The organism is Flavobacterium sp. 2 (assembly GCF_049949195.1).
GTDB lineage: Bacteria > Bacteroidota > Bacteroidia > Flavobacteriales > Flavobacteriaceae > Flavobacterium.
On the sequence record NZ_CP188206.1, the window covers coordinates 3114256 to 3171926 of the forward strand.

General features: G+C 33.2%; 56 protein-coding genes (2 of these 56 only partly in view). 41 read left to right on the top strand and 15 right to left on the bottom strand.

The genetic code is table 11. From position 1 onward, the window contains the following. Nucleotides 1-91: the 3' end of a DinB family protein gene (locus ACNFIH_RS13355; RefSeq protein ID WP_426483524.1), read on the top strand. 1037 nt of this gene lie to the left of the window's left edge; 91 of the gene's 1128 nt are visible here — the last part of the coding sequence; the start codon falls outside the window, past its left edge; its stop codon occupies nt 89-91. A gap of 50 nt (nt 92-141) precedes the next feature. On the opposite strand, the gene ACNFIH_RS13360 is transcribed toward ACNFIH_RS13355, so the two are convergent. The 4 genes from ACNFIH_RS13360 to ACNFIH_RS13375 all read right to left on the bottom strand — a co-directional run bounded on the left by ACNFIH_RS13360 (nt 142) and on the right by ACNFIH_RS13375 (nt 3023). Further along, complete coding sequence (locus tag ACNFIH_RS13360; RefSeq protein WP_426483525.1) at nt 142-873, bottom strand: hypothetical protein; 732 nt, start codon at nt 871-873, stop codon at nt 142-144. 122 nt (nt 874-995) lie between these two features. After that, nucleotides 996-1898 carry a PhzF family phenazine biosynthesis protein gene (locus tag ACNFIH_RS13365; protein ID WP_426483526.1) on the bottom strand — a complete coding sequence of 301 codons (903 nt, stop codon included), beginning with the start codon at nt 1896-1898 and terminating at the stop codon, nt 996-998. A 63-nt stretch (nt 1899-1961) separates the two neighbouring features. Further along, nucleotides 1962-2519, bottom strand: coding sequence for a YdeI/OmpD-associated family protein (locus ACNFIH_RS13370; protein ID WP_426483527.1), 558 nt, complete (start codon nt 2517-2519; stop codon nt 1962-1964). Nucleotides 2520-2573: 54 nt separating this feature from the next. After that, a complete protein-coding gene (locus ACNFIH_RS13375; RefSeq protein ID WP_035652784.1) occupies nt 2574-3023 on the bottom strand; it encodes a protease complex subunit PrcB family protein in 450 nt (149 codons plus the stop codon). A gap of 322 nt (nt 3024-3345) precedes the next feature. Between ACNFIH_RS13375 and ACNFIH_RS13380 the strand changes: the two genes are divergently transcribed. The 4 genes from ACNFIH_RS13380 (at nt 3346) to ACNFIH_RS13395 (ending at nt 6438) form a co-directional block, all read left to right on the top strand. Then, nucleotides 3346-3516, top strand: coding sequence for a hypothetical protein (locus ACNFIH_RS13380; protein ID WP_167498086.1), 171 nt, complete (start codon nt 3346-3348; stop codon nt 3514-3516). A 52-nt stretch (nt 3517-3568) separates the two neighbouring features. After that, nucleotides 3569-4111, top strand: coding sequence for a DMP19 family protein (locus ACNFIH_RS13385; protein ID WP_426483528.1), 543 nt, complete (start codon nt 3569-3571; stop codon nt 4109-4111). 125 nt (nt 4112-4236) lie between these two features. Further along, nucleotides 4237-4803: a hypothetical protein gene (locus ACNFIH_RS13390; RefSeq protein ID WP_035652790.1), complete on the top strand. Its 567-nt coding sequence runs from the start codon at nt 4237-4239 to the stop codon at nt 4801-4803. Between the two features lie 84 nt (nt 4804-4887). Further along, nucleotides 4888-6438: a patatin-like phospholipase family protein gene (locus ACNFIH_RS13395; RefSeq protein WP_426483529.1), complete on the top strand. Its 1551-nt coding sequence runs from the start codon at nt 4888-4890 to the stop codon at nt 6436-6438. A gap of 64 nt (nt 6439-6502) precedes the next feature. On the opposite strand, the gene ACNFIH_RS13400 is transcribed toward ACNFIH_RS13395, so the two are convergent. Further along, nucleotides 6503-6985, bottom strand: coding sequence for a hypothetical protein (locus ACNFIH_RS13400; RefSeq protein ID WP_426483530.1), 483 nt, complete (start codon nt 6983-6985; stop codon nt 6503-6505). Between the two features lie 233 nt (nt 6986-7218). Between ACNFIH_RS13400 and ACNFIH_RS13405 the strand changes: the two genes are divergently transcribed. The 8 genes from ACNFIH_RS13405 (at nt 7219) to proC (ending at nt 15447) form a co-directional block, all read left to right on the top strand. After that, nucleotides 7219-7641, top strand: coding sequence for a lipocalin family protein (locus ACNFIH_RS13405; protein ID WP_426483531.1), 423 nt, complete (start codon nt 7219-7221; stop codon nt 7639-7641). A 273-nt stretch (nt 7642-7914) separates the two neighbouring features. After that, nucleotides 7915-9186 carry a serine--tRNA ligase gene (serS, locus tag ACNFIH_RS13410; RefSeq protein ID WP_142451408.1) on the top strand — a complete coding sequence of 424 codons (1272 nt, stop codon included), beginning with the start codon at nt 7915-7917 and terminating at the stop codon, nt 9184-9186. A 93-nt stretch (nt 9187-9279) separates the two neighbouring features. Further along, nucleotides 9280-10110: a prolipoprotein diacylglyceryl transferase gene (lgt, locus tag ACNFIH_RS13415; protein WP_426483532.1), complete on the top strand. Its 831-nt coding sequence runs from the start codon at nt 9280-9282 to the stop codon at nt 10108-10110. A 52-nt stretch (nt 10111-10162) separates the two neighbouring features. Further along, nucleotides 10163-11944 carry a tetratricopeptide repeat protein gene (locus ACNFIH_RS13420; protein WP_426483533.1) on the top strand — a complete coding sequence of 594 codons (1782 nt, stop codon included), beginning with the start codon at nt 10163-10165 and terminating at the stop codon, nt 11942-11944. 60 nt (nt 11945-12004) lie between these two features. Then, a complete protein-coding gene (locus ACNFIH_RS13425; RefSeq protein WP_035652807.1) occupies nt 12005-12316 on the top strand; it encodes a DUF4286 family protein in 312 nt (103 codons plus the stop codon). Nucleotides 12317-12430: 114 nt separating this feature from the next. Continuing rightward, a complete protein-coding gene (rsmA, locus tag ACNFIH_RS13430; protein WP_035652810.1) occupies nt 12431-13216 on the top strand; it encodes a 16S rRNA (adenine(1518)-N(6)/adenine(1519)-N(6))-dimethyltransferase RsmA in 786 nt (261 codons plus the stop codon). Beyond that, nucleotides 13200-14549: a magnesium transporter gene (gene mgtE / locus ACNFIH_RS13435; RefSeq protein ID WP_035652815.1), complete on the top strand. Its 1350-nt coding sequence runs from the start codon at nt 13200-13202 to the stop codon at nt 14547-14549. The genes rsmA and mgtE overlap by 17 nt, the downstream gene beginning before the upstream one ends. 112 nt (nt 14550-14661) lie before the next feature. Then, complete coding sequence (gene proC / locus ACNFIH_RS13440; protein ID WP_035652818.1) at nt 14662-15447, top strand: pyrroline-5-carboxylate reductase; 786 nt, start codon at nt 14662-14664, stop codon at nt 15445-15447. An 80-nt stretch (nt 15448-15527) separates the two neighbouring features. Here the strand turns inward: proC and ACNFIH_RS13445 are convergent, their stop codons facing one another. From ACNFIH_RS13445 to nhaA, 4 genes are read right to left on the bottom strand one after another with little or no spacing between them, the layout of a single operon-like run. Further along, nucleotides 15528-15950, bottom strand: coding sequence for a c-type cytochrome (locus ACNFIH_RS13445; RefSeq protein ID WP_426483534.1), 423 nt, complete (start codon nt 15948-15950; stop codon nt 15528-15530). A 31-nt stretch (nt 15951-15981) separates the two neighbouring features. After that, nucleotides 15982-16386 carry a cytochrome c gene (locus tag ACNFIH_RS13450; RefSeq protein WP_426483535.1) on the bottom strand — a complete coding sequence of 135 codons (405 nt, stop codon included), beginning with the start codon at nt 16384-16386 and terminating at the stop codon, nt 15982-15984. 18 nt (nt 16387-16404) lie between these two features. Next, the gene (locus ACNFIH_RS13455) at nt 16405-16704 is read right to left on the bottom strand and encodes an antibiotic biosynthesis monooxygenase family protein (RefSeq protein ID WP_426483536.1); all 300 of its coding nucleotides are present in this window, start codon (nt 16702-16704) and stop codon (nt 16405-16407) included. Nucleotides 16705-16708: 4 nt separating this feature from the next. Further along, nucleotides 16709-17851 carry a Na+/H+ antiporter NhaA gene (gene nhaA, locus ACNFIH_RS13460; protein WP_035652826.1) on the bottom strand — a complete coding sequence of 381 codons (1143 nt, stop codon included), beginning with the start codon at nt 17849-17851 and terminating at the stop codon, nt 16709-16711. Nucleotides 17852-18016: 165 nt separating this feature from the next. Between nhaA and ACNFIH_RS13465 the strand changes: the two genes are divergently transcribed. The 4 genes from ACNFIH_RS13465 to ACNFIH_RS13480 all read left to right on the top strand — a co-directional run bounded on the left by ACNFIH_RS13465 (nt 18017) and on the right by ACNFIH_RS13480 (nt 20242). Next, entirely contained in the window at nt 18017-18967 is a 951-nt protein-coding gene (locus tag ACNFIH_RS13465) for a 2-hydroxyacid dehydrogenase (protein WP_426483537.1), read from the top strand. Between the two features lie 206 nt (nt 18968-19173). After that, nucleotides 19174-19599 (top strand): DUF805 domain-containing protein, encoded by a 426-nt coding sequence (locus ACNFIH_RS13470; protein WP_426483538.1) that lies wholly within the window; start codon nt 19174-19176, stop codon nt 19597-19599. 10 nt (nt 19600-19609) lie between these two features. Continuing rightward, a complete protein-coding gene (locus ACNFIH_RS13475) occupies nt 19610-19888 on the top strand; it encodes a TM2 domain-containing protein (RefSeq protein ID WP_035652835.1) in 279 nt (92 codons plus the stop codon). A 78-nt stretch (nt 19889-19966) separates the two neighbouring features. Beyond that, on the top strand, nt 19967-20242 hold the full coding sequence (locus ACNFIH_RS13480; protein ID WP_426483539.1) for a TM2 domain-containing protein: 276 nt from the start codon (nt 19967-19969) through the stop codon (nt 20240-20242). 58 nt (nt 20243-20300) lie between these two features. Here the strand turns inward: ACNFIH_RS13480 and ACNFIH_RS13485 are convergent, their stop codons facing one another. After that, nucleotides 20301-22103, bottom strand: a complete 1803-nt coding sequence (locus tag ACNFIH_RS13485; protein WP_035652842.1) for a GNAT family N-acyltransferase — start codon at nt 22101-22103, stop codon at nt 20301-20303. 120 nt (nt 22104-22223) lie between these two features. On the opposite strand from ACNFIH_RS13485, the gene ACNFIH_RS13490 reads away from it, so the two are divergent. The 5 genes from ACNFIH_RS13490 to ACNFIH_RS13510 all read left to right on the top strand — a co-directional run bounded on the left by ACNFIH_RS13490 (nt 22224) and on the right by ACNFIH_RS13510 (nt 25928). Further along, the gene (locus ACNFIH_RS13490; RefSeq protein ID WP_426483540.1) at nt 22224-22985 is read left to right on the top strand and encodes an exodeoxyribonuclease III; all 762 of its coding nucleotides are present in this window, start codon (nt 22224-22226) and stop codon (nt 22983-22985) included. A gap of 120 nt (nt 22986-23105) precedes the next feature. Continuing rightward, on the top strand, nt 23106-24050 hold the full coding sequence (locus ACNFIH_RS13495) for an OmpA family protein (RefSeq protein ID WP_426483541.1): 945 nt from the start codon (nt 23106-23108) through the stop codon (nt 24048-24050). A gap of 106 nt (nt 24051-24156) precedes the next feature. After that, entirely contained in the window at nt 24157-24408 is a 252-nt protein-coding gene (locus ACNFIH_RS13500; RefSeq protein WP_426483542.1) for a hypothetical protein, read from the top strand. After that, nucleotides 24401-24622 carry a hypothetical protein gene (locus ACNFIH_RS13505; protein WP_426483543.1) on the top strand — a complete coding sequence of 74 codons (222 nt, stop codon included), beginning with the start codon at nt 24401-24403 and terminating at the stop codon, nt 24620-24622. The genes ACNFIH_RS13500 and ACNFIH_RS13505 overlap by 8 nt, the downstream gene beginning before the upstream one ends. Before the next feature lie 268 nt (nt 24623-24890). Beyond that, complete coding sequence (locus tag ACNFIH_RS13510; RefSeq protein ID WP_426483544.1) at nt 24891-25928, top strand: aldo/keto reductase; 1038 nt, start codon at nt 24891-24893, stop codon at nt 25926-25928. Nucleotides 25929-25986: 58 nt separating this feature from the next. Here ACNFIH_RS13510 and ACNFIH_RS13515 read toward each other — a convergent pair whose 3' ends face one another. After that, on the bottom strand, nt 25987-27951 hold the full coding sequence (locus ACNFIH_RS13515; protein ID WP_426483545.1) for a transglycosylase domain-containing protein: 1965 nt from the start codon (nt 27949-27951) through the stop codon (nt 25987-25989). A gap of 275 nt (nt 27952-28226) precedes the next feature. Here ACNFIH_RS13515 and ACNFIH_RS13520 point away from each other — a divergent pair, with 275 nt between their 5' ends. Further along, a complete protein-coding gene (locus tag ACNFIH_RS13520; protein ID WP_426483546.1) occupies nt 28227-28709 on the top strand; it encodes a hypothetical protein in 483 nt (160 codons plus the stop codon). 85 nt (nt 28710-28794) lie between these two features. On the opposite strand, the gene radA is transcribed toward ACNFIH_RS13520, so the two are convergent. The 4 genes from radA to panC all read right to left on the bottom strand — a co-directional run bounded on the left by radA (nt 28795) and on the right by panC (nt 32753). Further along, entirely contained in the window at nt 28795-30156 is a 1362-nt protein-coding gene (radA, locus tag ACNFIH_RS13525) for a DNA repair protein RadA (protein WP_035652862.1), read from the bottom strand. Next, nucleotides 30156-31310, bottom strand: a complete 1155-nt coding sequence (locus ACNFIH_RS13530) for an alpha/beta hydrolase (protein ID WP_035652864.1) — start codon at nt 31308-31310, stop codon at nt 30156-30158. The genes radA and ACNFIH_RS13530 overlap by 1 nt, the downstream gene beginning before the upstream one ends. A gap of 199 nt (nt 31311-31509) precedes the next feature. Next, a complete protein-coding gene (gene panD, locus ACNFIH_RS13535; RefSeq protein ID WP_035652866.1) occupies nt 31510-31860 on the bottom strand; it encodes an aspartate 1-decarboxylase in 351 nt (116 codons plus the stop codon). Nucleotides 31861-31874: 14 nt separating this feature from the next. Continuing rightward, entirely contained in the window at nt 31875-32753 is an 879-nt protein-coding gene (gene panC / locus ACNFIH_RS13540) for a pantoate--beta-alanine ligase (protein ID WP_035652868.1), read from the bottom strand. Between the two features lie 78 nt (nt 32754-32831). On the opposite strand from panC, the gene ACNFIH_RS13545 reads away from it, so the two are divergent. The 18 genes from ACNFIH_RS13545 to ACNFIH_RS13630 all read left to right on the top strand — a co-directional run. Then, a complete protein-coding gene (locus ACNFIH_RS13545) occupies nt 32832-33638 on the top strand; it encodes a glycogen/starch synthase (protein WP_035652871.1) in 807 nt (268 codons plus the stop codon). Nucleotides 33639-33656: 18 nt separating this feature from the next. Next, complete coding sequence (locus tag ACNFIH_RS13550; RefSeq protein WP_426483547.1) at nt 33657-35360, top strand: DUF4270 domain-containing protein; 1704 nt, start codon at nt 33657-33659, stop codon at nt 35358-35360. A 9-nt stretch (nt 35361-35369) separates the two neighbouring features. After that, nucleotides 35370-37220, top strand: coding sequence for a glutamine--fructose-6-phosphate transaminase (isomerizing) (gene glmS, locus ACNFIH_RS13555; RefSeq protein ID WP_426483548.1), 1851 nt, complete (start codon nt 35370-35372; stop codon nt 37218-37220). A 142-nt stretch (nt 37221-37362) separates the two neighbouring features. Then, on the top strand, nt 37363-37815 hold the full coding sequence (locus tag ACNFIH_RS13560; RefSeq protein ID WP_426483549.1) for a T9SS type A sorting domain-containing protein: 453 nt from the start codon (nt 37363-37365) through the stop codon (nt 37813-37815). A gap of 6 nt (nt 37816-37821) precedes the next feature. After that, nucleotides 37822-44034 (top strand): RHS repeat-associated core domain-containing protein, encoded by a 6213-nt coding sequence (locus ACNFIH_RS13565; protein WP_426483550.1) that lies wholly within the window; start codon nt 37822-37824, stop codon nt 44032-44034. A gap of 1 nt (nt 44035) precedes the next feature. Next, the gene (locus tag ACNFIH_RS13570; protein WP_426483551.1) at nt 44036-44464 is read left to right on the top strand and encodes a hypothetical protein; all 429 of its coding nucleotides are present in this window, start codon (nt 44036-44038) and stop codon (nt 44462-44464) included. A 336-nt stretch (nt 44465-44800) separates the two neighbouring features. Continuing rightward, nucleotides 44801-44965 carry a hypothetical protein gene (locus tag ACNFIH_RS13575; RefSeq protein ID WP_426483552.1) on the top strand — a complete coding sequence of 55 codons (165 nt, stop codon included), beginning with the start codon at nt 44801-44803 and terminating at the stop codon, nt 44963-44965. A gap of 249 nt (nt 44966-45214) precedes the next feature. Next, nucleotides 45215-45718 (top strand): hypothetical protein, encoded by a 504-nt coding sequence (locus ACNFIH_RS13580; RefSeq protein WP_426483553.1) that lies wholly within the window; start codon nt 45215-45217, stop codon nt 45716-45718. 547 nt (nt 45719-46265) lie between these two features. Continuing rightward, nucleotides 46266-47294 carry a hypothetical protein gene (locus ACNFIH_RS13585; RefSeq protein WP_426483554.1) on the top strand — a complete coding sequence of 343 codons (1029 nt, stop codon included), beginning with the start codon at nt 46266-46268 and terminating at the stop codon, nt 47292-47294. Nucleotides 47295-47599: 305 nt separating this feature from the next. Further along, the gene (locus ACNFIH_RS13590) at nt 47600-50389 is read left to right on the top strand and encodes a carboxypeptidase-like regulatory domain-containing protein (RefSeq protein WP_426483555.1); all 2790 of its coding nucleotides are present in this window, start codon (nt 47600-47602) and stop codon (nt 50387-50389) included. A 94-nt stretch (nt 50390-50483) separates the two neighbouring features. Further along, nucleotides 50484-52058 (top strand): G-D-S-L family lipolytic protein, encoded by a 1575-nt coding sequence (locus ACNFIH_RS13595; protein ID WP_426483556.1) that lies wholly within the window; start codon nt 50484-50486, stop codon nt 52056-52058. A gap of 232 nt (nt 52059-52290) precedes the next feature. After that, nucleotides 52291-53802: a F0F1 ATP synthase subunit beta gene (gene atpD / locus ACNFIH_RS13600; protein WP_035652881.1), complete on the top strand. Its 1512-nt coding sequence runs from the start codon at nt 52291-52293 to the stop codon at nt 53800-53802. Nucleotides 53803-53882: 80 nt separating this feature from the next. Beyond that, nucleotides 53883-54164, top strand: a complete 282-nt coding sequence (locus tag ACNFIH_RS13605; protein ID WP_035652883.1) for a F0F1 ATP synthase subunit epsilon — start codon at nt 53883-53885, stop codon at nt 54162-54164. Between the two features lie 65 nt (nt 54165-54229). Continuing rightward, nucleotides 54230-54742: a hypothetical protein gene (locus ACNFIH_RS13610; RefSeq protein ID WP_426483557.1), complete on the top strand. Its 513-nt coding sequence runs from the start codon at nt 54230-54232 to the stop codon at nt 54740-54742. Nucleotides 54743-54913: 171 nt separating this feature from the next. Then, a complete protein-coding gene (locus tag ACNFIH_RS13615) occupies nt 54914-55552 on the top strand; it encodes an NAD(P)-dependent oxidoreductase (protein WP_426483558.1) in 639 nt (212 codons plus the stop codon). Nucleotides 55553-55629: 77 nt separating this feature from the next. Beyond that, nucleotides 55630-56766 (top strand): aminotransferase class I/II-fold pyridoxal phosphate-dependent enzyme, encoded by a 1137-nt coding sequence (locus tag ACNFIH_RS13620; RefSeq protein ID WP_426483559.1) that lies wholly within the window; start codon nt 55630-55632, stop codon nt 56764-56766. A 191-nt stretch (nt 56767-56957) separates the two neighbouring features. After that, complete coding sequence (locus ACNFIH_RS13625; protein ID WP_426483560.1) at nt 56958-57152, top strand: hypothetical protein; 195 nt, start codon at nt 56958-56960, stop codon at nt 57150-57152. A gap of 55 nt (nt 57153-57207) precedes the next feature. Beyond that, nucleotides 57208-57671, top strand: partial view of a TraB/GumN family protein gene (locus ACNFIH_RS13630; protein WP_426483561.1) — the 5' portion only. 400 nt of this gene lie beyond the right edge of the window; 464 of the gene's 864 nt are visible here — the first part of the coding sequence; its start codon is at nt 57208-57210; its stop codon lies off the right edge, out of view.

The window sequence follows — 57671 nt, forward strand, 5'->3', positions numbered from 1 at the left end:
AAGCCATTTGGGACAAATTTTATTCTTGAAAAAGAGAATTCCACCTCAGCAAGAACCATTAAAACCAATTAAGCAAGAGATTAAGAATTAAAATATTGGATATAAAAAAAGCTGCATTAAATAATGCAGCTTTTTTTGTGTTTATTTTACTTGAGATAATTCTTTTGGTAATCTATATAAAACAGTTTGAGTATGTACTGTGCCTGTTTGGGCGTTTTTTGAAACAGATATAGTTTCAGGAGCTTCAAAAATAAAATCGGATTCTAGTTTGAAAAATTCTTTATGGATAATTTTATCTGCTGAGAGTTTTGTAGTAGTAGTATCTTTTACATTGTTTATACTTCTTATCGACTGATCTGCATAATCTACGGTTCCTTCGATATAAGAATTCAAATTATCTACATTGTAAACCCATTTTCCATTGTCTAGAATGTTTATTGTTTTTTTCTTTCCATTAATGCTTATTTCGTTTTCGCCTAAGGGAGCATCAATAACAACAAAATCATTTGGAGCAACGGTTTTTGTTGTTGATGCTATTTTGACTTCTACTGGAACAGAGTTTCCATTGTCAATATAAACTGAAGTTCTAAAACTAGAATATACAAGAAAAAACGCAATAAAAGCTCCTACAGGTATGAAAAAGTAACTTGATTTTTCTAAATGAAGAGGCATTCCTTCTTCATCTTCATTATCAATAATAAACTGTTTTCTACTTTTAAAAATGTAATATAACGCACCAATTACTAAAATTCCATTTATTGGAGCACTTATGAAATCTGGGATTTGTTTAAATGTGCTGAATAATAAATAATTAAGTATGTAAAATAGGAAAATTGCGACTGCAAGTCTAAAAAGAATTATGATTCTATCCATATTAAAAGTTGTTAAAAGTAGATTATGGGTTAAATGTTAAATTAACCCAAATATATTATTTTTATCCATCTTTTAACAATTACTGTTTTAATTTGGTGTAAAATTATGTGAATATTTTGTAGTTAAATATAAAGCTCGCCTTTCATGGTTATAATCGAAGAACCACCAACTAAAATATCTTCTTCACGGTTCATGACTTCAATCATTGAGGCTTGTTTTAATTTTACGCCCTGAAGAATTTTATATTCTTTATCAGATTTGGTGAATTTCTTTTGGGTTAAAAAACCAATTAAAGGTCCAGCCGCCGTTCCTGTCGCCGGATCTTCATTAATTCCGATTATTGGGTTGAAAAATCTTGTTTCTACTATATGTTCTTGGCCTTCATCAGCGATGGTAAAACAATAAAAACCTTCAAAATTATATTCTTTTGATATTTCAATCAAAAGCTGATTATCCGGAACAAAGCTGTTGAGCAAATAACTGTTTTTTATAGGAACCATTATGTGTGCAACTTCTGTTTTAACTATCGTTGGAACAAAAGCATTTACATCTAAATCTTCAATTTTCAAGCCGAGTGCTACGGCAATTCTATAGGTTGGGATTTCCTGTTTGATCACTGCCGATTTTTGATGCATTTGAACAACAGGATAAAATGTATTGGTGTCAAAACTTACGGTCAACGGAATTGCAGAATGTTTCATAATTACAAAAGGCTCACTTTCGTTTTGTTCGTCAAAAATGGGCATTCCTTTTAGCAGAGCTCCACAGACTGCGCCGAGTAAATTATGTCCCGCGCCGTCGATTTCGATTCCGGTTGGGGTAAACGAACGAACTATAAGTGCTTTATCTCTTGTAGAATAATAGACAAAAGAGGTTTCGGAATAGCGAAATTCTTTAGAAATATCTTTATAAGTTTCTAATTTTAAATTGCCGTCTGTAAAAACTACAGAAAGCGGATTTCCTTTATAGCTTTCGTTTGAAAATACATCTAAAACGTAATATTCTAATGCTTTTCTTCCTTCCATTCCTTTTTCTTTTTTTTTAGACGGAATAAAGTTACTGTTTATACTATACTAAAGCAATAGGCATTACAACATTCGTTTTCCTTCGGCACTAAATTTTATTGCTTTTTCCAATCTCGAAATTCTGGTTTTTTCTTGTTTGGCGCTCATAATCACGTGAATTATTACTTTTCTGTACGATGGTGCCTGATTGCTGAAATATTCCCAAGCTATTTTATTGGCTTTAAATTGTTTTTCGAGTTCAGGATCGAGAATGTATGCTTCATTTTCATGGGAGTAAATTTTGGATCTTTCGTCAGATTTTAATTCGAAAGCTTTAATTCCGGCTTCTTTCATGAGTCCGGCTTTTGTTAGTTGCTCGACTTTCTTGATGTTGATTGCACTCCAAATACTTGATTTTTTTCTTGGCGTAAAACGGATGGTGTAACTTTCATCGTCAATAGTTTTTCGGATGCCATCAATCCAGCCAAAACAAAGCGCCTGGTCAACAGATTCTGACCAGGTCATGCAAGGTTTTTTGCTTTTTACTTTGTAGAAACCTACTACGAGTTCAGTTTCTGTTTTATGATGCTTTTCTAACCAAGTTCTGAATTTTTCTTGAGTGGAGAAGAAGGTTGGTTCCATTTTATTCCGTTATTGTTATTTGTAAAAGTATTATAAATAACAGAAAAAACGCAATTATTTAAAAACCACCTTTTTGTTTGATTTTGCTATTTTAATGATATGAAATGGCTGTGTAATTACTGAGGTTAGATTGCCTTTGTTTAATTGTTCCACTTTAACTATAATCTGGCTGTTTGATTGTGAAATTTTGGTAATGTCGATTGAATAACCGCCACTTTTGCGCACTTCATCAAAAACAGCAATGATCTGATATTTGCTAAAATCGACAGTTGTGTCAGGTGAAATATATAAAGCTTGCGTGATGATATTTAATTTTTCTAATAAAGCATTCCAGTCGGTTTGATTTGTGATTACAAGATTTGATTTAGGAATCGTTCCGGGGTATGCTCCGTAAGTGTCTCTTTGGTAAATTGTTGTAAAAGCAACATCTGATCTTTCATCATCGTTATTGCTGCAACTTGCTAATGTCAATGCAAGGGTTAAAAATAAAATAATCTGTTTCATGGTTTTGGTTTTTAGGTTGAAAATGTAATTGTAATGATTTACTAATTAAACAGATAGCGTTTTTGTTAAAAGGTTGCGTATCAATTTTAATCTTTTTGAAAAACATAAAAAATGATTTTTTCTTATGAAACGGGGATTGCGTTAGGGATAGAAGTGGAAAGCCCACAGCCTGACGAAGGAAGTGCGAGGACTTGTAACGGATAGCCCGACCCGCCGCGGCGGGAAACGCCCAAAAAAATATTTTCGAAGCTATTACTATTTATCCGAAATTTGCAAAACAATTCCGGAGCAAAAAGCACTTTATAATTAAAGAAGAGAAATCATGGCAAAAGGACCTGAAAAAAACACGAAAAACAAGGCTTTGCATACTAAATTGCTGAATAGGAAAAAAGCAAAACTTCGTGAGGAGAAAGAAGCTCAGAAACTTCGCTTGAAGGCGTTAGTTGCAAAAATAAATGAACAGAAGAAAAACGGCGAATCGGAAAGCAAGTAAATCAGCTTGGAGATTTTTCGGTTTTAGTTTAAACGATACAAAATAATATACAATGGAGGAATTCGGTAGAATAATAGTTTCAGAAACGGCAATGAATAGTGGTAATGCGCAGGATATTATCAATTCAAATATTTCGGTAATCAATTTAATGCGCGAGGAAAAAGTAGATGATGATTTGATTCACGAAGATGCTTTAATGAGTTATTATCTTGATTTTTATACGCAACAATATGCAGCGGGTAATTTTTCGCAGTTTGTTTATAATTCGGGTTGGAATAAGGAATTGAATGAACTTATTGAAGAAGGTCTGGCTTTAATTGGTGCCGAAAAGCATTTAGAATTGTTTCAGGCGCAATCAAAAAGAGTAAAATTATTAAGTAGCGTTAAAATTGCTAAATTTTTAAAGGGAAAATTTGAAGGCGTAAATCCGACCAGGGATTTATTGAACAATAATACTTTTTTTGAATTGGAAGAAAACCTGACTGAAATGAATGCGAATTTCCTAAAAAATCATCCCGATTTTGAAGTGCTTCCGGTTGATGAAATTTTCTCAGTTTTGGAGGAATTTGTTGGGCATGAGATTAAGAGAGCTTAGTTTTTTTAGTTACAAAGTTACAAAGTTACAAAGGTTCAAAGGTTTTTGATTAAAAGTGTTTTCTAAATTATTGTATTTCAATTAATTGATTTAATTTTAGTTGTTTCTAAAATCTGGAGAATTTTATGGAAGAACTTACACATATCAAATCGGTTATTGGGATTATTTTGGGTTTGGGTTTAACGCATTTAATCAAAGGTTCTGTTATTTTTATTCAGCATCCGGGACGAAAGAAAATCTATTTTGTACACTCGCTCTGGGTGTTTTATGTTTTTTTGCTTCTTATTCATTTTTGGTGGTGGGAGTTTAATCTCAAATTAATTCACGAATGGTATTTTGCCGATTATTTCTTTATAATCTGCTATATCTTAATCTATTATTTGCTTTGTGCGATTTTATATCCCGATGATCTGGTTGATTATACGGGATATGAAGATTATTTTTATTCAAGGAAAAACTGGTTTTTTGCCATCTTGGCGATCAGTTTTATTGCTGATATGATTGACACGGCGATTAAAGGCGGCGATTATTTTTTGTACAATCAAACGGAATATTACGTTAGGATTATTAGCCATATTTTACTTTGTCTGGTGGCGATTAAAATTCATAATAAAGTTTTTCATACTGTTTTGGCAATTTTGTTTATCGTTTATGAGCTCTCTTATATTTTACGATTGTTCAATATTGAATAAAAAAGATTTCAGAATTTCGTTTTCAACTTTATCCATATTCTTGTAAATTCGCTTGTATGGATTAAGCTTTTTAATAGTTTCAAAATGAGATATAAATGCAGTCAGATATTGTTTTTTCTTTTGATGCAAATTGGATTTTCTCAAAACAAAATCAATCTTTTTTCAGAGATCAATTATAATTCGATTCCCGCTGTTTCTTTAAGCGATTATAAATCGGTACAAGACCGCAGCAGCCAATTGCAAAATCCGAATATTGCTTTAGGAGTTGGGATTTCTGGTGGAGGATCACGTGCGCAGTTTTTTAGTCTGGGCGTGCTTTTAGGTTTGGAAGAAGTTCAGGAAGATAATTCGAATCGTAATTTTTTGAATGAAATCGATTATTTTTCAACGGTTTCGGGAGGTTGTTATTCGGCAGGATATTATTTGACGATTCTGAAAAACAAATTGCAATATGATAATTGTACTTTCAATGAATTTTATTTTTCTAAGAATGATGCCTATAAATCAGATGTAAATAAATCGGCTACGCTTTTGTCGCTTCTCAATAATAGCCGAAATGAAAAAGGTGAGAAAGTTTCCATGTCGCAGCGATTAGATTTAGAGGTTTTGCAGTATGATAGCGCAAATCCGGAAAATGAGAATAAATTCAAAACTCAAATGCTTTTGTCTGACTTTTTTATTCCGAAAGAAAGCAAGCTAAATCCGCAATTGCCCATGATGGTTGCCAACGGAACAGCGTATAACAACGGAGAACGTTTTCCGTTTATGCCGCACATTATTCATGCCTTGAAAATCAATTCGTCTTTAGCACCAAATAAAGCATCGCTTCCGCTTGACGGAAATCAGATTAATAATGGTTATGATTTTCCGCTGACTTATGCTATTACGGCAAGTTCTGCGTTTCCGGGCGTTCTTCCAAAAACTAAATTCGGCATCAAAAATCAGGAAAAGATTTTATGCGTGATCGATGGCGGCGCGTCGGACAATATGGGTTATGAAACTTTGATTGAATTGCTTCATAGCGATACTAAAGTGAAAGACAAAAACAAAAAAGTCCTTTTTATTGATTGTTTGGGACCGGGAAAAAAAGCACCTTTTATAAATGATGAGAAAATTAAATTGATTTCGTTGTTAGAAACAGCATCTTTATATACGGTTCAAACCCGATATATTACTTTTGAAAGAGATGTTGAAAATGTTTTGGATAAATATAAAATTCCCACTTCAAATTACCAGATTATTGGTTTTACAACTTTGCGTGATTATCTGTTGACATTAAGAAAAGATCAGGGATACGAAGATTTGGTAACACAACTGAAAAATACGGATGATGAAGCCGCAAGCTGGCTTAAGCTTTATGAGGATTTCAGAAATCAGTTAATTGAAAAATTTGGCTATGACCATTTTAAGAAAGATAAAAATGGTCAATTATTACTTTCTAGTTTAGAAAAAGAAACGTTTAAGGATTTTGGAGCTAAGGAACTTTTAATGCTTTATGAATATACTTCGCACGTTGAAACAAAACTGAAAACAACTCCGGAAGAAAAAGAAATGCTATTATTGGCCGGACGTTTTGCCACTTTTTTAAAAACAAATGAGTTGAAAGAATTGTTGACAGAAGATAAAGGATTGTAAATATAATCCCAATTAAAAAATCTTTCAATAAAAAGTAAAAAAGGACAATTGCCCAATTAAGATTTTACCTTAATTGAGCATTGTTAGAATCTGCATATTCAACCTGAATTTCTTTAATTTCTTTATCAAGTTCTAATAATCCACTAAAAGCGCCTTGCATCATTGTAGCTGCTTTCACTTCATTATCTTTAGTTGTTAAAATGTCGATGTTGGCTTCAAAACCATCCATTGAGGCTATGCTAATGTCAAACATATCCAACATCTTTTTTCTAAGACCTCTATCTGAATTTAACGGCATTAAAAGATCAACTGGTTTTTGTGCAGCAACTAATTTGTTTCTTGTTGAAGCAATTAGTTTCAGGAAATCCTTTTTTGATTCTGGTTTACCAATATAGTTTAAACTGCTGTTCAAGAAAGCGTCGTTTGCTTCAAAAAGTTTTTTATGAGCTTCGACAATTTGATTGTTATAACTCGTAGTAGTCTGTTGATTACAACTTATAAACGTTGTAGAAACAATAAATAAGAGCAATAAAGTAATTTTTTTCATAAGTTTTGACGTTGTAAATTATTGTTAAAACAAATATATCAGAATTATTTTAGTAAGTTATCTTTTAATATAATTTTCACAGGATTGATTTTTAATTATTTACGCTTTTAATGAATTTTATGAATTTACTTACGAATTCCTAATAATTATATAAACGTTTGAGCAAGTTATGTAACAAACCTGCAATGCTTTGAAATTAATTTAGCAGTATTAATTTTTAAAAGAAATCAAACATGAAAACTAGACGTATATTATTCGGGTTATTATTATGTATCGGATTATCAGCTGTGTCGTGCAGCAGTGATGATAACGAAGGAGAAACATTAATTCCGCTAGAAGGAAAATGGAATCTTAGTAAAACAGGGACATCAGTAGGAGGTACAGAAACATTAATCGATGCACCGCAAAATCAAAGTGGATGCGACAGAGATTATCTGCAGTTGAAATTAGATAACACTGCAACAATCGGAGATTATGATTCAACTGTAAGCGCTTGTGCTTTAACAACTCAAACTGGAATCTATTCAAGATCTCACAATAATTTAACCATTTCTATTACAGGTGGTGCAAGTACAACGCAAGATATTGTGAATCTTACGCTTTCAGAACTTAAGCTTAGAGATGCAAGTGGAAAGATTACGGTATATACCAGATAATCAATTATAAATATTAAATCTTGAATTGTCAGGATTTATAATGAAACGGGAATAGCTTTTTAAAAGTTATTTCCGTTTTTTTTATTGTCATTATTATTCAGAGATTCATAAAGAAAAAATACAAAGTCACATAAAAAAACCATGCGAATCTTTGCACAATCTTCGCGCGTCTTTGTGAAATAACTTTTTCCCGATAAACTTTGTCATAATCTTAGGAAACATTTCCTTAAATTTGCTTCCGTTATAAAATAAAATAGTTACAAAAATTAAGCTATGTTACAAATCGCATTTATTAGAGAGAATCAAGAGAAAGTAATCAAGGCTTTGGCAAAACGAAATATCGATGCCAAAAGTGTTGTTGAAGAGGTGGTGCAATTAGATGAAAACCGTCGTGCTGCGCAAGTAGAATTAGACAATGTTTTATCTGAATCTAATAAATTGTCCAAAGACATTGGCGAATTAATGAAAGCTGGAGAGAAATCAAAAGCAGCGATTTTAAAAGAAAAAACAGTTTCATTAAAAGAAAAAAGCAAAGAACTTGGCGAAAAAGCTGAAGCTCTTGCTGTTGAATTGACAAATAAATTATACACTTTGCCAAATCTTCCAGCAGATATTGTTCCTGAAGGAAAAACCCCAGATGACAATTTAAATGTTTTTGAAGAAGGCGAAGTTCCGGTTTTACACGAAGGTGCACAACCTCACTGGGAATTGGTGAAAAAATATGACATTATCGATTTTGAATTGGGTGTAAAAATTACCGGCGCAGGTTTTCCGGTTTATAAAGGAAAAGGTGCTCGTTTACAGCGTGCTTTAATCAATTATTTTTTAGATAAAAATACTGCTGCAGGATATAATGAAGTTCAGGTGCCGCATTTGGTAAATGAAGCTTCAGGTTACGGAACAGGGCAATTGCCAGATAAAGAAGGACAAATGTACCATGCAACGGTTGATGATTTATATTTAATACCAACTGCTGAGGTTCCGGTTACAAATTTATTCCGTGACGTTATTTTAAACGAAAGCGAATTGCCAGTTTTACACACTGCTTATACACCATGTTTCCGTCGTGAGGCTGGTTCATATGGAGCGCACGTTCGTGGATTAAACCGTTTGCACCAATTTGACAAAGTTGAAATTGTGCGTATCGAACATCCTGAAAAGTCGTATGAAGCACTTGACGGAATGGTTGAACACGTAAAAAATATTTTGCAGGAATTGAAATTGCCATACAGAATTTTACGTCTTTGCGGAGGCGATATGGGATTCACATCGGCTTTGACTTATGATTTTGAAGTGTTTTCTACGGCGCAGGATCGTTGGTTGGAAATCAGTTCTGTTTCTAACTTCGAAACTTTCCAGGCAAATCGTCTGAAATTACGTTTTAAAGATAAAGATGGTAAAAACCAATTAGCGCATACCTTAAACGGAAGTTCATTGGCTTTGCCAAGAGTTTTGGCCGGAATTTTAGAAAATTACCAAACGCCGGAAGGAATCGTAATTCCAGAAGTTTTACGTCCTTACTGCGGATTTGATATTATAAACTAAATTTTTAGTAATTTAGGGAATTAAACCTAACAGGTTTTCAAAATCTGTTAGGTTTCTTAGTTTTTAGAAAGAACATAATTAAAATAAATTAATATGAGTGGAGTTTTAAATTGGAACCTAGATCCTGTAATAGTAATGATTACAGACAGTTTCCCTTTGAAATATTATGGAGCTCTTTTTGCTGCAGGACTCTTACTTGGGTATTATATTGTTAGAAATATTTATAAAAAAGAAAATATTTCCATAGAAAATTTGGATAGTTTATTGGTTTACGTAATTGTAGGAACCATTTTAGGAGCAAGATTAGGACATTGTTTTTTCTATGAGCCTGAATATTTTCTGCAACATCCAATAGAAATACTTTTGCCAATTCAGAAAATTGGTGGAATTTACAAGTTTGTTGGTTTTCAGGGGCTAGCAAGTCATGGTGGAACGATAGGTGTTTTAATTGCGATGATTTTATATTGTAGAAAATATAAAGTAAAGTTTTTATGGCTATTGGATCGAATGGCAATTGGCGTTCCTGTTACAGGCGCTTTTATTAGATTCGGAAATTTTATGAATTCGGAGATTTACGGAAAACCTACTAATGGAAGTTGGGGTGTTGTTTTTCAAAGAGATGATTTAATTCCGAGGCATCCAACGCAATTGTACGAAGCATTTTCGTATCTGTTGATTTTTGGAATTTTATTTTGGATGTATAAATCAGATAAAATAAAGCAAACTAGCGGATTACTATTTGGATGTTTTCTAACATTATTGTTTTTGGCTAGATTTATAATTGAATTTTTCAAGGAAAATCAGGAAACTTTTGAAAATAGTATGATTATAAATATGGGACAAATTTTAAGTATTCCCTTTATTTTAATTGGATTAACTTTGATTGTTTGGAAGTCAAAAGTTGAAATTAATAAGGGATTTTAAAACCACGCAGATTTCTGAATTATTTAAAATACCACATTAAAAAAATAGAAATATGAAAGACATTTTTATCTATATCCTTTTGTTGTGGTCAAGCCTTACATTTTCTCAAAATGAGCAATTGGCTCAATATTACTACGATAAAGGCGATTTCGAAAAAGCAAAAGTCAGTTATGAAGAGCTTTTAGCGAGTGTGCCATCAAATACCCAATATTTTTTAAGAGTCGTCGACTGCTATCAGCAATTACAGCAATATGCTGTGGCAGAAAAGGCAATTCAGGATCGTTACAGCAAATACAAACAAGGTGTCTTTTTAGTTGAATTGGGTTATAATTTCCAATTACAAAAAAACGAATCCAAAGCAAGAAGTTATTACGATCAGGCAATTGAAAAAATCAAAGCCAATCCGAATGATGTGTATGGAATTGGAAATTCGTTTGAGAAAAAAGTATTGATCGAATATGCTTTAAAAGCCTATCAGACTGCGATGCAAATTCAGCCGAACTACAATTTTAATTTCCAGATTGGAATGTTGTATGGTCAATTAGGAAAAACAGACGAAATGATTGATCTTCTGTTGACAGAATCGTATAAAAATCCGCAGAATGCTAATTTGATTCAGACCCAATTATCACGTTTCATGAATGGCGAAACGGATAATACGGCTTTTAAAGATGCTATGCGAAAAGCCCTGATTTTAAAAACACAGAAAGATCAGGATGTATTTTGGAATCACTATTTAAGCTGGTTTTATGTGCAGCAGAAAGAATTTGGAAAAGCCTTTATTCAGGAAAAAGCGATTTACAAACGCGAGCCTGAATCACTTTCGAGCATCGTCAATTTGAGTCAGTTTGCGCTGAATGAAGACGATACGGAAACAGCAGCTGAAATCCTGAATTTTATTCTTTTAAATACCAAAGATTTAGATTTGTTGGTGCAATCCAATTACTATTTGATGGAAATCAAAATAGATAAAGCACAGGAAAAAGATTATCCGGCAATTGATGCCGAATTGCAGCAATTGCTCACAACGTATGAAATAACTCCTTTTACTTTATCTTTGCAATTGATTAAAGCGCATTTCACTGCTTTTAATCTGAAAAAGCCAGAAGAAGGTATTGCGATTGTAAAACGTGCTTTAGAGCTTAATTTAAATGATTACCAGGAGGCAGATGCCAAAATGGAATTGGGAGATATTTTGCTTTTGCAGGAAAAATTCAATCAGGCGCTTATTTATTATTCGCAGATTCAATTGGATTTGAAGAATGATGTTATGGCGCATGAAGCAAGTTTGAAAGCGGCAAAAACAAGTTATTATAAAACTGATTTTGAATGGGCTTTGAAACAGTTCAAAGAATTAAAATCGGCAAATACGCAATTGATTGCCAATGATGCTCTTGAATACTTCTTATTGATAAATGATAACACCGCTGCTGATTCGACACAAACCGCATTAAAACAGTTTGCAAAAGGTGATTTTTTAATTTATCAAAATAAAAAACAGGAAGCAATTGCACAGTTTCAGAACATTCTGAAAACCTATAAAGGTCAGGAAATCGAAGCTGTAACGATGTTGCGTTTAGGCAAAATTTATGAAAGTCTAAAAGATTATAATTCGGCTTTAAGCCAATACCAGCAAATAATCGATCATCATGGCGACGGAATTTATGTTGATGAAGCACTGTTTTTTTCAGCAGAAATTTACAATGATGAATTAAAAGATATAGAAAAAGCAAAGCCTTTATATGAAAAGGTAATTTTCAATCATCAGGACAGTATTTACTTTGTTGATGCAAGAAAAAAATACCGAGAATTGAGAGGAGATAAGAATTTATAGTTGGGTTTAAGCGGTGAATCGATTAACCGTTTAACCGAATTAACGATTAAACAATAAAAAATGATTATTTACAACATCACCACAAATATACACGAAAGCGTTCACGACCAATGGTTGAAATGGATGCAGGAAAAACATATTCCGGAAATTCTTGCGACAGAAAAATTTTCATCGGCAAGAATTGTAAAAGTTTTAGTTGAAGAAGAAATGGGCGGAATCACATATTCGGTTCAATATACAACAGACAGTAAAGATACTCTTGAGAAATATTATTTGGAAGATCAACCAAAATTTGACAGAGAAGCTTTGGAGTTATTTGCGGACAAAATGCTTTCTTTTAGAACAGAATTGGAAGTTATTTCGGAACATTAAAGAAGAATAAGCTTCGTGTCTTTATGCCTTAGTGACAAAAAAACACGAAATAAGCTTTAGCCTTCGAAGCAAAAAGAATACTTTTGCGCCCTCGCGGCAAAACAAGAAAAGAAAATGGAAAAAGTAAAAGCCAAAAAACATTTAGGACAGCACTTCCTTAAAGACGAAAGCATCGCAAAAGCAATTGCTGATACTTTGAGTTTAAAGGGATACGATGAGGTTTTAGAAATAGGACCAGGGATGGGTGTGCTTACTAAATATTTACTTGACAAGCCAATCCATACGCGAGTTATCGAAATTGATACGGAATCTGTTGCGTATCTGGATGCGAATTATCCAAAATTAAAAGACAATATCATTTCAGAAGACTTTCTGAAATATAATATAAACCAGGTTTACGAGAACAAACAATTCGCCATTATTGGTAATTTCCCTTATAATATCTCTTCTCAGATTGTTTTTAGAACATTAGAGTTTAGAGATCAGATTCCGGAGTTTTCTGGAATGTTTCAAAAGGAAGTTGCAGAGCGAATCTGCGAGAAAAAAGGATCAAAAACCTACGGAATCCTGTCTGTACTTGCACAGGCTTTCTATGATACTGAGTATTTGTTTACTGTAAACGAAAATGTTTTTATTCCTCCGCCCAAGGTCAAGTCGGGTGTGATGAAAATGACCCGAAAGGAAGATTATAGTCTTCCGTGTGGTGAAAAGTTGTTTTTTACTGTTGTAAAAACGGCTTTTCAACAAAGACGAAAAACATTACGTAACAGTTTGAAAACATTAAATTTATCAGATAATTTGCGAGAAGACACTATCTTTGATAAACGTCCCGAGCAACTTAGCGTTGAAGAATTTATTGTTTTGACTCAAAAAATAGAAGCCGATGGAGTTCAAAGTTAGCAAAGAATTAATCCACCAACTAGAAGAACATATTGTTAAGAAAAACGACAAAGAACTTGAAGTTTTACTTAATGACCTTCACCATGCTGATATCGCAGAAATTCTTGAGGAATTAGATTTTGACGAAGCAACCTATATCTTCAAAGTTTTAGATAGTGATAAAACAGCTGAAATTCTTCTTGAATTAGAAGATGATCTTCGTGAAAACATCTTAAGCCGATTATCACCAAAAGAGATTGCCGAAGAGCTCGATGAGCTTGAGACTAATGATGCTGCCGATATTATCGCTGAACTTTCGCATGAAATTAAAGCAGAAGTTATCTCGGAATTGGTCGATGTTGAACACGCAAAAGACATTGTCGAATTATTGCGTTACGACGAAAATACGGCCGGTGGTTTGATGGGAAAAGAGCTTGTAAAAGTGAATGAAAACTGGAATGTTCTTACGTGTGTAAAAGAAATGCGTATTCAGGCAGAAAATGTTTCGAGAGTACATTCAATCTATGTTGTTGACGACGAAAACCGATTAAAAGGAAGATTATCACTTAAAGACTTATTGACTTCTTCAACCAAAACTCAAATTGGAGACGTTTATATCCGAAAATTAAATTTTGTAAATGTAGATACTGAAGATGTTGAAGTCGCGCGTATCATGCAGAAATACGATTTGGAGGCAATTCCGGTTGTCGATGAATTAGGACGTTTGGTTGGAAGAATTACAATCGACGATATCCTGGATGTAATCAAGGAAGAAGCTGATAAAGATTACCAATTAGCGGCGGGTATTACACAAGACATTGAAAGTAATGACAGTGTTCTTGAGCTAACAAAAGCGCGTTTACCTTGGTTATTAATCGGAATGGTGATTGAAATTGTGGCTTCTTTTGTATTGAAAGATAATGAAGCTGCTTTTCAGAAATATTCAACATTAATTATTTTTGTGCCTTTGCTTTCTGCAACTGCTGGAAATATTGGTGTTCAGGCATCGGCAATTGTGGTGCAAGGTTTGGCTAACGGTACTTTGAAAGAATTCAGTCGCGGCTATTTCAGCAAGGAGCTTACCGTTTCAATGATTTCGGGAAGTATTATTTCTTTGCTTCTTTTGGGTTATCATTCACTTATGTATCAACAATATTCTGTTGGATTGGCTATTTCCATTTCAATGATTGTTGTGATTTTGTTTGCTGCAACTTTAGGGACACTTGTGCCTCTTTTTCTTCATAAAAATAAAATCGATCCTGCAATTGCGACGGGACCATTTATTACTACAACAAATGATGTTTTTGGAATTATGCTTTATTTCGGTGTAGCCAAAATGATTCTTGGATTTTAGATTTTTGGCACAAATTAATAAGATGCAGTGATTTAAGATCTTTAAATTCTGTGTAATTTGCAAACGGAATAAAAGGCCTTCATATGCCTGAAATAAATTAAAACCCAGCAACATGAAAGTACACATTATTGGAGGAGGAAACCTTGGGGTTTCTATTGCCTTGGGAATTGCTAAATTTTCGAAAAACAACCAAGTTACCGTTACAAGAAGAAACATTGCTAGTATTCAATATTTATCTGAATATGGAATTACAGTATCTAATGATAATAAACACAATATTCAGGAAGCTGATGTAGTCATTTTAACCATAAAACCTTATCAGGTTGATACGGTTTTGGCTGAAATTTTACCCGTTATTCAAAACAAAACAATTGCTTCAGCAGTAAGTGGATTGTCTTTGGATATGCTTCAGGAAAAAACTAAAAATGAATATCCGGTTGTACGTATTATGCCAAATATTGCGGCACAGTTTGGAGAGTCGGCAACTTGTATTTCTTTCCCTGAAACAGATCGTGAAGAAGCGATGCCAATTGTAGATTTATTTCAGGATTTGGGAACAGCTCCAGTTATTGATGAAAAATTAATGGATGCAGCAACTGTTTTAGGCGCTTGCGGAACGGCATATGCATTACGTTATATTCGTGCTTCAATGCAAGCTGGAATCGAAATTGGATTTGATTCTAGTACAGCTTTAGCAATTGCTGCTCAAACTGCAAAAGGAGCTGCAAAAATGTTATTAGAAGAAAAAGTACACCCAGAACAATTAATCGACCGTGTAACGACGCCACAAGGTTGTACAATTGTTGGTTTGAATGAAATGGAGCACAATGGCTTCAGTTCATCATTAATTAAAGGAATTAAAACTTCTTTGAAACAAATTAAAGGGCTATTGAAGTAAAAAAAACTTCTGTTTTTAGAAATATCAAAATCCAAATTCCAATTTTAAAACTGGAGTTTGGATTTTTTATTTTTTAGAAATCAATAATCGCGTTTTGTGGAGCAATAGTCTACTATTGATTCTAAATTTTTTTCTTTTACGTATTCAGTAAATACGGTTCGATGATAATCTATTCCCCATTCTTCAATTTTACGATTGTTGATTTTGTGATTTTTGCGAAGCATCCATTTTATAAAAACCAATGAATCTACATCGCGAAGTGCTGGTCCAGTGCTTTTTGCATCTAACTTGTGGCATGGTGAACAATAGGCATTGAAAATTTCTTTTCCTTTATGTTGATTTTCGCTTAATTCAGGAGATTTTGTTCCGCAAATAGGAACTGGAATCTGACAATAAAAATCAGGACTTGGAGCTTTATAGGTTGCCATTCCATAAAATATAATACCAATTAGTAGAATGATTATTGAAATTGATACTGTAAGTATTTGTTTAAGTTTTGTCATTCACATATGATTTTTCTGCTAAGCTAAAATTTTATTTGCTTTTGCAATATTCAATTAGATTCGCGACATCTTCTTTAGATAAGGTTTTTGAAAATACCGTTTTATGATAATCAATCGCGAGTATTTCTACTTTAGAACTGTCGGTTTTGTGTTTTTCATTAGTAAGCCAATTTACAAAAACAATAGAATCAACTTCATGAAGCGCTGGGCCAGTTATTTTTGAGTTCAATTTATGACAAGCTGCACAATTAGAATTAAATACTTTTTTTCCTTTTTTTTGATTTTCCGTTAAATCGATATTTCCGCAAGAAGGCAAATCACGCGTTCCACAGCCTGGAGTTTCATATTTTTTGAAGATTTTCAGATACATAATTATTCCGGCTGACAATACTATTAGAGCAGTTAAAGAAAAAAGTATGATTCTGATTCTTTTCATAATATTTCAAATTTCTGATTAAGCAAAAACTTCGAAATGTTCTACATTCTCTTCGAATTCTAAAAGAAACTGTTCATCTTCAGGATAATATTTCGCTTTTTCAAAATCCTGACCAGCGAAATTCTTGATTACTTCTAGATTTTCCCAATACGTTATAAGCGTAAAATGGCCTTCGTTGTTTTTGATATTCCGTAAAAAAGAAAGTTTTATAAATCCAACTGTTTTCTCATAATCTGGAATAGCCGTTTTGATTATAAATTCGGTGTAAGCCTCATAATCTTCAATTTTTGTTTTTCCGTGCCAGATTCTTGCGATCATAATTTCAGACTTTTGGTTTGTTCAAAGTGTATTTTAAATAGATAAATCCAAAAAATCCTGATAGCATTGAAGCAATAAGAATTGCAATTTTTGAAAAAACAATTGTTTCAGGATCTTTAAAAGCCAAAATGGTAATAAAGATTGACATTGTAAAACCAATTCCGCCCAACATTCCGGCGCCTAAAATATGCGCCCATTTTAAGTTTTTAGGAAGAACACACAGACCTGCTGTTACACCAATAGAAGAAAACAATACAATTCCTAAAGGTTTTCCAATTACTAAACCAAGAATGATTCCGTAAGTATTTGTATGGTTTAAACCTTCGTGCCAATCCTGAGTTATTGCAATGCAGGTATTTGCAATTGCGAACAAAGGTAAAATTAAGAAAGCGACAGGCTTATGTAAAAAGTGCTGCAATTTATAAGAAGACGAATTTTCGCCACCGTCTCCAAACGGAATTACAAATGCTAATATCACACCCGTAATAGTTGCATGTACGCCAGAATTCAGCATAAAATACCACATTACAATTCCTCCAATTAAATATGGAATTATGTTGTTGATTTTCATTCGGTTTAAAATAAAGAGAAAACCCCAAATTCCTAAAGCAATTGCAAGATTTACAAAAGCAATTGACGTAGTGTAAAAAATAGCGATAACAATTATGGCGCCCAAATCATCAATAACAGCAAGTGCGGTTAGAAATACTTTTAAAGAAGGTGAAACTTTTTTGCCTAAAAGCGATAGAATTCCAATGGCAAAAGCAATGTCGGTTGCCATAGGAATTCCTGCTCCGTTTTGCGTTGCTGTTCCAAAATTCAAAGCCAGAAAAATCGCAGCTGGAACCAACATACCACCAAGTGCCGCCATTATTGGCAAAGAAGCGTTTTTTATATTGGATAATTCGCCATGATAAATTTCGCGTTCCAATTCTAAGCCAATCAATAAAAAGAAAATCGTCATTAATCCATCATTGATCCAATGCGTAATAGAATGCCCGCCCAGATCTTTTTCCCAAAAAGCGACATACTCTGCCGAGTAAGATGAATTTGCAAGATATAATGAGATAATCGTAACAAATAATAAGAGAAGTCCTCCGGATTTTTCGTTGTTAAAAAAAGAATTAAAAGTCTTGGTCAGTTTCATTTTGGTAGATTTTCCAGAGAGGTGAAAGAGTTGATTTTTTCAATCTCCTATTTTCAAAGTTAAAAAAAATAAAACGAATTATGGTTTTGCGTTTTTTATGGATTGATATTAAAAGCAAATTCTATAGAATTACCGTATTTTTGTTTTTAATAAAATACGATAAAAATGAGCATAAAAATTCTTCATATCGACAGCAATAATCCAATTCTTTGGAACCAATTGGAAGAAGCTGGTTTCGAAAATCACGCCGATTTCAAATCTTCTAAAGAAGAAATCGAAGCTAAAATTCAGGATTATAACGGAATTGTAATTCGCAGCCGTTTCAAGATTGACAAGACTTTTTTAGATAATGCAACTAACTTGCAATTTATCGCCAGAGTGGGTGCAGGCCTTGAAAGTATTGATTGTGAATATGCTTCAGCAAAAGGAGTTCATTTAATTGCCGCTCCGGAAGGAAATCGAAATGCAGTTGCTGAACATTCGCTTGGTGTTATATTATCGCTTTTCAATAATTTAAATAAGGCTGATGCCGAAGTTAGAGCAGGACATTGGAACCGAGAAAGCAATCGCGGTCATGAACTTGATGGAAAAACCGTTGGAATTATCGGTTATGGAAACATGGGAAAAGCTTTTGCTAAAAAACTCCGTGGTTTTGATGTTGAAGTTTTGTTTTATGATATTCTGGAAAATATTGGTGATGAAAATGCCAAACAAGTTTCTTTAGCGGAATTGCAAAATAGAGCTGATGTTTTAAGTCTTCATTTGCCTTGGACACCAGAAACAGACAAAATGATTGATTCAGATTTTATAAACGCATTTTCGAAGCCATTTTGGATTATAAATACGTCTCGTGGTAAAAATATCGTCACAGCAGATTTGGTTGAAGCTATGAAGTCGAAAAAGGTGTTAGGGGCTGGTTTAGATGTTTTGGAATATGAAAAATTATCTTTTGAAACGCTTTTTCAAGATAAAAATACGCCAGAAGCCTTTCAATATTTATTAGAAGCAAAAAATGTTTTACTTACACCGCATATCGCAGGATGGACTTTTGAAAGTCACGAACGCTTAGCACAGGTAATTGTAGATAAAATCAAAGCAGTTTACGCCGGAAAGTGAAGTAGTGTTGATTATTAGTTGATTGTAATTTTTGTTTGAATTATTTTAACCTTTATAACAAGCTTTTTCTGTAAAAGTAACCATGAGAATTAGTTTTTGAAATTATTTTTGTTTAATATTGTTCCTCATTTTTTTAACAAAATTTTAATAAGGAGCAACCGAAAATCCTATAAAGAGTAGGCATTAACTAACTAATTTTATTAAATATGATTGAATGGTACAAAAAGGTGGTTTTTCAAAACTATGCGAATTTTACTGGACGCGCAAGAAGAAGCGAATATTGGTTATTCACACTAATGCAGTGTGTGATTTTTATAGCTTTTATTATTGTTGGTGCAATTGTAGGTTCATTTCTTTCTGATGCTACAGGAGGTTTACTTATAGGTTATTTTGCTTTTGTTGCGTATTCATTAGCTACTGTTTTGCCAACTTTGGCTGTTGTTGTAAGAAGGCTGCATGATGTTGGAAAAAGTGGATGGTTTTATTTTATTGCTTTAATTCCGCTTGTTGGAAGTATTTGGTTATTAGTTTTACTGGTTACAGAAGGCGATCGAGGCGAAAATTATTATGGAGCTGATCCAAAAAATGAAAATGACGAGATTGGCGAAATTGGAAATGTTGAATTGCAATAATTAATAAAAAATGGAAACAAGCAAACAAGAGGCGTGGAATACCCCATCACAGCCAAGACAAGAGAATAAAAAAGTTCTAGCCGGAATTATGGGAATAATTTTTGGTTACCTAGGAATTCATAAATTTATATTAGGATACACTCAAGAAGGAATCATTCAAGTGGTAATTAGTATTGTTACTTGTGGATTAGGTGGAATAATCGGTTTTATTGAAGGAATCATTTACCTGACAAAATCAGATGAAGAGTTTTATCAAACTTACCAGGTAGGCAAAAAAGGCTGGTTCTAAATTATATATTTAAATCCCATTCATTGTTTGAATGGGATTTTTTTTTGTTCGTTATATTAGAAATTTAAAAATTATAAAATGGAAAATACAAAAACAGAACATTGGAACAATCCGCCACAATACCAGCAAGAAAACAAAAAAGTTGTTGCAGGAATATTGGCAATTTTATTAGGAGCGCTAGGGATTCACAAATTTTACCTTGGTTATACAAAAGAAGGTATTATTCAGCTGCTTTTAGGGCTTATGTGTGGTATTGGAGGTGTAATTGGAATTATTGAAGGAATTTTATACTTGACAAAAACTGACGAAGAATTTTATCAGACATACCAAGTAGGATACAAAGGCTGGTTTTAAACATAAAAAAATCCCACTCTTTCTGGAATGGGACTTTTTTATATTTAATAGATTCTGATTAATCTTCTTTTTCAGATAGTTTTCTTTCAAGTTCAAGCTGAAATTCTTCAATAACAGGTTTCATCGTACTTTCCGGAATATCAGCAATTCTGATATACATTAAGCCGTCAATTGCATTGTTAAATAAAGGATCTACGTTGAATGCGACAACTCGTGCATTTTGTTTGATGTATTTCTTAATTAAAACAGGCAGACGTAAGTTTCCTGGTTCTAATTCGTCAATGATTTTGTCAAATTTGTTCAAATCAGATTCGGCTTCGTCGAAGATAAAGTCCTTGTCTGCGTCTTTCAATTTAACTTTATATGCTTTTTTCGGATGAATATACTGTGCAATATACGGATCGTAATAGTTTGATTTCATGAACTCAATCATCAATGATTTAGAGAAATCAGAAAATTGATTACTAATACTTACACCACCAACTAAATATTTGTGTTCAGGATGACGAAGAGTAGTATGGATAATACCTTTCCATAATAAAAACAAAGGCATTGGTTTTTGCTGATATTCACGAGTGATAAAGGCACGGCCCATTTCGATAGATTTGCTCATCATATCATGAAGTTCAGGTTCAAATCTGAAAAGATCAGTAAGATAAAAACCTTCGATGCCGTATTTGCGGTAAATTTCAGAACCTAATCCCATTCGGTAAGCTCCGGCAATTTTTTTGGTTTCGTCGTCCCACAAAAACATATGGTGGTAATACTGATCGTACTCGTCAAGGTCGATAGATTCGTTTGTTCCTTCGCCAACTTCACGGAAAGTTATTTCACGAAGACGCCCAATTTCATGCAAGATATTCGGAATTGATTTTGCTTTTGCAAAAAACACTTCATAATTTTTGCTTTGTAAAAATCGGGAATCGTTATCTCTTAAAGCTTGAACTTCTGCAATCAATTTTGATTCGTTCACCGGAGTAACAATTTTTTTAGGCGCTTTCGGGATTTTTAAGCTTGCTGTATCGATAAGTTTGGTGTCCTTTTCAAAAGGATTCGCCAGCATGTAGGTTTTCTTTCTTAAAAATTCTGAGTATTCTTCAAACGATTCGATTTCGTTTTGTTCGCTTACAGAAATCGGTTTTCCAATACGAACTTTAATGACACGGTCTTTCTGCGTAAGCAATTCAGACGGAAGTTTTGCAGTACGCAAAGTGTCGTCTATTTTTGAAAGCCAATAGAATAATTTACTGTTTTTAGCGTGAAAATAAATGGGTACAACCGGAACTTTGGCTTTTCTGATTAATTTCAGAGCGCCTTCTTCCCAAGGTTTATCAACCATTAATTTCCCGTCTTTATAGGTTGAAACTTCTCCGGCAGGAAAAATTCCCAACGGTTTTCCATCACTTAAATGACGTAAAGTTTCTTTGATTCCAACCACGCTTGATTTTGCATCCTTATGATTTTCAAAAGGATTAACCGGCATGATGTATTTTTTAAGCGGAACAATTCTGTGTAATAAGAAATTTGCAATAATCTTGAAATTAGGCTCTCTTTCAAGCATTAATTTCAAAAGCAAAATACCATCAATTCCTCCAAGCGGATGATTAGAAATGGTAATATAAGCGCCATCTTTTGGCAAACGTTTTAAATCTTCTTCCGGGATTTCAAATTTGATTTCCATCTCATCTAAAATTCCGTTTAGAAACGCAACATCCTCTAAATGTTTATTATGATCATAAATTTTATTAAGGGTAGAGATCTTAAGAACCTTCATAAGAATCCAGCCTGAAAAAGTACCGAATACTCCGTACTTATCAACATTTATTGCCTTTGCAACTTCTTTCGCGGTAACTAAACCCATGTACTATTTTTAAATTATTAGAGTAGCGAACAAAGATAACAAAAAACTCTACTTTTCCTTTATTCAATTATAAACTTTCCACTTTTTTATTACATTTGGAATCCTAAAAAAATTACCAAGATGAAAATTATTTCTTATAACGTAAACGGAATTCGCGCTGCAATTACTAAAGGATTTATCGAATGGCTTGAAGCTGCAAACCCTGATGTTATATGCCTTCAGGAAATTAAGGCAACACAGGATCAAATTCCGGTAGAAGCTATAACGGCCGCTGGCTATCCTTATCAATATTATTATCCGGCAACCAAAAAGGGGTACAGCGGTGTTGCAATCTTGTCTAAAATAGAACCGAAAGCAGTTGTATATGGAACAGGAATTCATCATATGGATTTTGAAGGACGTAATCTTCGTGCTGATTTTGAAGATGTTTCGGTGATGAGTTTGTATCTTCCGTCAGGAACTAATATTGAAAGATTGGATCATAAATTTATGTTTATGGACGATTTTCAAACGTATATAAATGAACTGAAATTGACGATTCCGAATTTGATTATTTGTGGCGATTATAATATTTGCCACGAAGCAATTGATATTCATGATCCTGTTCGAAACAAAACAGTTTCTGGATTTTTGCCTGCAGAACGTGCGTGGCTTGATGCTTTTATGAAATCAGGTTTTATAGACAGTTTCCGTCATTTTAATAAAGATCCGCATCATTATTCATGGTGGAGTTATCGTGCAGGAGCGAGAGGAAATAACAAAGGCTGGCGTATTGACTACAATTTAGTGAGCGATTCGATGGGACACCGTTTAAAACGTGCCGTTATTCTTCCAGATGCTGTTCACTCTGATCATTGCCCGGTTTTAGTCGAAATCGACTAAAGTTTGGTATTGTTCTTGTTGAGAATGTATCGGTTTAAAGAAAGTAAGTTTGAAAAATGTATTCTTTGAACAAGATTTTTTGAATTATTAATAAAGCCCCAAATAAAAACCAAAAGTAAAATGATTAAAAAAGCCTCCATTGGATTAGTAGTTTTAGCTTTGTCTGCAACTTCATGTGTATCCAAAAAGATTTACAATGATCTTGAAACAAAATATTCAGATTTAAAAAAAGAAAGCCGATCTATTGCAGATGAAAATGCGAATTTAAAAACTTCAAAAAATCAATTAGAATTAGACAAAGATAAACTGACTAAAGATTTAGCAAGTACAAAAGATGATCTGGCAAAACAAAAAGCTGATCTTGCAGCGGAGCAAAAAAAATATAAAGTATTGCAGGATTCTTATAATGCATTGGAAAAAAACAGCAATGATGCATTAGAAAGCAATATGGCTAAAAACCGCGAGTTGTTAGCGCAATTAGAAGCAAAATCTAAGAAACTGGCAGATGAACAAGCGCGTTTAGATAAAACAGCAAGCCGATTGAAAGAGCTTGAAGATATGATTGCTGCTAAAGAAGAATCAATGCGTAAACTAAAAGAGACTTTATCTAAAGCTTTAAACGGTTTTGAAGGAAAAGGTTTGACAGTTGAACAGAAAAACGGAAAAGTTTATGTTTCTATGGAAAACAAATTGCTTTTCAATTCAGGAAGCTGGGCCGTTGGAACTGAAGGAAGAAAAGCAGTTGTAGAACTTGGAAAAGTTTTGGGAGACAATCCTGATCTTTCTGTTCTTATCGAAGGACATACAGATGATGATCCGTATGCTGGTTCTGGACCAATTGCAAACAACTGGGATTTATCTACAAAAAGAGCTACTGCAATTGTGGCTATTTTGAGTGAAAATGCTAAAATCAACAAACAAAAACTAACAGCAGCAGGACGAAGCGAATTCTCTCCTTTGGCAAGTAACGCCACTCCGGAAGGAAAAGCGAAAAACCGTAGAATCGAAATTATCTTAACTCCGAGATTAGATGAGATTGCGGAGATGTTGAATAGCATTAATTAAGGTTCAAAGTTGCAAAGATACAAAGGCTCAAAGGTTTTTACTTTTGAGCCTTTTTTATTTTAAGAATTGAATTATTTGTAACTTTGAATAATCTAAAATTATAATCATGGGACTTCCAGAGTTAAAAGATAAAATAAGAAGCCAGTTAGATTTGGCTGATGAAAGAGTATTGAGAATTGTTTCTTCAGTATTTGATAATTATTTGAATGAGGTAGTTTCTTATGATGGAAAAGGAAATCCTATAACATTAACGGAATATCATAATAGAGTAGAAGAAGGTTTAGAGGACATTAAGTACAATCGAATTGTTTCAAGCGATGATCTGTCTAAAGAAATGAAAGATTGGGATAATGAATAAACCATTAGTTTTTTGGTCAGAAAATTCAAAACTCGATTTGAAGGAAATTTATTTTGAGCTTAAAAATAAATATTCAAAAGAAACAGCATTAAAAATTAGAGAAGAGCTATTTAGTAATGCTAATAATATTGTTTTTGCTGAGCAATTTCAGCTCGATGAATATAGAATAGATTGCCATCGGATTATAGTTAGAAATTTTAAAATTTTATATTAAATCAAAGAAAATTCTGTTTTCATTGTTAGGGTTTTCAATACATTTCAAAATCCACTAAAAAGTTTAAAATAAGCTAAGGGACAAAGGTTCTAAGATACAAAGGCTCAAAGGTTTTTACTTTTGAGCCTTTTTGTTTTTTTTCAAGGTTTCCAAAACCTTGAAGGAGAATCTCAAAAATCTTGTACTTTTTTTAACCTTTGTCAAATTTAGATTTGAAAAATCACTTTGTACCTTTGTCTCTTTGCAACTTTGAACCTTTTTAAAAAATATGATATACACTACATTACCAAACACCGATATAAAAGTTAGTAAAATCAATCTCGGAACAATGACTTTTGGTCAGCAGAATACAGAAGCCGAGGGACATGCTCAAATGGATTACGCTCTTGAAAGAGGAGTGAATTTCTTCGATACAGCCGAAATGTATTCGGTTCCAGCAAGTGAAGCGACTTATGGAAGTACCGAAAAAATAATTGGAACCTGGTTTAAAAAATCGGGAAATCGTGATAAAATTGTTTTAGCCTCTAAAATTGCAGGTCCAAATCCGAGTTTTGGCTATATGCGTGAAAAGCTTGATTTTTCGCCTGCAAGTATCAAATTTGCTGTTGAGCAAAGTTTAAAAAGACTTCAGACAGATTATATCGATTTGTACCAAATGCATTGGCCGGAAAGAAAAACCAATAATTTTGGACAACGTGCCTTTCATGGACATAATGATGTTTGGGAAGATAATTTTAGAGAAATCCTTGAAACTTTTGACGGATTAATCAAAGAAGGTAAAATTAAACATATTGGAGTTTCAAACGAGAATTCATGGGGAATGATGCGTCTTTTGGAAGAAAGCAAATACAATAATCTGCCGAGAATCAAAACTGTTCAAAATCCATATTCTTTATTGAATCGCTTGTTTGAAGTGAATTCTGCCGAAGTTTCAAAATATGAAAATGTTGGTTTATTAGGATATTCGCCTTTGGCATTTGGAGTTTTAACTGGAAAATTCTTAACTGGAGAAAGTCATCCGAAAGCGAGAATTAATCTTTTTCCGCAATATAAACGTTACAATAGTGATCAATGTACTCAAGCGACTAAATTGTATCAGGAAATCGCTAAAAAACATGGTTTAACGTTAACGCAATTAGCGATGGGATTTGTATTGCAACAGCCTTTTTTGACAAGTGCAATTATTGGCGCTACAACATTGGAACAATTAAAAGAAAATATTGATACAATTGATGTAGTGCTTTCAAAAGAAATCCTTGCTGAGATTGATGCTGTTCAGGCCATTATTCCTGATCCGGCGCCTTAATTTTAAAAGATAAAATAAAAAAATCCCGATAAAATATATTATCGGGATTTTTTTATTTCTAAAGATCAAACTCATCATCAACAGCCAATGAATCATTTTTAACTGCAGTCGAATCCGGGGCTTTAATTTTTATCAGCGAACGCGCACTTCCTGAAATATAAACCGGCAATTGACCAAGCGTATCTTCAGGAACTAACAAACCTCGGCGAAACATTAAATTCTTTAAAAACTTCTGATTTTTAATTGCATAATCTTTCAAATTCCCTTGATCATTAAATTGATACATGAATTTTCTCGGTTTCGGAATAATAGTCGCCAAGTACAAACATTCATCTACATTTAGATCAGCAGGACTTTTTTGGAAATAAAAATGACTCGCTTCGCCAATTCCGTAAACATTTGGACCCCATTCGATAATGTTGAAATAAACCTCCAGCATTCTTTCTTTGCTCACAATTCGGTTGTTTTCCAAAATGTAAACTAACAAGATTTCTTCGAGCTTTCGCGAAAGCGTTTTTTCACGTGTCAGGAAAACATTTTTGATCAACTGCATACTAATTGTGCTGGCGCCTCGAGAGAATTTTTTGGTTCTGATGTTTTTAAGAATCGATTGCTTGAAAGCTTCATTGATGAAACCACGATGTGAGAAGAACGACGGATCTTCAGTCGTCAAAACACATTTTCTCAAATAAGGCGAAATTTGGTCTAAAGGTGTATAATTCGGATTTGCATTTCCAACCAAAATTGGGCGTTGCAATACATTTTGAATTATAGCGCGATAAACAAATTCACCATTTAGTTTATTTAAATCGGCTTCACCGTATTTTGTAATTCGTAAATCTTCTTTGTTGAGTTTGCTGTCAAAAACAAGTGTGTTTGGCTTGTTTTTGTTGAATTTGAAATCTAAGTTATAATCAAAATTTCCGGTTGCCTGCATTCCTTGAAAATGCGTAAATAATCCGTCAGGAAGCGAAACGATAAAATCCTGCGCTTTCATCTTTGGAATATTTACTTTCAAAGTATAAACAGTATCTTCTTCCGTATCATATGAAATATAAGGTTTTACTTTGATTTTGTTCAACTGCATTGTTGAGGAGCTGTCTATCGAAATGAAATTATCTCCTAATAAAAATCGGTAATCAAAACGGGCATTTTTAATTACAACATCTTTGCTGGCGATTTTTGGATGATTGATTTTTAAATTGGTGATCGAAGTAAAACCGTCAATGTGAAGTTCACTGCCGCTTTTGTCAATTTTTTCGACGTTCAGTCTAATGGAATCAAAACTGGCTTTTAAGTTATAACGTTCGTCTAAATACGGAACACGAATGGCGCCTGTATCTAAATTGAAGAATCGAATATCAGCTTTTTCATTTCTTGGATCGGCAAAACCTTTTATGTTCCAGCGCTGATCGAAATTTTTGCTTTGGACATGAAGATTAGTTTCGAGCTGTTTGTCATTTAAAACCAATTTATCAATTGCTATTGAAGCTGTTTTTCCGTTGTCATCAATTTTGAATTGAAATTTCTCCAAATGCATATCGGTCGGAACCAGATTCAGCAACTTTGAAATAATTCGGTAAGCAAAAGCGCCGTATTTGCGTTTTTCACTTTTTTCAGAATCATCGCTGTTTCTTTTTAAGAAAGCATCAAAATTTCTGATTTTTCCCTTTTTTACCAATTGAATATAACCATTGTTGATTTTCAAAGTTCCAACCTGAACATCACCAATCAATAAGTTGCTTAAACTGACACTGGTTTCAATTTTTTCAATTTTAAGAAGTGTGTCGGCACCTTTTGGAACTAAAATAACGTCGGTTAATTTAATGCTTGATAAGCCGTCGAAAGAAGCTTCTTTTACAGAAAAATCACTGTTGTAACTCACTGCCATTTTGTGCTTTACTTTTGCAATGGCTTGTTTTAAAAGCGAATCACGAAAAAAATACAGTCCGATGCAAAGTAAAACAAGTAGTACGGCAAGTATTTTTAGGAATTTGTATATTTTTTGTTTTGGTATTTTCATAAACGCAATTTGCTTCGAAATTATTCAGTTTTCAAATCTAGCGTAAATTTAAATTTAAAATTATCAGCTTGTAAAATTTTTCTTTTAATTTTTTGATGATTTGATAAGAACTTGATTTAACTAGTGTTATCTTTTGTTATTTTCTTTTTTTATGGAAAAAATTCAGGATTGAGTTTCTGTTAATGCATTCTTTGTTTTGTAAATGAGGTAAACCGTAATGATTTAAAATTTTTAGCGCATACATTTATCGTGTTAACAATATTAAATTATAATCAATGAAAATTTTTAAGAAAGTAATGTTTTTGTCTTTTGCGGTCTTAGCATTAGTTATGTCATCTTGCAGTAGTGATAATTCTTCTGATGATGATTCAGATCAGACAAGTCAGGAAGATTTTATCAAATTTAAGTACAACGAAAAAGTATATACTTTTGATCCTAGTGTTTCAACTTCGCTGTCTTTGCTTGTTGCAGGAAGTTCAGGGATAGATGATACTTATAAAAGGGTTTCGTTGTGGATGCCTTTGAATTTTACAGTAGGGAATCATAAAGTAGTTTATGATTTGTCACAACTTACAACTACTTATCAGGTTACTTTTAGTTTTTTGCCTGAATTTGATAATGCTGATGCTACTTCTGGAAATATTAACATTACTTTGATAAATGATAAAAAAATAGAAGGAACTTTTAATTTTTCTGGAACAAAAGGCGGAAAAACATTTACGGTTACAGAAGGAAGTTTTAGAGTTCCAAGGCTTTAACTAACTCTTTTTAATAGAAAAATCCTACTTATCAATGATGAATCGTTGGAGTAGGATTTTTTATTGTCGTTAATATATTTTGAATTTATCCAAAAAGAATACTCGCAACATCTTCAATTTTTGCCACAAGTTCGATTTTGATTCCGGTGTTTTTTAAAGCAATTTTGTTGTATTTAGAAACAAAAATAGTGTCAAAACCTAGTTTTTCAGCTTCTTGAATGCGTTGGTCAACACGATTTACGGGACGAATTTCGCCTGAAAGTCCAACCTCGCCAGCGAAACAAAAACCTTTTCCAACTGGAATATCTTCATTTGAAGATAAAATCGCAGCTACAACGGCCAAATCAATTGCTGGATCATCAACGGAAATCCCTCCAGTTACATTTAAGAAAACGTCTTTAGCTCCAAGTCGGAAGCCGGCTCTTTTTTCCAAAACGGCCAAAATCATATTTAATCTTTTGGCGTTATAACCCGTTGTGCTTCTTTGCGGAGTTCCGTAAACTGCGGTGCTTACTAAAGATTGAATTTCGATCATCAGCGGACGCATGCCTTCAAGTGTTGTGGCAATGGCAGTTCCAGATAATTCTTCGTCTTTGTGTGAAATCAATATTTCAGAAGGATTGCTTACTTCACGCAAACCGCTACCAAGCATTTCATAAATTCCGAGTTCAGAAGTTGAGCCGAAACGGTTTTTTAACGAACGTAAAATTCGGTAAATGTGATTTCTGTCGCCTTCAAACTGAAGAACGGTATCGACCATATGTTCCAAAATTTTTGGTCCGGCAATGTTCCCGTCTTTAGTAATATGTCCAATTAAAATAACCGGAATATTGGTTTCTTTAGCAAATTTGATCAGTTCTGCTGTCGTTTCTCTAATTTGAGAAATACTTCCGGCAGTCGATTCAATATAATCCGTATGTAAAGTCTGAATGGAATCGATTATTACAATTTCCGGCTGAATTGCTTCAATTTGTTTGAAGATATTCTGCGTTTTAGTTTCCGTCAGAATGTAGCAATTATCGCTGTTTGGTGTAATTCTTTCGGCGCGCATTTTTATCTGCTTCTGACTTTCTTCACCAGAAACATATAAAGTTTTATAAGGTAATTTTAATGAGATTTGAAGTAAAAGTGTACTTTTTCCAATTCCAGGTTCTCCGCCTAAAAGCGTTAAAGATCCCGGAACAATTCCGCCTCCTAAAACACGATTCAATTCGCCGTCAGTTGTATCCATTCGGATTTCCTGAGCCGAATCAATTTCGTCAATTTTTAAAGGTCTTGGTGCTTTGTTTGTTGAAGTTGGTTCGCTTTTCCAAGCCACTTTTTCTTGTTTCTGAATAATTTCTTCAGCAATTGTATTCCATTCTTTGCATGCGTTGCATTGACCCTGCCATTTAGAATATTGGGTGCCGCAATTTTGGCAAAAAAAGGAAGTTTTAACTTTTGACATTATTTAGTTTTTTTAGCAAGCGTATTCATTTCGTCGATTTTCTCATACATCAAATCCTTGTTCAAATCTCCGATTGGTTCCATCTGAGAAGCATTTTGGTATTTTTTTGAAGCATGTTTTGGGTCGCCCATTTTTTCATACATCAAGCCCAATTCATATTCTCCTAACATGGCTTTTGGGTAATTTACATTTCCAATTTCAGCCATTTTTCCTAATTCATCATAAGCGTTTTTTTTCAAAATAATATTTTCGATTACTTTGAAGTCGCTCATTCTTACTGGAACCTGAAAACCTAAAATTTCAGACATTGTAGCGTATTTTTTTTCTAAATAATCTGAATAGCCAGATTCTAGAACTGCAATTTTTTCATTGTATTCAGCAGAATTAATTGGTCTGTACGATTCAAAAATTTGATATAACGCATTCGGAATTGAATGTAAAACCTCAGTATAGTGCGTTGCGCCTTTAAATACATCATATTTAAAATTCACTAACGGATTATTAGCAACCTTAATATTGCTGTTTAGTTTTTCAATAGGTTCTTTAATTTTTTTATTATCACCTTCTCCTGCAGAAAGATAATAGAATATTGGTTTTTGGATTTTTGCAAATTTCTCTGCAATTCTAACTTCCATTTTTGGGGCAAGTTCTGGACTTAAACAGATATATGCATTAAAAATTGGTTCTTCTTTGTATAAATAAAAATTAGCAAAACTCGCTGTTATATCATGTCCTGCAATAATTCTGAAAGGCGCAGTGTGGTATTTTTTTTCGATGTACGGAATTAATTCGGCACCTACAAATTCAAAGAATTTTGCTCCTTTTTCAAAAGGCAAACCTTCATTTTGATCAATTGTTGAATCGTCTTCACGCTCATCATTTTTATTTTGATGAATCCCAATGATAATCATTTCCGGAATATCATCCCAATATGCGCCATAACTTACTGCTCCAGAAAATGGGTCAAATAAATAATCTCCGTCGAAAAGATATAAAACTGGATATTTTCTATCCGATTTCTCATCATAAGATGGCGGAAGCCCAATTGTTATTCTTCGTTCTTCTCCCAGTTTTTCAGATTTTATATTATCGAATTTTTTCTGAGAAAAAACAGAAACAGATATGAATGCAAGCAGTAGGTAGACTTTTTTCATGATTGGTGGCATTTCAGTGAATTAAAAAGTATTGAAAATTGTATGGCAATATAATACTTTATTTGCTTTTTGGTATTTTGGGACTGAAAAAAAAGCAATGATTTCCTACGCTTATTTTTTTAATTTAAGGCAATAGAAAATCTGTTTGGACAAAAGATTTTGAACAAACTGTGAATAAAAATAAGGATGAAATTATGTTTTATGTTAACGAATTATCGTTTTCATTTGGGAAAATAATCCATGGTTTGAAGGTTTTGGCTTCTTCAAATTCCAGGGTCGCATATGAAATGATGATGATAATATCGTCTTTTTGAACCTTTCTTGCGGCAGGGCCATTAAGTGTGATTTCGCCCGAATTTTTTATGCCTTTTATAGCATAAGTTTCAAAACGCTCACCATTATTAATATTAACAATAGATACTTTTTCGCCTTCAATAATATTTGAAGCTTCTAGTAGAGTTTCATCAATAGTAATACTGCCAATATAATTTAAATCGGCACCAGTAACTTTTACTCGATGAATTTTTGATTTTATAACTTGAATTTGCATGCTGCAAAGGTAATTTAATTTAATGAAATGGTGTCAATTAACCTTATAGAATTAACAAATACCGCTATAAACGCACGGTATTTTTTGTCATTAATTTTATGATCAATAGATAATAATGTTGATTCGTCAGCAATGACAAAATATTCCAGCTCAAATCTTTCATTGTTTTTGAAAGCGTCTTCAACAAATTGAATGGTTTCCTGAGGAGATTTAGTTTGAAATATTTCTTTTGCTTCTGTCAAGGTTTTATAAATTATGGCAGCTTCTTTTCTTTCTTCGGCTGTTAAACGCTCATTTCGAGAGCTCATCGCTAAAAGATTATCTTCTCTGAAAATTGGGCAGCCCACAATATTTACAGGTAAATTATTTTTTTCGACTAGTTTTTTAACAATTTGTAGTTGCTGAAAATCCTTTTCTCCAAAATAAGCATTTGTAGGTGTTACGATTTCAAAAAGGCGTTTTACAATTGTTCCGACTCCGTTAAAATGCCCGGGTCTGAATTTTCCTTCCATCTGATTTTCTAAACCATCATAGTCAAAGGATTGCGAAATTGTATTTCCTTCATAAATATCTTCGACTGAAGGAGCATATAAAATTATTTTGTCACTTAATCCTCTCATTTTTTTTACATCTTCTTCAAGAGTTCGAGGATATTTTTCTAAATCTTCAGGATTATTAAACTGAGTAGGGTTTACGAAAATACTTACAACGGTATCGTCGTTTTCTTTAAGTGAACGTTGCATTAAAGCCAGATGCCCTTGGTGTAAAGCTCCCATGGTTGGTACAAATCCGATGGTTGAATTTGCGGTTTTGATAGTTTTTAAATAAGCTATCAAAGCTACTTTACCGTAAAAAATATGCATGGCAGTATTATTAAAATTTAGTGCAAACATAATATATTAGTTATAAACTGCATAAAATTTTGTAATTTTGCGACGTTTTTATTACCAAAAATTAAGTAAAATACTATTATGAAAGATAAGAGGATATTATATGTATCATCTGAAGTCGTGCCTTATTTGGCTGAAAATGAGGTTTCTTTAATGTCTTATGACGTTCCTAAAATGATTAATGATCAAGGAGGTCAGATAAGAATTTTCATGCCAAGATATGGAAATATCAACGAGAGAAGACATCAATTACACGAAGTGATCAGGCTTTCTGGAATGAATTTGGTAGTGAATGACTTAGATATGCCATTGATTATTAAAGTTGCTTCAATTCCAAAAGAAAGAATTCAGGTTTATTTTATTGATAATGATGAGTATTTTAAGCGTAAGGCAACTTTTGCTGACGAAGAAGGTGCGTTGTATCCTGACAATGATGAACGTGCGATCTTTTTTGCTAAAGGAGTTGTTGAAACCGTTAAAAAATTGAATTGGGTTCCAGATATTATTCATGTTCACGGATGGTTGGCAGCAATGCTTCCTATTTATATGAAGCATTATTATAAAAATGAAGCTTTGTTTTCAGAAACTAAAATCGTTACATCAGTCTACGGACAATCTTTTGATGAGAATTTAGATATGGAGATGATCAACAAAGTTAAATTTGATGGTGTGCCGCATGAATCTGTTTCTGACTTGGAAGTTCCAAATTATGAGAATGTTTTAAAAGCAAGTATATTACACTCAGATGCAGTAATCATTGCCTCTGAAAATGTTTCCCCAAGTTTAACAAAATTTATAGAATCTTCAGGAAAACCTTTTTTACCTTTCACCCCGAAAGATGCATTCGCTGAAGCGTATACAAATTTCTATAGAAAAATGGGTCTTTAATTAACTTTAATTTTAAAAATGTACAATACTTCTTTTATTAAGAAAATTCTAGTAGCTGCAACGGTAGTTTTTTTATATTCATGCGATAGAGATTTTAATGCAATTGGTGATGATTTAATTGGAGACAATCATTTTGATTTGACACCTGAAAAATATGATGTTTTAGCCTATAATCAAGAGGTAACGCCTATTGAGTCAAACGGATTGGCAATTAATGCTTTGGGTATTTATGATAATCCTGTTTTAGGTACAACAACAGGAAGTTATGTTACTCAGGTTGCTTTGTCAGAATATGCGCCAACAATTGGTGAAGGTGCTGTTATTGATAGTGTATATTTGAGTGTTCCATATTTTAGTCATGTAGTATCTACTGATGCTGATGGTAAGCGTACTTTTGAATTAGATTCTGTTTTTGGGCCTGCTGACGGAAAAATCGATTTAAGTGTTTATGAGTCCAAAGTTGCAATGCGCAATAGTTTTTTTGATAATGGTACTCAATTGCCTCAATTATATTACACAAGCGCTAATAATGATAATGCAGATTTTGATGCGAATATTGGTGCAAAGCTTAATAACTCAAGCAGTAAAAGTCAAAATACAGAATTCTTTTTTAATAAAGCTGAAATAACAGACAGGACTATAGATGCTAACGGAAAAGTGGTTTTGACTAAAGTAGCGCCGGAAATGCGCTTGATGTTGGATAAAGCTTTCTTTATGGATAAAATTTTAAATGCTCCTGCAGAAAAATTATCATCAGCAAATGTATTCCAGGATTATTTTAGAGGATTATATTTCAAAGTAGCAAGATCGGGAGCAAATCCAGCAAACTTAGCTTTGATTAATTTTGCAACAGCAGGTAAAATTGTCATTAAATATAAGGCAAAAACGGCAATTACTACAGATCCTGACACGACAACGGAGGATAAGAGTATCACGATTAACTTGACTGGTGCTACAGCTAGTCTTCAGCAAGATGCGAAAAATGCCAATTATGCGAATGCAATAGCTGATGCAAATATAAATCGAACAGAAGGCGATGATCGCCTTTATATTAAAGGAGGACAGGGATCTGCTGCAATAATAGAACTTTTTGATAAAAAAGATGTAATTAGTTATAATAAGGATGGAGAATTGGTGAATAAGCCAAACGGAGTTTCTGATGTATTGGATGAATTGAGGCTTGCTTACAGAACTAAAAAAGGATTGGTAAATGAGGCAAATTTAGTTTTCAATATTGATACTGAAAAAATGAGTGTGAAAGGTGCTGGAAATGTGCAGGCAGATGAACCTAAAAGAGTTTATTTGTATGATTTGACTAATAATATACCTTTGATTGATTATTCTGATGGTACTTCGGGTGCGCTTACAGGTGATCCTAAAGCTACAAAATATATTTTTGGCGGTATTATCAATATTGATGAAGCGACTAAAAGAGGAAATTATTATAAGGTAAGAATCACCAATCATATTCGAAATCTTATTAAAGATACAACAACTGTCAATGTAAAATTAGGTTTAGTTGTTACTGAAGATATTGGCGTGATTACTTCAAATAGACTGAAGAATAAGGTTAAGATTGGGACAAATCCTGATGTATATTTTACAGCAGCGCCGAGAGGATCAGTTATGGGGCCATTAGGAACTATTCTGTATGGAGGAAAATCTTCTGTTCCAGATGATAAGAGACTGAAACTTGAAATTTACTACACGAAACCAAATTAATAAATATATATGTGTGGAATTGTTGGATATATTGGCCATAGAGAGGCGTATCCTATTGTTATCAAGGGATTAAAACGACTCGAATACAGAGGTTACGATAGTGCCGGTGTAATGTTGTTTGACAACGAAACCGGAGTAAAACTTTGTAAAACAAAAGGTAAGGTTTCGGATCTTGAAGCTAAAGCGCAAGATAACTTAACAACAAACGGAACGATTGGTATAGGGCATACGCGCTGGGCAACACACGGAGTGCCAAATGATGTGAATTCGCATCCGCATCTTTCTAATTCTGGTGAATTGGTGATAATTCACAATGGAATTATTGAGAACTATGCACCGCTTAAAGAAGAATTAATCAAGAGAGGTTATACTTTTAAATCGGATACAGATACAGAAGTTTTAGTAAACTTGATTGAAGAAGTTCAGAAAAATGAAAATATTAAGTTAGGAAAAGCAGTTCAGATTGCTTTAAATCAAGTTGTAGGAGCTTATGCAATTGCAGTTTTTGATAAAAAAAATCCTGATGAAATTGTTGCTGCAAGACTAGGTAGCCCTTTGGCAATTGGTGTGGGTGACGGTGAATATTTTGTTGCTTCAGATGCTTCTCCTTTTATTGAGTATACTTCAAATGCAATTTATCTTGAAGATGGTGAAATGGCAAACATCAGATTGCACAAGCCTCTTAAAGTTAGAAAAATTAAAGATGACTCGTTAGTAGATCCTTATATTCAAGAACTTCAAATGAATTTGGAGCAGATTGAGAAAGGAGGTTACGACCATTTCATGTTAAAAGAAATCTACGAACAGCCAAGTGTAATTAAAGATACATACAGAGGAAGACTTCATGCAAATGAAGGAATTGTTCAAATGGCTGGTGTTGAAGATAATCTTGAAAAATTCTTAAACGCAAAACGTATTCTTATTGTGGCTTGCGGTACTTCTTGGCACGCAGGTTTAGTAGCTGAATATATTTTTGAAGAATTTACACGTATTCCAGTTGAAGTTGAATATGCTTCTGAATTTAGATACAGAAACCCAATTATAAACAAAGATGATGTTGTAATTGCTATTTCTCAATCGGGAGAAACGGCAGATACGATGGCGGCTATTAAATTGGCAAAAGAGAATGGTGCTTTTGTCTTTGGAGTTTGTAATGTTGTGGGTTCATCTATTTCAAGAGAAAGTCATGCAGGTGCTTATACACACGCAGGACCTGAAATTGGAGTAGCTTCTACTAAAGCATTTACTACACAGATCACGGTTTTAACTATGATTGCTTTAAGACTAGGAAAAGCGAAAGGAACTTTGTCAAATACTGATTTCCATACTTATTTGCAAGAATTAGAAATAATTCCTGAAAAAGTTGCTGAAGCATTGGAAACAAATGATAGAGCAAAAGAAATTGCTGCAGCTTTTAAAGATGCACCAAACTGTCTTTACTTAGGTCGTGGATATAACTTCCCGGTTGCTCTTGAAGGTGCTTTAAAACTTAAAGAGATTTCATATATTCACGCTGAAGGATATCCTGCTGCTGAAATGAAACACGGACCAATTGCTTTAATTGATGAGCACATGCCGGTTATTGTAATTGCACCGAAACAAGGTCATTATGATAAAATTGTAAGTAACATTCAGGAGATTAAATCTAGAAGTGGTAAAATTATTGCTGTTGTTACTAAAGGTGATACACAGGTTCGTGAATTGGCAGATTATGTAATCGAAATTCCTGAGACTTCAGATGCATTATCACCACTTATTACTACAATACCATTACAATTACTTTCATACTATATTGCGGTTATGAGAGGTTGTAACGTAGATCAGCCTAGAAATTTGGCAAAATCAGTTACTGTAGAGTAATTATTTAAAATATATAAATGTTAAAAATGCGAGATTTAGGTCTCGCTTTTTTTTTGTCCGTTTAAATTTTTATTAACATAAATTTTGTAAGATTTAATATATAATTATATATTTGTAGGAAATGTATTAAATTTTATGATTTGTGCGAAAATTTCTACTCCTTATTTTTATTCATTACAGTTTTATTTCAACAGCGCAGACCAAGCTTAATTTTAGTTATGATCAAGCAGGAAATCAACTTAGCAGGATATTGTGTATAAACTGCATATCAAAGCCTGCAAAAGAGAATAAAGAAGTTGAGGCCGTTGCCATTACAGAAAACGAACTGGAAAAATTCTTTCCAGAAGATGTTATCTCCTATTACCCAAATCCAGTAAAAGAAGAACTGTACCTGCAATGGCAATTGGCAGGAGATAATTATGTGACTTCAATTTCTGTTTATTCTGTTACTGGTCAAATGTTGAGAACATTTCAGTCAAATAGTAGCAGTAATAATTTGAATATACCCTTTCAGCAATATCCTGCTGGTGTTTATCTGGTTTTGCTTTCTTATAAAGACGGCGGAGAAAAATCTATTAAAATCATTAAGCAATAAAAGGTTATGAAGAAGTTTTATATTATGTTATTGCTTTTATGTCTTGGTTTGTTAGGTTTTGGGCAGTCTACAGAAGTTGGGGTAACTGGAGGGCAATTATCTGTTTCGCTTACTGGAGCAGCTACTTATACGATTCCTATTGCAGTTCCTCCAGGAATTAATGGTGTTGCTCCTCAGATTAGTTTGTCCTACAATAGTCAAGCAGGAAACTGTTCTGCGGGTTATGGATGGAATATTACTGGGATCTCAACAATTACACGTATTCCTTCAACAAAATTTCATAATGGAAATGTAGGAACTATAAATTATAATCTTTCAGATAATTATGCCCTTGACGGTCAACGTTTAATCATGAAAGAAGGAAACAATAATGGCTATGGAAAAAATGGAACAGTATATGAAACTGAAAATTATTCTAATATTAAAGTAACATCTTATGGTGCAGTTTCATCCAGTACCGATATTGGGCCGGATTATTTTGTTGTTGAATACCCAGATGGTTCTAAGGCTTATTATGGATATGTATTAGGCAATGAGTCAAATTCTCGTTCTCAGGTTCATTATGCCATAACATATTGGGAAAATCCACAAGGAAATCGTGTAAGTTATTATTATACTCCAGAAATTTCAGAGGTATTAAATATAAAAAGTATAAAATATGGTGCAATAAAAAACAATACACCTATAAACGAGATTAATTTTATTTATAAGAATAGATATGCTCCTAGCGTGCAGTTAATTGCAGGGCAACAAATAAAGGATCGCGCTGTCTTGTCAGATATTAAAATAACAACAGGAGGAACTGGTTTTCGAAACTATGCACTAACTCATGATCTTTCTTCGTTGCACTATGATCGATTAAAAACAATTACTGAAAAAACAGGAGATAATACTAAGAGTTTAAATCCAACTGTTTTTTCTTATATGGAAAACCAATCTATTTTTAATCCACAAATGGATTGGAGTGGTACTAGTAATTCTTTTGATATCTCTAATTCAAGTGTTGAAATAATAAATGGGGATTTTGATGGTGATGGTGATATTGAGTTTTTAGCCCCAGTTAATTTTGGAAAGCAAAGCGTATCTCTTTATAAGATTTTAGATAATTATTCGGTCAAGGAATTAGCGACGCAATCTAATCCTTTATTTAAGGAAACGAATAAAAAATTTACTATAAATTCTTTAGACAATAATTTTAAGATTTCAAGTAAACAAAATATTTGTTTTACCAATTCTGATAATTTGACTATATTTTATAATATCTTTAAATATAATGATAATACAAAAACTATAGATTTAGATTATCAGAAAACCATTCCAAATGATACTCAAGCCTATCCATCTTTGTCAGGAGATTTTGACGGTGATTATTTAACGGATCTAATAAGTATTGGAGAACCAATTAATGGCTATTCTCAGACTAAATTTATTAATTTAGATAGACGTTTGCCAGTTAATTTTGTTAGTAATTCAGGATTGATTGAAAGAGGGAATTTTCAAAACATAAATAAACCAGGTCCAATTACAGGAACTGATATTATCAGAGAAGGTGATATTAATGGAGATGGTAAAACGGATATAATAGTTTTTCGAGGTAGTCCATATAATGATATTACGGCTTATACTTTAATCAATAATGTTTTCGAAAAAATTGTAAGATGGTCACAAAGCATCCCTGGAGATATTGGAGATACCAGTCATTATAGTCCGGTAGAGTTTCCTGTTGTGATAGGAGATTTTAACGGTGACGGAAAAAGTGATATTTTCCTTGTGGCATTGGGTAAAATTTTGATTTCAAGTGGAGGATCTTATTTCATTGAAGAATTTTTGCCTGCTTTTACTCCTCCAACTTATCCTTATGTGTCTGAGCAAATAGTAGCATTTGATTATAATAATGATGGAAGGTCAGATATATTAAGAATAAGACCTTCAAAAAATCAAGGAGCAAGTTCTTCTTCAGTAATTGATATAGATTTTTATTGTAGAAATACACCAGAACAATCTATTAAGTGGTTTAACTATCATTATAATAGAATTCTAAAAGCAAATTGGAATGATAATTCTTTTCCACAGGATGATAATAAGTTTGAATCGATACTGGTTCCTCTTTTGACAAGAAAAAGTAAAGTTGATCCTTCCAAAACAGATTTGGCTATAGTTGGAGATTTTCGTATTTCTTTTTTTTCAAGTAACAATTATTCTACGGATCAGCATTTAGTTAAAACTTTTACAAATGGTAATGGAGTAACGGAAACTGTAACTTATAGTCCGTTGAAAAGTGGCAATGGAGTATATTGGGCTGGAAATATTAAACTTTATCCAGATTTGACTATTAGTAATAGTCCTGAATTTAAGGTTGTATCTCAAGTCGAAAAACAAAATGCTTCTGAGTATAAAAAACAATTATTTCGTTATTATGGAGCTGTTACAAATGTTGAAGGTTTAGGTTTTTTGGGTTTTGGAAGTACAGTAAAGACAAATTGGCATAATGATTTATCGCCTTTAATATCATATATATCAAGAAATGATATTTCATTAAGAGGAGCAAATATCGAAAATTATACAGTACTTGGTTTACATGAACCTTTGTTTGATTCATCAAATCAAATTCCGAGGACAATTACAAAAGAAGATAACTATACTGTAACAGGTACAGAAAATCTAGTTGCGTCACAAAGTATTGTTTTTAAACCTAATACATGGATAAAACCGGAGAGTACTTTTTCAGCAAAAATTGATGCTGATGCTGATGCTGGTAAATCAATAAATGAACCTGTTTCATTCATTACAAAATCATTACTGACTTATGAAGATAAACTGTTATCAAATAAAGTCTTTAAAATTAAGAACATTTCTATGAAGCAATTTGACGGATTAGAAAACATTAGTAATGAAACAAAAACGGAATATGACGATTATAACAATCCTACAAAAATATCGACCGAAGTAAACGAAGCAAGTACACTTAGACAAAAAAGTATTACAGATATTACATATCAAAACGAAACTACACCAACCTGCATTATTGGTAGGCCATTGACTAAAACACAGAATGTAACATTAGGTAATGAGAAAATGACGACTGAAGAAAAGTATGAATATAATTCAAATCAATTACTTTCTGAGATTCAGAAGAAAGGCGATGCAGGGACAAATTACATAACAGAAAGCCGTTCATACGATAGTTTTGGAAATATTTTAAAACGAACTTTAAAGGCAGGACAAGATTCAAGAGAATTTAATTATGAATACGATAGCACCGGACGATTTTTGATTAAAGATACTGATGCCGAAAAATTAGTTACATCTTACGTTTATAATCCTAATTGTACATTAAAATCAGTAACAAATTCTTTGGGACAAACAACGTTATATCAATATGATTCATGGTTTAAGAAAACCAAAGAAACAGACTATCTTGGAAATGCAAATGATTTTAGGTATGTAAATAATAGCGGGAATACTACGATTACCAAAACCTATGCAGACGGAAACGTAGCAGAAGAAACTTATGATGATTTAGGACGAAAAACAAAGTCAGGAGCAAAAAATAGTATGGGAACTTTTACTTATGTTTCGTATTTGTATGATATACAAGATCGAAATTATAAAGTAAGCGAACCGTATATTGGTACAACGGCATCGCAATGGAATGAAACGAAATATGATGATTACGGAAGAGTAACCAATCAAAATGTGTACACCGGAAAAACAATAAAAACAGATTACTCGCCTCTTATTACAAAGGTTGACGACGGAACAATAACTAAAACCTACAAAAAAGATGCATTAGGCAATGTGGTTTCAATGTTTGATAGGGCTTCAAATGAAATTAAATATACCTATTATGCTAATGGAAATTTAAAAGAATCTGATTACGGCGGCATCAAAACAAAAATGCTGCAGGATGGCTGGGGAAGAAAAATAGAACTTCAAGATCCTTCCGCAGGAATTATTAAATATAAGTACAATGATTTTGGTGAATTGACAAGTGAGGAAAATGTAAATGGAACAACAACTTATAAATTGACTACAGCAGGAAGATTAGAAGGAAAAACAATTAAAGGACTTAAAACAGATTCGCAGACTACCTATAATTATGATGTAAATAAGTTATTGTTAAGTAGTATATTTAAAGATCTGACAAATGGCACTAACACAATTACAACAAGTTATACTTATGATGATAAAAAACGAATTAGCAACAAAACAGAAACAACACCTTTTGCAGTCTTTACAAAAGATTTTTCATATGATGCTTTTGGGCGTTTAGCCACTGAAGGTTTTACAGCAAAAGAATTAAAGTTAGGGAAATCGAGCACAAAAACAGTTAAATACAGTTATAAAAACGGAAACCAATATCAAATAACAGACGAAGCAAATACGGTATTATGGCAGATCAATACTATAAATGCAAGAGGACAGCTTTTAACAGCTCAAAACGGTCCGTTAACCATAACCAATGTCTACGATGGAGATGGTTATAACCAGCAAAGCAAATTTGACAAAACAGCATCGTCAACAAATATCTTGTCATTAAATACAAGTTTTAATACTAAAACAGGAAATTTAGACAGTCGAACCAATACTTTATTGGCATGGAACGAAAGCTTTAAATATGATAATTTAGATAGATTGGAAGAATATACCAATACAAAAGGAATTTTAGAAATACAGAAATACGATGGCAAAGGGAGAATTACTCAAAACAGTTTAGGTAGCTATGAATATGTTAGAGATAATCCCTATCAAAATGCTTCGATAACAACAACTCCAGATGCGTTGACTTATTATACAGCAAAACCATCACAAATTATAAATTACAATGTATTCAAAAGTCCTGTGTTGATTGATGAAAAGAACATTGATAAAATAAGTTTTGATTATAACGACAATAATAGACGTACCGCAATGTTTTATGGGGATTTGCAAGATGATAAACTGAAGCGACCTTATCGCAAATATTACTCTGGAGATGGTACAATGGAAATTAAGGAAAGTACAGGAGGAGTTTATGATTTTGTGACTTATATTGGCGGAGATGGATACAGTGCTCCTTTGGTTTTTAAAAGCGATGGAAGTGGGAATCAAAAATATTTATATTTACAAAGAGATTATCAAGGTTCTATTGTTGGTATAGCAGATCAGGCTGGAACAGTTGTAGAGAAAAGAGTTTTTGATGCCTGGGGTAATATTGCCAAAGTGCAGGACGGTGCTGGAAATATATTAACAGGATTAACGGTTTTAGATCGAGGGTACACGGGACATGAACATTTGCAAAGTGTAGGGCTTATAAACATGAACGGACGTATATACGACCCAAAACTACATCGTTTTTTACAACCTGATAATAACATTCAAGATCCTTTTAATACGCAAAATTATAACCGTTACGGTTATGTAATGAACAACCCGTTGCGATATACAGACCCAAGTGGCGAATTGTGGAATGTGTTTTTTGGTTATTTGTTTACAGCATATGTAAAGGGTGCATATGCTAGTGGCGGAGAATTAAATCCTGCAAAATGGAAATCGACATCTTTTACTAATATAGCAGCAACAGCCGCTTCATTAGGAAGTTCAACAGTAGCGACTAATTTTACCAATAATTATTTGGAGAATTACAATAATAAGCCAGCTTTAGGAGCTAGCGCGGTTGGGCCAGGAGATGATTTGCATTCGTTTGTAAATAATAGTAAAGATTATTTTTCGGAAAGAAAAGTAGTTAGTGAAAGTTTAGGACAAGACAATGGAGGAAGTTTTTCGAAAGAATCTCTTGGGTTAAGTATGGGAATTCTTAGCGAAAGTAAGTTTGAGGGGAGATATTATTTTAAAGAAACTACTAATACTTTCTTTGATTTAAAAAATATTTCAAAATTTGGAACATATGGGAGTAACATATTAGATTTATATGATATTGGTTCTGGATTCTCTAAAATTGCCACTGCTACTTCTCCGCAAGAAAGAACTGATGCAGCTAATTCTTTGGCTTTTGATGGATTTTTAATAGGATTAGGTAGGAAATGGCCGGCAGTTGGATTAACTATAGGAATAGGTAAAGTTATTTCAACGACGGATACATATAAACAGGGAATGATAGAAGGTAGAAACAAAGCTTTTATTCAAAAAAATGGTCATCCTGTAAATCATACCGCAACTATTAAATCAGATTCAGGAATGTATCGAGAATGTGAAATATGCCCTTTAAAATTCAGATAAAATGAATATTTTTAATTATGTTTTTTATAAAATGTATAAGTCGACTTCGAAAGTAAATGATTTATATCCTGAGATAGCAACTATCATATTTTTATCGGCGCTTATGTTTTTAAACCTAGGTTCAATTCTATTAATTTTAGATATTTCTATTGAAAATATTGGTGTCAATGGAATATATCTTATCATAACAATCATTTTGTTTTTTAATCTTTACTATTTTTTGAAAAGTGATAAATATAAAGAGATAATACAAGAATATAATTCTAAAAAAAAGTTGTTCTTTTTAGATGTTTTGATTTTTATTTATCCTTTCGCATCTTTTTTTGTGTGCTTTAAGTTGTTAAAAATGACAAACAGGCAAATTGGTTTTACATTGATAGGGCTGTTAGTAATTGAACTAGTTGGCTTTTTTAGTAAAGAAAAAAAGTAGTTTGTTTCTCCTATTCTTTTGCTCTACAAAGTGTTCATTGCCAACGCTGTGTGAATGTCTTTGACTTCGCACACTCAAAGTGATTAAGTTTAGTATATAAGATGTAGTTTGAAAACAATAATTATTCTAAAGACAATTGTAAAAAAGTCGGGAGACTTTTAGAAGTTTAAGTTTTATGAGGATAAAAAAAATATAAACGCAAAGTCAGGAGACTTCGCGTATCTGAGGAGAAATGACTTTGTATATGATTTGAATCAAAAAAGGAAATGCTGAAATGAAAAATAAACAAATAGAATTAGAAAATAAAATTATAAACTTTTCAAAATAATTGAAATTATGACTAAAATATTATATGCGTTTGTCATCAGTATGTTTTGTATGATAGGCATAAATGCCCAAGCTTTGAGTGAGGTACAAATGCAAAACGCAAGAGCAACAGGTTATGCAATTGTAGCAGCTAAAAATCCGGGTAAAAGTTTTTCTATTTTTATTATAAAATGAGACGGCATAAATAACTTAGAATATAATGCTAATAATCAAATTAATTCAGCTTGGCATGCTCAAGCAGCTATTAAGGGCAATTATTTTGATCAGACTTTTGCAGATAACAATTTTTCGAGATCCAGTTCAGTAGTTGTTAGCCAGTCAGAGTTTGATATTTATAAAAATACTGGTACAGATTGGTGGATTGTCTGTTCAACTTTACCATCGTCTAGTGATTCTGTCACAACTAATCTCAAAAATTTGCGGGTGGAAAGCTTAGTAGATACTTTTTCGGCACATTTTAGTGGTAATAATTTAACTAATGGAGTTGCTCTAGGAACATCTGCTGATAATGTTGGTATTATTCAGGGATATTCTAAGACTTTTAGTGCACTCAATAATATAGTTTTTCAGCCATATGGAGGAAATGTTGGAATTGGTGTTATAAATCCAAAGAATAGACTTGACGTAAATGGAACTATCCATTCACAAGAAGTAAAAGTAGATATGGAAAATTGGTCTGATTTTGTTTTTAAAAAGGAATACAATTTACCCACTTTGGAAGAAGTCGAAAAGCATATTGCAGAAAAGGGGCATTTAGAAAATATTCCCAGTGAGGTAGAAGTTTTGAAAAATGGAATTAATCTTGGGCAAATGAATGCAAAGCTTTTGCAGAAAATTGAAGAAATGACATTGTACATGATTCAACAAAACAAGAAAATTATTGATTTGGAAACCCGCTTAAACAAAGTGGAAACAAGTTATAAATAACTTTAAAAACTCTTGCTCTCCAAAGTGTTTATCACTAACGTTGTGCGAATGTCTCTGATTTCGCACCCTCAAAGTGATTAAGTTTAGTATATATGATGCAGCTTGAAAACAATAAATTATTGTAAAGACAATTTAAAAAAAGTTGGGAGACTTTTAGAGGTTTTAGTTTTATGAGAACCAAAAAAATAAAAGCACAAAGTCAGGAGACTTCGCGCAGCGAGAGCTGGTTTATAAGACGGAAGATTATGTACATAGCAGTGCAATTGATTATTCTGAGTAAAATGGATTGGTTGATGATGTAGTAGTTCTTAAGATATTTGATGTTTAACTGTGTCCCACACGAAAGGATTCGTGTGGGAGCGGGGAAAGTAGAAAAAATGTTTTTAAGAGTTTATAAACATATCATAGATAAGGATTCGTACAGAAGCGGGAGAATTGATGCTATATATGATTGAAAAGAGTGAAATGATTCAAAAATTAGAAAATAAATAAAAAAATAGAATTGAGCTTAATAAGAAAGCTAGAAAGCAATTAAAAAGCATACAACATGAAAACAGTAAATAAAAACAGAATTATTTCATTACTATTTTTTATCAATGGACTATTTTGTTATAGTCAAAATTTGCCAATAGTTGGATTTGGTGACGCCACCAATTATAGAATTAGTACATACTCAGTTCCTGGGTCTTCTGGTTTAGATTTACATTGGCATGGAGGAATACGCTTTGGTGATCGAGGTGGCGATAGTGTAATGCAAATAACAAATGGGAATATAGGCATAGGAACAACAAATCCAAGCGAAAAATTAGAAGTTTATAATTCTGATAATACTCCGGGAGTTATTTCGTTGCGAAGTGAAAGGAATGATTTCTCATTTGTTGATGTTGGTAGAATAAGTGCTAAACAAGTAACTACCGAGATTGCGAGAATAGGAATGCCAAGAGCAGGCGGGACATATACAGGCTATTTAACATTTTGGACAAAAGCTGATAATAATGGTGATTTAACTGAGAAAGTTAGAATCAATGAAATTGGAAATGTGGGAATAGGAACCACAACTCCAAGAGGGATATTAGAATTAGAAAAATTAAACTCGAACTTACTTTTTGACCTAAATACCAATAGTATTTGCAAAATAATTAGCAAAGGCTGGAATGCTAACATTGATATTCATACTTTTCAAATTAATGGAATCGAAAATCAAAATCAATTGTATTTAAATTCAAATGGGAATGTCGGAATTGGAACAACAACATCAACTTCAAAATTAACGGTTGCCGGAAATATAGCTTCACGTGAAGTAAAAGTAACAGTCGATGCAGGCGCAGATTTTGTTTTTGAAAATGATTACAATTTACCTTCTCTGGATTATCTTAATAAATTTATTAAAGAAAATAAGCATCTTCCTGAAATTGCTTCGGCTGAAGAAATGAAAAAAGACGGTATTAATTTGTCGGAAATGAATATTAAACTTTTACAGAAAATTGAAGAAATGACATTGTACATGATTGAGCAGAATCAACAAATTAATGATTTAAAAAATAGATTGGAAAAAGTCGAATTACAGTCGAAATAAAAAAATAAAAAATGATAAATGTTAAAAAAGCGAGATTTAGGTTTCGCTTTTTTTTATTGTCGAATTTTTTTTCTGACCCCGTTATTTTTATTAAATCCTCAATTTTTTAATTAAATTTTATATGTATGCATACTATTTAAGATTTGAAAAGCCTCGTTGTTGCTGTTAATTGAATAAAACACAATGTGAAAAAGTTAAAATACTAACAATTTTAATGCGTAATATTAATTTTTTTTAACGTTTTTTTATTAATCTCAAAAATATTTGTATTTTGGCTAGATAAACTAACCAAAAACCTAACCCAAATGAGAGTGTATTTGCTGATTATGTTGTTTTTCTGCGGCGTTTCCTTTGCGCAGAATTCAATTACTGGTTCTGTTACCGATAGTAACAAACAATCTATCCCTGGTGCCAATGTCAACATAGTAGGAAGTTCAGGTGGAACTTCAACTGATTTTGACGGTACTTTTAAATTGAATACTGCTTCTAAACCACCTTTTACTCTTAAGGTGTCAGCAGTTGGTTTTGAAACTAAAACAATTAGTGTTACATCTTTAAGTCAAAAAATTGATGTAGTGCTGAAAGATGAAGAAACTAAATTGGATGAAATTGTGGTTTCTGCTTCAAGAACTCCTGAAAGAATCATCGAATCTCCTGTAACTGTTGAAAGAATGGGAATTCAGGAAATTAAAAACACTACAGCACCTACATTTTATGATGGTTTAGAGAATTTGAAAGAGGTGCATTTTAATACCAGTAGTATTTCGTTCAAATCAATAAATACACGTGGTTTTGCAACTGTAGCAAATACCCGTTTCATGCAATTGGTTGATGGAATGGATAATTCATCACCAGCACTAAATTTTGTTTTGGGTAACTTAATTGGTGTTTCGGATATTGATGTGGCTAGTGTTGAGCTTTTGCCTGGAGCTTCTTCAGCTCTTTATGGTGCAAATGCTTTTAACGGTATTATGTTTATGAATAGTAAAAGTCCCTTTACTAATGAAGGAATTAGTGTTTACTATAAATACGGTCAAACATCTCAGGATGCAGCCGGAACTAATGATTACAATGATTTTGGAATTAGAGCTGCAAAAGCTTTCACGGAGACTTTTGCTTTAAAAGCTAATTTCACTTATATGGAAGCTACAGAGTGGATTGCTGCTGACAAAAGAAGTATGACGAGTGGAGGTGATAGTCATGCAGTAAATCAGAATTATGATGGATTAAATATCTATGGTGACGAGGTTACTACTTTTATTCCAAATGTTGGGCAAGTAAGTAGAACTGGATATCGCGAACAAGATTTAACTGATAATAAAGTTAAAAGTATGAAAGCCGATTTCAGTGCGCACTTCAAACCTTGGAAAGATGATACTGAATTTATTCTGCAATATAAAATTGGTACAGGAAGTACAATTTACCAAGGAGCAAATAGATATGCTTTGAAAGATTTCTTAATGCAACAAGGTAAATTTGAGGTAAAAGGTAAAAACTTCTTTGGTAGAGTTTATTTTACTAGTGAAGATGCCGGGGATTCTTATGATATGAGATTTGCGGCATGGAACGTAAACAGAGCTGCAAAATCAGATACAGAATGGTTTACTAATTATGCAACTGCATATCAGTATTCTGGTGCTGTAATGGGAACAAATGCTAATGAATCTGCAGCAATTGCAAGAAATTTTGCTGATTACAATATTCTTCCTCCTGCACTTTCTTTTCTTCCAAAACCAACAGGTTCTGCTAGATTTGAGCCAGGTTCAGCACAGTTCAATAGTGCACTTGCAAAAGTTATCGCTAATCCTGATTTGACTCAGGGAGCAAAATTTATCGACCACTCAAAATTATACCATTCAGATGTGAATTATAATTTTAGAGACATGGTTAAATGGGCAGAAATTCAAGTAGGAGGTTCTTGGAGAAAATATATTATGGACTCAGAAGGAACAATCTTTACAGATTATGATGGTCCAATTGAGTATAAAGAATATGGAGCATATGCACAATTGCAGAAAAAATGGTTAGAAGACAGATTGAAATTTACAGGATCTTTGCGTTATGACAAAAGCCAGAATTTTGATGGAAAGATTTCTCCAAGAGTTTCGTTTACATATGCAGCTGGTGAATCAAAAAGACATAACTTCAGAGTGTCTTATCAAACAGGTTTCCGTAATCCAACAACACAAGATCAATATATTGGTTTAGATTTAGGGCCATTTGCTTTAATTGGTTCAGCACCTGAAAACTTAGATAGATTTCAAGAAACTATGCCAGTTAGTTTAGCGGGTCAGGCTGCTGGAGCTCCTGCTACAGTGAATTTGTCTGGTCAAAATGCTTATCATAATGCTTATACTGTGGCTTCTGTTCAGGCATTTGCTGCATCTGCTAATCCAGCGGATCTTGTAGTTGCAAATATCGGTTTAGTAAAACCAGAACAAGTTCAGGCTTTTGAGGCGGGATATCGTTCTGTAGTTCAAAATGATTTATCAATCGATTTGAATGCTTATTACAATATTTATAATGATTTCATGAATACTGCGAGAGTAATTTCTCCTTACTATGGAACTGTAGGAACAAATCCTGCTGATCCAAATGTACAAATGACTTATGCTGCACTTGCTTTTGGTGACAGAAGAGTTTATCAGGTTTATACTAATACAACTGCACAAATTTCATCATTTGGTTTTGGAGTTGGTTTGTCTAAAAAAGTATATAAAGATTTTGAATTGGGTGTTAATTATAACTATGCACAATTTGATTTCGATCAATCTGAAGATCCTAGTTTTGTGGCTGGATTTAATACGCCAAAACACAGAATCAAAGCTTCTTTAGGAAATGCAAAAGTGGCTAAAAATTTAGGATTTAATGTAAATGTGAGATGGAACACAGAATATTTATGGCAATCTTCTTTCGGAGATGGAATGATTCCGGAAAATACAGTTCTTGATGCACAGGTTAATTACGGTCTTCCAAAACTGAAATCAGTTATTAAAGTGGGAGCGACTAACCTTTTCGGAAAAGATTATATTCAGGTAATTGGTGCCGGAGCAATTGGTCAGATGTGGTTTGCTTCTTGGACAATTAATCCATAATTAAAAGAAGTTAATTTGATGAAGTAGGTTTTCTTTCTATTATTTCAATGGAAAATGAAGGAAAGAGGTATTAATTTTTTAAATTTTAAATGACATGAAAAAAAATATAAAAATGCTTTTATTGGTTTCTTTAACCTTTATGGCAGCATGTAATAATGACGAAAGTGATGCGCCAGTTGAAGTGCCGGTTGTTCCTGGGTCGGCAGTTTTAACTAAATACGTAGCGCTGGGTGATTCTTTTGCTGCAGGATATAGTGATAATGCTTTATTTATAAAAGGACAGAGTAATGCGTATCCTAATATTTTAGCACAACAATTTGTTGCTGCGGGAGGAGGGGAATTTAAAAGCCCTTTAGCAAATGATAATATAGGAGGATTGTTGTTAGGCGGAAATGTAATTGCTGGAACACGTTTGTATTTTGTTGGACAAACTCAAACTCCGACAAACGTACCTGGAAAACCAACAACAGAAGTTACTACGCATCTTACAGGTACATTTGGTAACTTAGGTGTTCCGGGTGCAAAAAGTTTTCACTTATTAGCTGCTGGTTACGGAAATGTTGCCGGAGTTGCTACTGGTGCTGCAAATCCTTATTTTGCTAGATTTTCTAGTTCGTCTACAACATCGGTTTTGGCTGATGCGGTTGCTCAAAATCCAACATTTTTCTCTTTGTTTATTGGTGGAAATGATGTTCTAGCCTATGCAACTTCGGGAGGAGTAGGAAAAGACCAAACAGGAAATACAAATCCAGCAACATATGGAGGAAATGATATTACAGATCCAACTGTGTTTGCGAATGCATATAATGCTTTAGCTACAAGTTTAACAGCTAAAGGGGCAAAAGGAGTGGTAGCAAATTTGCCATACATTACGGCTCTGCCTTATTTTACAACAGTTCCTTACAATCCGCTTACGGCGAAAATTCTTGGAAACGGGAACGAGACAGTAGGTAAAGCAACAATACAGGCGTTGAACGCTCAATTATATGGTCCGTTAAAACAAGCATTGACTGCTTTTGGTGCGGGAGACAGGATTAATTTATTATCTGAAACGGCTGCAAATCTTCCGCTTTTAATAAAAGATGAAAGTTTGACTAACTTATCAGCACAGTTAACTGCAGCATTTACTCCAACATTGGGAGCGCAAACAGCCGCTTTTTATGGTACTGTATTTGGGCAGGCAAGACAAGCTAAAGCTACTGATTTGGTAGTTTTAACAACAAGAGCTGATATTGGTACTGCTCCAACTGCTGCGAATTCTGGTTTAGGAATTGCACCGCCGGCACCTTTGGACAAATTTGGAATAACATATCCATTGCAAGATAAACATGTCTTGGTTCCAACTGAAATAGCAGAGGTTAAAAAAGCTACTGATGCTTATAATATAACTATTGAGTCAGTTGCTAAAGCAAAAGATCTTGCTTTCGTTGATACAAAAGCAACGTTGACACAATTGTCAAGCGGAGGTATTCGATTTGGAAATTTCGTTATGTCTTCTTCTTTTGCTACAGGTGGGGCTTTCTCTTTAGATGGAGTTCATCCAAGTGCAAGAGGTTATGCTTTGATTGCTAATATTTTCGTCGATGCAATCAATGCAAAATATGGTTCTACATTGCGTCATGTTGATTTGGCTACATATCCAATTCAATATCCGCAAGTAATACAATAATGCCAATTTTTTTTAGTAAAAAGCCACTCATTTTTAAAATGCAGTGGCTTTTTTTATTTCGCTAAAAAATACAATTTTAGTTATTTGAGGCCTTAGTTTTAGGAATCAAACAAAATCATGGTATTTTTTATGAAAAAAAAATTGATTTTATATTTTAAAAAATTATCTTTGCGCTCTGAAAAAAGAGGTATTTTCGATAAACCTAAATAGCTATTTAATAAATACATAAGTAATGTCAAAAGTAATAGGAAAAGTTGCTCAAATCATTGGACCAGTAGTTGACGTAGTTTTCAACGGTAAAGATGTTGAACTTCCAAAAATTTATGATTCATTAGAAATCACAAAAAAAGATGGAACATTATTAGTTCTTGAAGTACAATCTCACATTGGAGAAAACACTGTTCGTACAATCTCTATGGACTCTACAGACGGTTTGTCAAGAGGATATGAGGTAGTTGGAACTGGGAATCCAATCCAAATGCCAATCGGTCCAGATGTATATGGACGTTTATTTAATGTTGTTGGAGATGCAATTGATGGTTTAGGCGAATTGCCAAAAACTGGAGAAAATGGTTTGCCAATTCACAGACAAGCTCCTAAATTCGAAGATTTATCAACTTCATCTGAAGTTTTATTCACAGGTATTAAAGTAATCGATTTGATCGAGCCTTACGCAAAAGGAGGTAAAATTGGATTGTTTGGTGGTGCTGGTGTTGGTAAAACAGTATTGATTCAGGAGTTGATCAACAATATCGCAAAAGGTCACGGTGGACTTTCAGTATTCGCTGGAGTAGGTGAAAGAACACGTGAAGGAAATGACTTACTTCGTGAGATGTTAGAGTCAGGAATTATTAAATATGGTGATGATTTCATGCACTCTATGGAAAATGGAGGATGGGATTTATCTAAAGTAGATATGCCAGGAATGAGAGAGTCTAAAGCTACTTTCGTTTTCGGACAAATGAATGAGCCACCTGGAGCTCGTGCACGTGTGGCACTTTCAGGATTATCTATCGCTGAGTATTTCCGTGATGGAGCTGGATCTGACCAAGGTAAAGATGTATTATTCTTCGTTGATAATATCTTCCGTTTTACACAGGCAGGTTCTGAGGTATCAGCACTTTTAGGTCGTATGCCTTCTGCAGTAGGTTACCAACCAACTTTGGCAACAGAGATGGGTGCTATGCAAGAGCGTATTACATCTACAAACAAAGGATCTATTACATCTGTACAGGCGGTTTACGTTCCTGCGGATGACTTAACTGACCCGGCGCCGGCTACAACTTTCGCCCACTTAGATGCTACAACTGTATTGTCTCGTAAAATTGCTGAGTTAGGTATTTATCCAGCGGTTGACCCGTTAGATTCTACTTCAAGAATTTTGACTCCTCAAATCTTAGGAAATGAGCACTACGACTGTGCACAAAGAGTAAAAGAGATTCTTCAAAAATACAAACAACTTCAAGATATCATCGCGATCTTAGGTATGGAAGAGTTATCTGAAGAAGATAAACTTTCTGTATCAAGAGCACGTCGTGTACAACGTTTCTTGTCTCAGCCATTCCACGTAGCAGAGCAATTTACAGGTATTCCAGGTGTATTAGTTGATATTAAAGATACTATCAAAGGTTTCAACATGATTATCGATGGTGAGTTAGATCACCTTCCAGAAGCTGCTTTCAACTTGAAAGGTTCTATTCAAGATGCAATCGAAGCTGGAGAAAAAATGTTAGCTGAAGCTTAATATTAATTATGAATTATGAGTTATAAATTATGAGTATCATCTCACTTATAACTCATAACTTATATCTCAACTAAAAAAAGATGATTTTAGATATAGTATCACCAGAGGCAAAATTATTTTCGGGAGAAGTAACTTCAGTTACGGTTCCTGGAGTTGATGGAAGCTTTCAGATTTTAAATAATCACGCTCCTATTGTTTCTATTCTTGAGAAAGGAACTATAAAAATTGCAGCATCAAGCTTTAATTTTTCTAAAGAGGTAGCAAGTAAATTTGTGAGAGTTAATGACCAAACCTATACATTAGAGATTACGTCAGGTACAATCGAAATGAAAGATAATAAAGTAATTGTTTTAGTTGACTAATAACAATTTCAAGATAAGTTTAAAAGCCATTCACATAGTGAGTGGCTTTTTTTTTATTTTTGAATATGATAAACCAGCAATTAGAAAAGTTAATTTATAAATCAGAAAGACCTTTTTGGCATTTTCTTTTAGCCACTCCATTATATTTTTTTACCATTTCAATGTTGCTTAAAATGCTTCATCTTTTTTATGAAGGCAGGATTATGAATGGTTTGAAGTTTTCTTTAGCTGTCTTTTTTATGTTTGTCTGTGCAGCAGGATTGACCTTTACAAAAAAAGTCTATACAAATTCTGAAATTAAGGATGTTCGTTTCAATTTTACTTTATTTAATATTGCTTTATGCAAAGACATTGTTTTTAAAAAAGTAGAATATGTTTCTGTGTATAAAAATCATTCAGATCGAGATTTTGAAGTTCAAATCTGGTTATCAGAAACAAAGAAAAAATCGGTATCAACTCATCTTAATTCTCAGTCTGCTTTTAATTTGGCCTTTAAAATAGCAAATGGATTACAAGTTAATTTACTTGATGCTACTGAAAAAGGGAATTTTAAATGGATGGAAAAAGAAAATTTCTAATATTTTAAAAGTCAAACTTTTGTTGGACTTTTTTATTTTTTTACTTTTGAAGTATTAAAATCTCTTTATAAAATATTGATTAGGATGTAAAAGCGCAGTAAGCTTTTACAGTTTCGTTTTATCAACCTGATAAGACGTAAACTTTTATGTCAAATTTTATAAATAATAGAGATGAAAAATATATCAAAAGTTGCCGTTCTTGGCGGTGGTGGAAGAACTGGAAAGTTTCTTGTAGACCAGTTATTAAATGAAGGATTTAGTTTAAAACTTTTATTAAGAAATCCTCAAAATTTCGAAATTCAAAATTCTAAAATTGAAATCATTCAGGGCGATGCGCTCGATTTCGAATCGATACAATTATTGCTAAAAGACTGTCAGGCTGTTGTAAGTACAATTGGTCAGAGAAAAGACGAGCCTCTTGTTGCATGTACAGTGACAAAACATGTTTTGAGAGCCATGAAAGAACAGGGAATTAATCGTTATGTTCTTCTTGCTGGTCTTAACATCGATACCCCATTTGATAAAAAAAGCCCAAAAACGATTATGGCTACTGATTGGATGAAAACTAATTTTCCAGAAATTCAGGAAGATCGTCAAAAGGCTTATGATCTTTTAGTTCAAAGTGATGTTAATTGGACGCAAGTTCGTGTTCCGTTTATTGAATTTACTGATAATAGTTCTGAGGTTGTAGTAAATCTTGAAGATTGTCTGAGTGATAAAATCAGTGCATTTGATATTGCTGAATTTATGCTTAAAGAAATGACTGAATCTAACTATAGTAGGAAGTCGCCTTTTATAAGCGCAATTTAGGGTAAAGTAGAAAACAGCGGGAACATCAAATCCCGCTGTTTGTTTATATCAAATTTCAATTTCATAACTTTGCTTTCATGAAATTACCTGAAAATCTTATTCAAAAGCTTGAAAATAGGAAGCAAAATAATTCGTTAAGAAAATTGCCAAGTTTTAATAATCTTGTCGATTTTTCTTCAAACGATTATATTGGATTTTCAAAATCGGAATTTATTTTTAAACAGGCTCATCATTACTTAATTGAAAATGAAATAATTCAGAATGGAGCGACAGGTTCAAGATTGATTTCAGGTAATCATTCTTTGTATCAAATTGCAGAAGCTTTTATAACGGAATTTCATGATGCTGAATCGGCTTTAATTTTCAATTCGGGTTACGATGCCAATGCGGGCTTTTTTAGTGCTGTACCGCAACGAAACGATGTTATTTTGTATGATGAATTAAGTCATGCTTCTATTCGCGATGGAATTGTAATGTCGAATGCAAAATCATACAAATTCAATCATAATGATTTTGAAGATTTAGAGCGTTTGATTCTAAAATTTCCTGATACAAATATTTACATAGTAACTGAAACCGTTTTTTCTATGGATGGCGATAGCCCCAATTTGGAAGAATTAGTAAAGTTGTCAGAAAAGTACAATTGTTATTTAGTGGTTGATGAAGCACATACTTTGGGTGTTTTTGGAGATAAAGGCGAAGGACTCACACAGTATCTTCAACTGCATAATCGAATTTTCGCCCGAATTATGACTTTCGGAAAAGGTCTCGGATGTCATGGAGCAGTCGTTTTAGGAAGTCCTGAATTGACCGAATATTTAGTAAACTTCGCCCGAAGTTTTATTTATACAACAGGATTATCTCCGCATTCGGTGGCTACAATTTTGGTTGCTTATCAACATTTGGAAATTGAAAAAGAAACAATTAATGAACTTCGCCAAAATATAGTTTTCTTTAATCAGCAGAAAAATTTATTGGGTTTAAAGCCAATGTTTGTCAGAAGCAAATCGGCAATTCAATCGGCAATTATTCCGGGTAATGAAAACGTTAAACGTATTGCCCAACAATTGCAGGACAAAGGTTTTGATGTAAAAGCTATTTTATCTCCAACCGTTCCTGAAGGTCAGGAACGTCTTCGTTTTTGTATTCACAGTTATAATTCCCAAGAAGAAATTAGCCAGATTTTAGGATTACTTCGAGATTTTGTATTTTAAGATTAGGTTATTTCGAGAAGATTGACCGCACCACTTTTGAGCGTCTTTCTTATGTTCTTCTGTAGAATAAAAAAAACATGTACTTTCTTAAGCCTTATATTTCCACACTTTTTTAAAAAAGTTTAATTTTTTTTGTAACGTTTTGATTATTCGATTACTTACGAGCCGTAATCAAATAAACCAAAATAATTATGAAAACACAATCAACTTCAAAAAAAGAGAGAACTTCCAACTTTGCATTTATATTTTGTACTTCTCTCGGACTAGGGTACACTTTAGTGAACCATTTTATTTTAGATAAACCAAGAACAGAAACACTAGTTGTAATGATTTGTTTATTTGTGATTTCAATTGCTTCCTGGCAGCGAAAAAAATACAGCAAATAATAATCGGGTTTCAGTCATCAATCAAAAAATCAAGCAATCAAAATCAATCAACATTATGAAAAATTTATTTACATCAACAATCGCAATAATCTTATTCGTTTTTAGCACTACTGCGCAAGCGCAAACAAATTCTTCAAAACTAGAGAACTCTCTTTTGTGGGAAGTTTCAGGAAATGGATTAGAAAAACCTTCTTATTTATATGGAACGGTTCATATGATTTGTACGTCAGACTATTTTCTTTCTGAAAAAACAAAGAAAGCATTTACGGCCGCCAATAAATTAGTTTTAGAAATCAATTTTGCAGATTCGGCTGAAATGACGGCGATGCAAAAAATGGCAATGGGAAAAGAACCTTTGAGTAAACTTTTAAGTCCGGAGCAATTATCAAAATTAAATGAAATCTTAAAAAAGACAGCAGGAGTAACAACCTTACAAGTAGATAATTTTAGTTTGATGACTGTGATGAGTTTGATTTCGATGAAAAGTTTCGGCTGTACAGATATCAAGCTTTATGAAAT

Bases quoted from the DNA above. Each gene is read 5' to 3' on its own strand.
- ACNFIH_RS13605 (WP_035652883.1), top strand. From the start codon at position 53,883: ATGATTTTAGATATAGTATCACCAGAGGCAAAATTATTTTCGGGAGAA.
- ACNFIH_RS13625 (WP_426483560.1), top strand. From the start codon at position 56,958: ATGAAAACACAATCAACTTCAAAAAAAGAGAGAACTTCCAACTTTGCA.
- ACNFIH_RS13485 (WP_035652842.1), bottom strand. From the start codon at position 22,103: ATGGGTTTAGTTACCGCGAAAGAAGTTGCAAAGGCAATAAATGTTGAT.
- ACNFIH_RS13400 (WP_426483530.1), bottom strand. From the start codon at position 6,985: ATGAAAAAAATTACTTTATTGCTCTTATTTATTGTTTCTACAACGTTT.
- proC (WP_035652818.1), top strand. From the start codon at position 14,662: ATGAAAGTACACATTATTGGAGGAGGAAACCTTGGGGTTTCTATTGCC.
- ACNFIH_RS13490 (WP_426483540.1), top strand. From the start codon at position 22,224: ATGAAAATTATTTCTTATAACGTAAACGGAATTCGCGCTGCAATTACT.
- panD (WP_035652866.1), bottom strand. From the start codon at position 31,860: ATGCAAATTCAAGTTATAAAATCAAAAATTCATCGAGTAAAAGTTACT.
- ACNFIH_RS13405 (WP_426483531.1), top strand. From the start codon at position 7,219: ATGAAAACTAGACGTATATTATTCGGGTTATTATTATGTATCGGATTA.
- ACNFIH_RS13455 (WP_426483536.1), bottom strand. From the start codon at position 16,704: ATGATCGCAAGAATCTGGCACGGAAAAACAAAAATTGAAGATTATGAG.
- ACNFIH_RS13565 (WP_426483550.1), top strand. From the start codon at position 37,822: ATGAAGAAGTTTTATATTATGTTATTGCTTTTATGTCTTGGTTTGTTA.
- ACNFIH_RS13515 (WP_426483545.1), bottom strand. From the start codon at position 27,951: ATGAAAATACCAAAACAAAAAATATACAAATTCCTAAAAATACTTGCC.
- ACNFIH_RS13615 (WP_426483558.1), top strand. From the start codon at position 54,914: ATGAAAAATATATCAAAAGTTGCCGTTCTTGGCGGTGGTGGAAGAACT.
- ACNFIH_RS13585 (WP_426483554.1), top strand. From the start codon at position 46,266: ATGAAAACAGTAAATAAAAACAGAATTATTTCATTACTATTTTTTATC.
- ACNFIH_RS13575 (WP_426483552.1), top strand. From the start codon at position 44,801: ATGACTAAAATATTATATGCGTTTGTCATCAGTATGTTTTGTATGATA.
- ACNFIH_RS13550 (WP_426483547.1), top strand. From the start codon at position 33,657: ATGTACAATACTTCTTTTATTAAGAAAATTCTAGTAGCTGCAACGGTA.
- ACNFIH_RS13445 (WP_426483534.1), bottom strand. From the start codon at position 15,950: ATGACAAAACTTAAACAAATACTTACAGTATCAATTTCAATAATCATT.
- ACNFIH_RS13595 (WP_426483556.1), top strand. From the start codon at position 50,484: ATGAAAAAAAATATAAAAATGCTTTTATTGGTTTCTTTAACCTTTATG.
- ACNFIH_RS13520 (WP_426483546.1), top strand. From the start codon at position 28,227: ATGAAAATTTTTAAGAAAGTAATGTTTTTGTCTTTTGCGGTCTTAGCA.
- ACNFIH_RS13570 (WP_426483551.1), top strand. From the start codon at position 44,036: ATGAATATTTTTAATTATGTTTTTTATAAAATGTATAAGTCGACTTCG.
- ACNFIH_RS13450 (WP_426483535.1), bottom strand. From the start codon at position 16,386: ATGAAAAGAATCAGAATCATACTTTTTTCTTTAACTGCTCTAATAGTA.
- ACNFIH_RS13505 (WP_426483543.1), top strand. From the start codon at position 24,401: ATGAATAAACCATTAGTTTTTTGGTCAGAAAATTCAAAACTCGATTTG.
- nhaA (WP_035652826.1), bottom strand. From the start codon at position 17,851: ATGAAACTGACCAAGACTTTTAATTCTTTTTTTAACAACGAAAAATCC.
- rsmA (WP_035652810.1), top strand. From the start codon at position 12,431: ATGGAAAAAGTAAAAGCCAAAAAACATTTAGGACAGCACTTCCTTAAA.
- ACNFIH_RS13530 (WP_035652864.1), bottom strand. From the start codon at position 31,310: ATGAAAAAAGTCTACCTACTGCTTGCATTCATATCTGTTTCTGTTTTT.
- ACNFIH_RS13590 (WP_426483555.1), top strand. From the start codon at position 47,600: ATGAGAGTGTATTTGCTGATTATGTTGTTTTTCTGCGGCGTTTCCTTT.
- ACNFIH_RS13365 (WP_426483526.1), bottom strand. From the start codon at position 1,898: ATGGAAGGAAGAAAAGCATTAGAATATTACGTTTTAGATGTATTTTCA.
- ACNFIH_RS13470 (WP_426483538.1), top strand. From the start codon at position 19,174: ATGATTGAATGGTACAAAAAGGTGGTTTTTCAAAACTATGCGAATTTT.
- ACNFIH_RS13500 (WP_426483542.1), top strand. From the start codon at position 24,157: ATGGGACTTCCAGAGTTAAAAGATAAAATAAGAAGCCAGTTAGATTTG.
- ACNFIH_RS13390 (WP_035652790.1), top strand. From the start codon at position 4,237: ATGGAAGAACTTACACATATCAAATCGGTTATTGGGATTATTTTGGGT.
- lgt (WP_426483532.1), top strand. From the start codon at position 9,280: ATGAGTGGAGTTTTAAATTGGAACCTAGATCCTGTAATAGTAATGATT.
- serS (WP_142451408.1), top strand. From the start codon at position 7,915: ATGTTACAAATCGCATTTATTAGAGAGAATCAAGAGAAAGTAATCAAG.
- ACNFIH_RS13370 (WP_426483527.1), bottom strand. From the start codon at position 2,519: ATGGAACCAACCTTCTTCTCCACTCAAGAAAAATTCAGAACTTGGTTA.
- panC (WP_035652868.1), bottom strand. From the start codon at position 32,753: ATGTTTGCACTAAATTTTAATAATACTGCCATGCATATTTTTTACGGT.
- glmS (WP_426483548.1), top strand. From the start codon at position 35,370: ATGTGTGGAATTGTTGGATATATTGGCCATAGAGAGGCGTATCCTATT.
- ACNFIH_RS13395 (WP_426483529.1), top strand. From the start codon at position 4,888: ATGAGATATAAATGCAGTCAGATATTGTTTTTTCTTTTGATGCAAATT.
- ACNFIH_RS13425 (WP_035652807.1), top strand. From the start codon at position 12,005: ATGATTATTTACAACATCACCACAAATATACACGAAAGCGTTCACGAC.
- ACNFIH_RS13420 (WP_426483533.1), top strand. From the start codon at position 10,163: ATGAAAGACATTTTTATCTATATCCTTTTGTTGTGGTCAAGCCTTACA.
- ACNFIH_RS13480 (WP_426483539.1), top strand. From the start codon at position 19,967: ATGGAAAATACAAAAACAGAACATTGGAACAATCCGCCACAATACCAG.
- ACNFIH_RS13620 (WP_426483559.1), top strand. From the start codon at position 55,630: ATGAAATTACCTGAAAATCTTATTCAAAAGCTTGAAAATAGGAAGCAA.
- ACNFIH_RS13375 (WP_035652784.1), bottom strand. From the start codon at position 3,023: ATGAAACAGATTATTTTATTTTTAACCCTTGCATTGACATTAGCAAGT.
- ACNFIH_RS13380 (WP_167498086.1), top strand. From the start codon at position 3,346: ATGGCAAAAGGACCTGAAAAAAACACGAAAAACAAGGCTTTGCATACT.
- ACNFIH_RS13610 (WP_426483557.1), top strand. From the start codon at position 54,230: ATGATAAACCAGCAATTAGAAAAGTTAATTTATAAATCAGAAAGACCT.
- ACNFIH_RS13510 (WP_426483544.1), top strand. From the start codon at position 24,891: ATGATATACACTACATTACCAAACACCGATATAAAAGTTAGTAAAATC.
- ACNFIH_RS13545 (WP_035652871.1), top strand. From the start codon at position 32,832: ATGAAAGATAAGAGGATATTATATGTATCATCTGAAGTCGTGCCTTAT.
- ACNFIH_RS13385 (WP_426483528.1), top strand. From the start codon at position 3,569: ATGGAGGAATTCGGTAGAATAATAGTTTCAGAAACGGCAATGAATAGT.
- ACNFIH_RS13475 (WP_035652835.1), top strand. From the start codon at position 19,610: ATGGAAACAAGCAAACAAGAGGCGTGGAATACCCCATCACAGCCAAGA.
- ACNFIH_RS13495 (WP_426483541.1), top strand. From the start codon at position 23,106: ATGATTAAAAAAGCCTCCATTGGATTAGTAGTTTTAGCTTTGTCTGCA.
- radA (WP_035652862.1), bottom strand. From the start codon at position 30,156: ATGTCAAAAGTTAAAACTTCCTTTTTTTGCCAAAATTGCGGCACCCAA.
- ACNFIH_RS13360 (WP_426483525.1), bottom strand. From the start codon at position 873: ATGGATAGAATCATAATTCTTTTTAGACTTGCAGTCGCAATTTTCCTA.
- mgtE (WP_035652815.1), top strand. From the start codon at position 13,200: ATGGAGTTCAAAGTTAGCAAAGAATTAATCCACCAACTAGAAGAACAT.
- ACNFIH_RS13465 (WP_426483537.1), top strand. From the start codon at position 18,017: ATGAGCATAAAAATTCTTCATATCGACAGCAATAATCCAATTCTTTGG.
- atpD (WP_035652881.1), top strand. From the start codon at position 52,291: ATGTCAAAAGTAATAGGAAAAGTTGCTCAAATCATTGGACCAGTAGTT.